The following is a 57671-nucleotide window of genomic DNA, read 5'->3' as shown; positions in this document are numbered from 1 at the left end:
TGACTTTTTAGCGCGCCGGGCATTAATCATCTCTAATGCCCAGTTAATAATGGTTAGTGTTCTTAAACCTAAGAAGTCAAATTTAACAAGACCAGCATACTCAACGTCGTTCTTATCAAATTGTGTAACGGGGTTATTTCCCTCGGCATCACAATAGAGTGGCGCAAAATCGGTAATTTTTGTTGGTGAAATAACAACACCACCAGCATGTTTACCCGCATTACGTGTTACCCCTTCTAATTTACGAGCCATATCAATAAGAGATTTAACCTCTTCATCGGCTTCATAAATTTCAGGTAATTGAGGTTCGGCAGCAAACGCTTTTTCTAGCGTCATACCCGGATCAGGAGGAACAAGTTTTGAGATTCTATCAACAAAACCGTAAGGGTGCCCTAAAACACGACCAACATCTCGAATAACCGCTTTCGCCGCCATCGTACCAAACGTAATGATCTGAGATACTGCATCTCGACCGTACATTTCAGCAACGTGATCGATAACTCTATCGCGTTTTTCCATACAGAAATCGACGTCAAAGTCAGGCATCGAAACACGTTCAGGGTTAAGGAAACGTTCGAAAAGCAAGTCAAACTCAAGAGGATCGAGATCCGTGATTTTCAGTGAGTAAGCCACTAGTGAACCGGCACCTGAACCTCGTCCAGGACCAACAGGAACACCATTATCTTTAGACCACTGAATAAATTCCATCACGATAAGGAAGTAACCAGGGAATCCCATCTGGTTAATCACTTTCAGCTCGATATCAAGACGCTCATCATATTCAGGACGTCTTTTTTGTCGCTCTTCAGGATCTGGAAATAAAAAAGCTAAACGCTCTTCCAAACCTTCTTGTGATTTTTTGACGAGGAAATCTTCTGTACTCATATCCCCGGTTGGGAATTGTGGAAGGAAGTATTCCCCTAAGCGGATCGTGACATTACAGCGTTTAGCGATTTCAACACTGTTTTCTAATGCTTCGGGTATGTCAGCAAATAATTCACACATTTCTTCTTCTGTGCGCATATATTGCTGAGGGCTATAGTTCTTAGGACGCTTAGGATCAGATAATGTAAAACCATCATGAATTGCGACACGAATTTCGTGTGCATCAAAATCATCACTATCAAGAAAACAGACGTCATTGGTTGCAACAACAGGCAAACCTTTTTCAGAAGCCAGTGCAACAGCTTCATGAAGATAAGTTTCCTCATCAGTACGACCTGTACGGATCAGTTCTAGATAATAACTATCAGGAAAATGAGTTTGATAATACTCAAGGCATTGCTCGACTAAAGCTCGATTACCACGAAGTAGGAACTTACCCACATCCCCCATTCTACCGCCTGAAAGTAACAAGAGCCCTTCTTTATAGGTTGTTAACCACTCTTGTTTAATCGTCGGTCCAACAGCGCCGTAGCCGTGTTTGTAAGCTTCTGAAATCAGTAAAGTGAGGTTTTGGTATCCTACATTATTGCGTGCAAGAATAGTGAGATGAGCATATTCATCACCTAATAATTCTGTTTCAAGGTAAACATCTGCACCAATGATAGGTTTAATGCCTGCACCATGTGCAGCACCATAAAATTTCACTAGCCCACACAAGTTAGTGAAATCAGTAATCGCAAAAGCAGGCATTCCCAGCGAAGCCACTTTCTTCACAAGAGGCCCTGTTTTTGCCAATCCATCGATCATTGAATAATCGCTGTGTACCCTAAGATGGATAAAACGAGGATCTGCCATAGTGTTTAATTACTCTGTGGATTACTTTAAATTTAAAGCACGTTTTACAGGCGCAAAACTTTTTCGATGATAGGGTGTTGCCCCTAATAAGGCTAGTTTTTCCATATGGAAAACAGTTGGATACCCTTTATGTTTAGCAAAACCATAATCAGGGTAAAGCTTATCTAACTCTTCCATTTCTCTATCACGAGTCACTTTAGCAAGTATAGAAGCCGCACTAATTTCTTGAACTAAACTATCACCTTTTATAACCGCTTGAGAGGCCATAGGTAATTTAGGGCAACGGTTGCCATCAATTAAAACCATATCAGGTGTTATTGATAATCCGGCAACAGCACGTTCCATTGCTTTCATAGTTGCCCAAAGGATATTTAATTCATCAATTTCTTCAGGCTCTGCACGACCTATCGCCCAACATAATGCTTTTTCTTTTATTTCGTCATAAAGGGCATTACGCTTTTTTTCTGTTAGCTTTTTGGAGTCTGTTAACCCTTCAATTGGATTTGCCGGATCAAGAATAACGGCAGCAGTAACCACTGCCCCCACTAATGGACCTCGACCAACTTCATCAACTCCAGCAATAAGATTTGCTTTTGGATATACAAATTCCATTATTTCTCTACCAATTCTAATACTGCATTTGCTGCTTGCTCATCCGCATTACAACGAATGGCGCTATGTAGCTGTAAAAATATCTCTTTTAATTGACGTACTTTTTCTTCATCAGTCAAAAGAGGTAAAAGCTGTTGTGCTAATGCCGAAGGCTCGCACTCTTCTTGCAATAATTCTTTGATAATTTCTCGACCAGCTAACAAGTTAGGTAACGAGACATAAGGCGTTTTAACTAATCGTTTTGCTAACCAGAAAGTAAATGGTTTCATGCGATAGCCAACAACCATTGGGCATTTCGTGAGCATACATTCTAATGCAGCTGTACCTGATGCTAACAAAGTCGCATCACTCGCAGTCATTGCTTCTCTTGCTTGTCCATCAAGAAGTTGTATCTCAAGTTCTGGTGCCACATTTTGATGTATCTGTTCAAATTGGGCTCGACGCTTAGCATTAACTAATGGCACAACAATATGAAGAGAGGGAATTTGCTGTTTTAGTAACTGTGCTGTTTTTATAAAATCAGCACTTAGCATCTCAACTTCAGCATGACGACTACCAGGAAGAAGTGCTAAACAAGGAGTTTCTTCAGATATCCCTAAATGTTCACGAGCAGCCTTTTTGTCTGGGTTTAAGGCGATGGCATCAGCCATTGTATGGCCAATAAAACGACAAGGAACCTGATACTTATCATAAAACGCTTTTTCAAAAGGCAGAAAAGCTAAGACAAGATCTGTCGCTTTACCAATTTTGAAAACACGTTTTTGACGCCAAGCCCACACAGAGGGACTGACATAGTGAATAGTTTTGATCCCTTTTTGCTTTAAACGACCTTCAAGGGTGATATTAAAATCAGGTGCATCGATCCCCACGAAAACATCAGGCTTTAATTCTGAGAATCGTTGAGTGAGATCTTTTCTGATCTTTAATAAGCGAGGTAATCGTTCAAGAACTTCAACGATCCCCATGACGGCAAGCTCTTCCATTTCATACCAAGCTTCACAACCTTCAGCTTGCATAAGAGGTCCAGCAACACCGACAAAGCGGACATTGGGATGCATTTGTTTTAGAGCGCGGATTAATCCCGCGCCCAAGATATCACCGGACGTTTCACCAGCAACTAAGCCGATAACTAACGGACGCTGAGCAGTAGATAATTGGCCTGACAAGGTCATATCCTAATTAGCGAATGATACCGCGGTTAGATTTTGCTGAGTTTTCCAGAAAATCACTGAACAATTTGACATGCGGATTATTATTATCAGCAACCAATTGTCCAATTTCTTCACGCGCTTCTTCCAGTGTTTTACCATTACGATAGAGCACTTTGTAAGCATTACGGATTGCATGAAGATCTTCTTTAGCAAAACCTCTGCGCTTTAATCCTTCAATATTCAGCCCATAAGGGGTTGCGTGGTTTCCTTGTGCAATAACAAAAGGAGGTACATCTTGTGCCACACCTGAACATCCACCGACCATCACGTGAGAGCCAATTTGGCAAAACTGATGAACTGCACTCATACCACCGATAATCACAAAATCACCTAACGTGACGTGACCACCCAAAGTGCCGTTATTTGCAATAATACAACGATCGCCAATGATACAATCATGTGCGACGTGGGTATTAATCATCAGTAAGTTATCGTTACCAATTTTTGTGATATTACCACCTTGGGTTGTTCCACGATGGATAGTCACACTTTCACGAATAAGGTTTCGATCACCAATAATCACTTGCGTTGGTTCACCTCGATATTTCAGATCCTGATTAACTTCACCAATAGAAGTAAATTGATAGATCTGATTATCTCGACCAATGCGTGTGTGCCCATTGATAACAACGTGAGATTTGATGTCAGTTCCTTCACCAATCTCAACATTAGCACCAATGACACAAAAAGGGCCAATGCGAACATTAGCACCAATTACCGCACCCTCTTCAATAATTGAGGAAGGGTGAATTACTGCGGATTTATCTATCATAGGCTAGACCTCACGGCGGCGAGCACACATCATTTCAGCTTCGCAAGCAATTTCCCCATCAACTTTAGCGACGCCTTTAAAGCGAGCAACACCACGACGTTCTTTAATGAATTCTACCTCTAGGATCATTTGATCCCCAGGTAAGACAGGACGCTTAAAGCGAGCACCGTCAATAGCAGCAAAATAGTAGAGTTCACCAGGTTCCAGCTTTCCTACGCTTTTGAATGCTAAAATACCCGTTGCCTGTGCCATGGCTTCGAGGATCAGTACGCCCGGGAAAATTGGTTTTCCTGGAAAGTGACCTTGAAAGAAAGGCTCATTAAAAGATACATTTTTTACTGCTCTTAGAAATTTCTTTTCTTCAAAATCAAGGACACGATCAACCAATAAGAATGGGTAACGGTGTGGAAGTAAATCTAAAATTTCTTCGATTTGCAGAGTATGATTCTCACTCATTGCAATACTCTTCCTGTCTAATAAAACTGAGTCTAATTAATAATGACACGACCTGCTGTGACTCAAAAAGTGAGTTAACCCGCAGGTCGCAAAATGGGTAACATTCGTCAATGACGTATATTGTTACTTGTCGCTACTTTCTACTTGACGTTCAAGCGACTTGAGCCTTTTTTGCATTTCATCAATTCGCAACACAAGTGCTGCGGTTTTACGCCATGCTTTATTCGATTGCAGCGGAATTCCTGAAGAATAAACACCCGGCTCAGTGATAGGACGCATTACCATTCCCATACCTGTTACCGTGACTTTATCACAGATTTCCATATGACCATTGATAACACTTGCTCCACCAATCATACAATAGCGACCTATTTTCAGGCTGCCCGCCATGATGACACCACCAGCAACAGCGGTATTATCACCAATAATAACGTTATGTGCGATTTGGCACTGGTTATCAATGATAACACCATTACCGATAACTGTGTTATCTAATGCGCCTCGGTCGATTGTAGTACATGCACCGATTTCAACGCGATCACCAATCACCACTGAACCTAATTGTGGAATTTTAATCCAATTACCACGTTCATTAGCATACCCAAAACCATCTGAACCAATCACAGTACCTGATTGAACCAGACAATCTTTACCAATGATAACTTCATGATAAACAGATACATTTGCCCATAAACGGCTATTATCGCCAATATGTGCTTTTTTACCCACAAAACAACCGGCACCAATCACGACATTATCACCAAGGATAACATCAGATTCGATAACGGCATTTGCACCCACTGATACATTCTTTCCTAACTTAACGTCAGGAGAAATAACAGCGCTTGGGTGAATATCCTCTGCTGGCTGCGGTGTTGTATCCATAATCTGTGCCATTTGAGCATAGGCAAGATAAGGGTTTTTCACCACAAGTGCGGCTACGGGACAAAATGGAAGATCAGCCTCTGTTAATACAACGGCAGCAGCCTGACATTCACTTAATTTTTCACGATAGCGACTATCAGAAAGAAATGTAATTTGTTCGCTATTTGCTAGGCTCATTGAAGCAAGACCGGCGATAGTGATATCACCATCGCCGTGTAACTGTGCATTCAACTGCTGAGCAAGATCAGCTAATCGAATTGAAAACATCTATTATTTAACCTGTTTTTGAACCTGAGCAGTAATATCTTTACCATCTGCGAAATAAGGTACAGTGTTAGCGTCAAGGATCACATCATAGCCTTCTTTCTTCGCTACTGCATCAACAGCGTCTAATACACGTTTCATGATTTTGTTACGTTCTTCAGCTTGACGACGGCTAAAGTCTTGCTCAAAAGCTTGTGCTTTTTGTGCATATGCTTCACGTTTGGCAACCAGATCTTTCTCTGTATTTGCACGTTGTGTTGCATTCATAGTTGGTGCATCTTTTTGATATTTCTCAACAGCGGTCTGTAGTGCTTTACCTAAGTTCTGCAATTCAGTGTCACGTGATTTGAATTCATTTTCCAATTGTTTCTCTACCGCATCACGGTTAGGAATTTGTTGGAGAACTTGACCGATGTTCACAACACCTACTTTATCTGCGGCTTGAACACCTGCTGACATGGTCAATGCCATTCCTAGGGCAGCGGCACATAACAATTTTTTCACGATTAAACTCCTTAAAACCAAAAATAATTTTTTGTCAGAAATCGGATGCCTTTTTCAGCATTGTGAATCAGGCATCAACTTTACTTACATCGCTACCACGTTCTACCAATATTAAACTGGAATTGCTCTGATTTATCGCCTTCGTAATCTTTTATTGGCTTAGCATAAGAGAATACTAACGGACCTAAAGGAGATAACCATTGTAACGCAACACCTGTTGAAACACGTACATCACTTGCACGACTATAATCTGGCATACCTGCTGTCCAAGCTGAGTTAGTGCTACTCCAGTTGGTATCCCATACTGTACCTGCATCAACAAACAGAGATGTTCTGACTGAAGATGAGTATTTATCATCTACAAATGGCGTTGGTGTAATCAGCTCAAAACTTGCCACAGCCATTGCGTTACCACCGATAGCATCGCTAGATGGCTCACCCGGTTTTGGTGTTACAGTACCATCTGCATTTTTCTGCAGATAAATCGCTTTAGGACCGATATTATTTGAACGGAAACCACGAACTGTACCAGAACCACCTGCATAGAAGTTTTCATAGAATGGTAATTCTTTACCACCTAAACCATCACCGTAGCCTAAACGACCTTTAAATAGCGTTACCCAAGATTCTTTTTCATCAATTGGATAATATGCCATACCGTCCCAAGTCACTTTATAGTACTTGTTGTCAGAGCCCGGTACAGTCACACGTCCACTTAAGTTACTTCTCACACCTGAGGTAGGGAAGAAACCTTTATTTAAGTTATTGAATGTCCAACCAAGGCTAACAGTATAATCATCAGCATTAAACGATTCACGTTTATCAAAGCCTGGGTTTTCACCCATACTTTCGAGGTAACGCCACATTGCAACCTGCGGTTCCATACGTGACAGACCATTGTGAGTATAGCCTAAGCCAAGACGTGCTGAGTTATATTCATTAATTGGGAAGCCTAGCGTACCATCTACACCATAAGATTTATTCGTATAACCTGATAAATCAGCATCATTAGCACGGAAGTCATTATAGAAAACTCGACCACCTAAACTCACACCATTAACGGTAAAGTATGGATCAGTAACAGATAATTCTGCGTAAGTTGAGTAATCATTTTTACTCGCATTAATAGCGACTGCGTTACCTGTACCTAACCAGTTATCTTGAGTAACACCCACTTGGAAGCTCACACCACTTTCAGTACCGAAACCGACACCAAAGTTAAGAGAACCTGTGTTACGCTCTTTTACGCGATAAACGATATCAACCTGATCAGGAGAACCTGGAATACGCTGAGTTTCTGTTTCAACCGTTTCGAAATAACCTAAACGATTTAAACGCTCTTTACCTTGTTCAACTAAATCGCTGCCTAACCACGCACCTTCCATTTGACGCATCTCACGGCGTAAAACAGAATCTTTAGTGATGTCATTACCCGCAAAACGTACTTGACGAACATAGAAACGGTTTCCTGCATCCACGTTTACATGCAGTTTCACGGTTTTATTTTCATCATTAATTTCAGGGTTTGTCATAACGCGAGGATAAGCATATCCATAACGACCTAACAGATTTTTAATATCATTTTCTGTTTTAGTTACTTGCGCACCATTATAAAGAGAGCCCGGTGCAATTTCGATAAGCTCTTCAATTTGTTTAGTATAGCCCGCCGTATTACCATTGATTTCAGTATTTTCTACTGTGTATTTGTCACCTTCTTTCAGGTTAATGGTAATGTAAATTCCTTTTTTGTCTGGCGTTAAACTGACATTCGTCGATTCAATATCAAAACGTGCATAACCACGATCAAGATAGAAGCTTCTTAATGTCTCTAAGTCACCAGCCAGTTTTTGCTTCTGATATTTTTCATCAGCCGCTAAGTTCCACCAAGGAACATCGTCACGTAATTGGAAGCGGTTAACGAGCTCAGCAGTAGAAAACGCTTTATTACCAACAATGTTGATTTGCTGAATAGTTGCTGAAACACCCTCTGCAAACACAAGTTTTAAGCCAACACGGTTACGAGGAAGAGGTGTAACAACCACTTTTACAGTTGCATTATATTTACCAACACTATAATAGAAATCTTCAAGTCCTTTCTCGATATTCGCTAGCATTGTACGGTCGAGTGTTTCGCCGATACGAATGTTAGAAGCATCAAGGTTCTGTTTTAGCATCTCTTCCTTGATTGCTTTATTACCAGAGAAAGTAATGCTGGCAATAGTTGGACGCTCTTTTACTTGAACAATCAGAGTATTTCCGTCACGCAGGACACGAACATCATCAAAGTTTCCTGTCGCAAATAATGAACGGATAGTTCGGCTGATATCATCATTACCGACCGAGTCTCCAACCCGGACAGGCATGTTCAGTAATGCTGCACCAACGGCGACGCGTTGAAGACCTTCAAATTGAATGTCCTGAACTACGAATCCGTCTGAACCGTATGCAGTGGCGCTGCCCAGCAGCAGCGACGCTATAAGCAACTTTTTCATCGCCATCGTTGTTTTGTGTTTTCCTAACCGGTCTCTGCTTACCAATTATAAGCGAGAGAAATCATTGAAAAGTGCAAGTCCCATTAAAAGCATCAGTGCCATAATACCAATACGATAACAGAAATCTTGTACACGCTCAGATACCGGCCCTCCCTTTATCTTCTCGATAACCAGGAAAAGCAGGTGCCCGCCATCTAAGACAGGCAGGGGAAACAAGTTAATGATCCCCAAATTGACACTGATAAGCGCCATAAACATCAAATAATAAATAAAACCAGAATCAGCGGACATTCCAGCGCCTTTCGCGATAGAAACTGGTCCACTAAGGTTAGTTAATTTGACGTCACCTACGACTAACTTGCCAATCATTTTGACAGTTAAACCCATCAACTGCCATGTTTTATCAGATGCTTCATAGAGCGCCGAAAATGGGTTGTATTGCTGCATTATCAAATATTGCTCATCAGGAGGTAATATTTGTAATTGCGCACCAACTTGCCCTATTTCAGTGCCATCTTTCAGTGCAACAGCTGTCGGTGTAACTTTCAGCATCAACGACGAGCCGTTACGTTCAACAAGAAGTTCCAAGGCTTTATTTGGACTTTGTCGAACGAAATAAGTAAATGGATGCCATGTATCAATTGGCTGACCATCAACTTTAACGATACGATCCCCTGCCTGTAAACCCGCTTTTTCAGCAGCAGAACCTACCGTAACCTCAATAATTTTTGAGTCTAACCGCGCGCCAACAGGCATTATTCCTAGGGACAAGATAGGATCTTGTTTTTCAGGATCAAAACTCCACTGTTGTAAATTCAGTATATTCTCACTCTCAGAAAGAGAATTAGGATCTGAAACAACGAATGAAACCTCTTTGGCACCAATTTTACTGACTAATGCTAAACGAACTGCATTCTGATCAGGCGTTTCGATACCTGCAACGGATTTTAGTTCCATCCCAGGCGTTAATTTTGCTTGTTCTGCGATAGAATTCGGACGAATGTCTGCAATTATAGGTTTTAATGCAGGAACACCTATCATAAAAACTATCCAATAGGCGACTATTGCTAACAAAAAGTTGGCAATAGGTCCCGCAGCAACAACCGCAGCACGTTGGCCAACTGTTTTATTATTAAATGCAAGATGACGGCGCTCAGGTGCAACCTCAGCGACTCTCTCATCTAACATTTTTACATAGCCACCCAAAGGTATCCATGCGATAACAAATTCAGTACCATGTTTATCTGTTTTTCGCCAAATTGCTTTTCCAAAACCAATAGAAAAACGCTCGACATAGATACCACAGCGCCTAGCTACCCAAAAATGTCCAAACTCATGTACCGTAATTAGAATACCTAAAACGATAATAAACGCGGCAAGATTCCACAGGATACCCATTACTTACCTTTATAGTTTAAAGCCAGAAGAAATCAGAAAGACCAATCCTGCAAAGACTGGGATAGCCGCAGTCAAACTATCAATTCTATCAAGCACACCACCATGCCCCGGTATCAATTGGCTACTGTCTTTAATGCCTGAAACACGTTTAAACATGCTTTCTGCTAGATCACCAAATACCGAGACGATAACAACAACGCCAGATATTAATAACAAGTTATTAGGTACTTCAGTCACAGGTGCAAAATAAGTAAATAGCCACGATGCAACACCTGCCGTAATCAACCCACCAACTAACCCTTCAAGGGTTTTACCTGGTGATACTTTAGGCGCCATTTTATGTTTACCCATTAGGCGTCCGAAAGCGTAGGCACCAGAGTCAGCAGCCCAAACTAATAACATGACATACAATAACCACCATGCGCCCGTATAAGTGTCAGTGTTATAACCCAACATACGCAGCGCCATCATGCCACAATAAAAGGGAACAATCGTCAATATACCGAACAATAGCTTAATAAAAACTGAATTTTTCCACATATTGGCTGAATTCGGATAACTTACAACTAATAAAATTGCTGCCATCCACCAAATTAAACCCGCCCACAAACCATTTTTTATCATTGGAGTATCGAGTAGGTGGTCAAAATTAGGCAAAGAAAACTGCATAACGAGTAACAATGTAGCAAAGCCGATCCCTGTCGCAATACGTTTACCTTGAGAATGCCAGCCAATAAATTGTGCCCATTCCCAACCCGCTAAGCCTGATATTGCGATAATAACTAATCCAAAACCTGCTGGAGGAAGTAGAAATAGTGCAGCAATAACAATAGGGATTAAAATTAATGCAGTGATGACACGATACTTAAGCAAGTTATCCTCCCAGATTTATAGTATCTGTTTCTGATGTAGTACCACCGAAACGTCTTTCCCGTTTAGCAAAAGCATCTAGTGCATTCTGAAAAACTTGTTCATCAAAATCAGGCCATAAAACCTGTGTAAAATAAAGCTCAGCATAAGCAATCTGCCAAATAAGAAAATTACTTATACGATGCTCACCACCTGTTCGAATAACAAGATCGACGCCAGGCTGATTATGCAAGCAAAGATGTGAAGATATTGCATTTTCATTGATATCTTCGAGATTAATTTCCCCTTTTGCGAGGGATGTCGCTAATTGTTTTACACTTTGAGTAATATCCCATCGACCGCCATAATTAGCTGCAATATTTAAATTAAGCCCTGTATTATTTGCAGTGAGTGCCACAGAACTTTTAATTCGGTCTTGTAAACGGCGGCTAAAACGGCTGATATCACCAATGACAGTTAATTTAACATTATGTTTATGTAGGCTCTTCACTTCGTTATCTAAAGCAAAAACAAATAATTCCATGAGGGAACTCACTTCCTGCTCTGGTCTATTCCAGTTTTCGCTACTAAATGCATATAACGTTAGTGATTCAATTTTGTGTTTTACGGAAAAGCTAACCGCATCCCGAACTGCTTTAATTCCCGCGCGATGCCCCGTTACTCGGAGTTTCCCTTGCTTTTTAGCCCAACGCCCATTGCCATCCATAATGATAGCAACATGCTTTGGTTTTGATGCGGATGAATCGTCACTGGATAAGTTCACTCAATTTAACCCTTTGCTAATCTGATACTGATACAGACAGTCCTCTTCGGATAACCTATGCACAAAAAAAAACCGTGTCACCCACGGCCTTTGGCAAAGCCTCAAAGTTGCTAAAGCAATAGCTTTAGTAATGAACTGTTAATTTTCATTATTGTCTTTAGTGATTCGGCAACTATACCATTAGCCAGAAAGACGAACAAACACCCTATATTAAATATAATCACCATTATACAAATTGAGTGATTATCTGATGAGTTTCTAATCTCGCTAATTTATCAATTTCTAGAACATCATTAATACTTTGAGGCTCTGATAGGTCAAAATGTTCAACAACTTTGCGATTAATTTTAGCAATATCAGTAAACTTCACTTTTTCGTGTAAAAATGCATCAACAACAACTTCATTAGCCGCATTTAACACTGTTGTTGCCGCTTGCCCACGTTTTGACGCTTCAATAGCAAGCGCTAAACAAGGGTAACGTTGATAGTCAGGGCGAATAAACTCTAGAGATTGAATCTCAAAGAAATCTAATGCTTTTGCACCAGATTGAGTACGATGAGGATAAGCCATTGAGTACGCAATTGGCGTTCTCATATCGGGTTCACCAATTTGAGCGATAATACTGCCATCACGATAACGAACCATTGAATGAATAACAGATTGTGGATGAATGATTACTTCCATTTCTTCTTCAGAAGCATTGAAGAAATAACGAGCTTCAATATACTCAAGCCCTTTATTCATCATTGTTGCAGAATCAACTGAAATTTTACGTCCCATAGACCAATTTGGATGCGCGCACGCTTGATCTGGTGTCATTGCTTCTAGCTGTTCTAATGGTGTGTAGCGAAATGGTCCGCCAGAACCTGTTAACAGAATACTTGTCACACCTTCATTAGCTAAAGATGCATGACCTAGGTTTTCTTGAATTGCTTTAGGTAAGCTTTGGTAAATTGCATTATGTTCGCTATCAATGGGTAAAATTGTCGCGCCATATCTAGCAACTGCATCAAAGAAAAGACGCCCACTGGTTATCAGTGATTCTTTATTTGCTAACAGAATTCTCTTGCCTTTTTCAATGGCTGCAAGTGTCGGTTTTAATCCTGCAACACCTGTTATAGCGGACATGACTTGATCAGCTTCATCAAGAGCTGCAATTTCATTGATCGAGTGAGACCCAGATAGAATTTCTGTTTTACAAGATGTATTAGCGAGTAGCTGTTTAAGCTGATTTGCACTTTTTTCATCAGACATCACAGCGTATTTAGGCTGGAAAGCAAGGCATTGTTGTGCCATTTTGTCTGCATTTTTTCCTGCGGCTAAAGCAAGAACCTGATACTCATCAGGATTATTTTCAATTACGGAAAGAGTGCTAGTTCCGATAGATCCTGTTGAGCCTAATATAGTTATTTGTTTCATTTATTAATCAATCAGTATGTCTACAACGTTTTAATTAAAGAGAATTATATCAGTATGACGAGGTAAATGAGGATTAAAGATGAAAACTTTAATAAATAATGTGACAAAAGAAGGTATTAAGCACGAATTTTCAAATAAATAGTTAAAAATAATGCCGCTAAAAAGCGGCATTATCGAAAAAAGATATAAAAATTAGAATTCCATTAACTCTGCTTCTTTCAGCGCTAATGCATCATCAATTTTTTTAATGAACATGTCAGTTAATTTCTGAATATCATCTTGTGAGCGGCGCTCATCATCTTCGCTGATTTCTTTATCTTTCAGTAATGCTTTTACTTTATCGTTAGCATCACGACGGATATTACGAACAGAAACGCGACCTTGTTCTGCATCACCACGAACAACTTTGATTAGGTCTTTACGACGTTCTTCAGTTAATGGAGGCAGTGGAACACGGATAATGGTACCAGCAGATGAAGGATTTAAACCTAAATCTGATGCCATAATTGCTTTTTCAACGGCAGGAGCTAAAGTACGGTCGAATACAGTGATTGCCAGTGTACGGCCATCTTCTGCGACAACGTTAGCAACTTGGTTTAATGGAGTTGGCGCTCCGTAGTATTCAACTACAATGCCATCTAAAAGGGCAGGAGACGCACGACCAGTACGAACTTTATTAATCTGGCTTTTTAGTGCTTCAACGCTTTTATCCATGCGTTCTTGAGCATCTTTTTTGATTTCATTAATCACGTTATAAACCCTTGGGAACTGGTTATCTTCCAGTCGATATGAAAAACATACCGACATAAATGAATTGGCGTACTCTAGATGTTAACGCCAAATTATACCGTTGTCTCTGTGTATTAAGCGTGAGAAATCAAAGTTCCTTCACTTTCACCCATTACAACCCGACGTAATGCACCCGGTTTATTCATATTGAATACGCGGATAGGTAAATTATGATCTCGGGCTAATGTGAATGCAGCAAGATCCATGACTTTCAATTCACGTTCTAATACATCCTGATAAGTCAGCGTTTCATAAAGTACTGCATCAGGATCTTTGGTTGGATCGGCAGAATAAACGCCGTCCACTTTCGTTGCTTTTAGTACAACGTCAGCTTCAATTTCAATACCGCGTAAACACGCAGCAGAATCGGTAGTAAAGAATGGGTTACCTGTACCAGCCGAGAAAATAACGACTCGACCATGGCGTAATAAGCTAATTGCTTCTGCCCAACTGTAGTTATCGCAGACACCATTCAGTGGAAATGCAGACATAAGGCGCGCGTTTACATAAGCACGGTGCAATGAATCACGCATTGCTAAACCATTCATTACTGTCGCGAGCATTCCCATGTGGTCACCCACAACACGGTTCATACCTGCCGCAGCAAGACCTGCGCCACGGAACAAGTTACCACCGCCAATTACGACACCGACTTGTATACCTAATTCAACGAGTTCTTTGATTTCCTGAGCCATGCGATCAAGTACGCTCGCATCGATACCGAAACCTTCTGCACCTTGCAGGGCTTCGCCACTCAGCTTTAATAAAATTCGCTGATATACAGGTTTTGCATTGGTAGCCATGGTGTTCTGTCCTAAGCAGATTAGTTAATTGGAGGTTTTAGATAGCTTCTCTTTTTAACAAAAAAAAGCAAACAGCCAGTGGAGATTACAACAAAATAGAACCGCCGTTAGGCGGTTCTGTTAACGCTAAGCGTTATTATTTGCTCATTGCAGCAACTTCAGCTGCGAAATCAGCTTCAACTTTCTCAATACCTTCACCAACTTCGAAACGAACGAAGTTGATAACATCAGCATTGTTTTCTTTCAGCAGTTCGCCAACAGTTTTGCTTGGGTCCATTACGAAATGCTGACCAGTCAGAGAAATCTCACCGGTGAATTTGTTCATGCGACCGATAACCATTTTTTCTGCGATTTCGCGTGGTTTACCTGATTGCATTGCGATATCCATCTGAATTTGGTGCTCATGTTCAACAACATCAGCAGGAACATCTTCAGGACGAACATATTCTGGTTTGCTTGCAGCAACGTGCATAGCAATGTGTTTGATCAGTTCTTCGTTAGCGCCTTTAGCTGAAACTAAAACACCGATGCGAGCACCGTGTAGGTAAGTACCTAATTCTTCAGCTTCTAATACAGCAACACGACGAATGTTGATGTTTTCACCGATTTTAGCAACTAATGCAGTACGAGCTTCTTCGAATTTAGCTTTCAGAGCATCGATATCATCAGTTTTATCTGCTAATACAGCAGCCATAACTTCTTTACCGAAAGCGATGAAACCAGCATCTTTAGCAACGAAGTCTGTTTCACAGTTCAGTTCAACCAGCGCACCGAATTTACCATCAGCAGCAACTTCTGCAAGGATGATACCTTCAGCAGCAACACGGCCTGCTTTTTTAGCCGCTTTAGCTTGACCTGATTTACGCATGTTGTCGATTGCTAATTCGATATCACCATTAGCTTCAACCAGCGCTTTTTTACATTCCATCATGCCTGCGCCAGTACGTTCACGCAGTTCTTTTACCAATGCAGCGGTAATTCCAGACATTTGTTTCTTCCTCGACTTTTCTATGGGCTAGCCATAGATGTTCTCATAGCAGATGTGTAAAGGGGGCCTATTGAGGCCCCCTAACCAATATATAGCAATACCTGGTTAAATAAGGGCTCTTACGAGCATGCCTTATTATTCAGCTTCGACTAAGCCTTCTTCAGCCTGAACAGCCAGATCTTGAGAACGACCTTCACGAACAGCTGTAGCTGCAGCGGTCAGATATAATTTAACCGCACGGATTGCATCGTCATTACCAGGGATAATGAAGTCGATACCATCTGGATCAGAGTTAGTATCAACGATAGCAAATACTGGGATACCCAGGTTGTTTGCTTCTTTGATAGCAATGTGTTCGTGTTCAGCATCGATAACAAACAGAGCGTCAGGTAAACCGCCCATGTCTTTGATACCACCCAGGCTGTTTTCTAACTTACCAAGTTCACGAGAACGCATTAACGCTTCTTTCTTGGTCAGTTTGTCAAAAGTACCGTCCTGAGATTGTGATTCTAAATCTTTCAGGCGTTTGATTGACTGACGAACAGTTTTCCAGTTAGTCAGCATACCGCCTAACCAGCGGTGGTTTACATAAAACTGGTCACAGCTTTCTGCTGCTTCTTTAACAGCTTCAACGGCAGAGCGCTTAGTACCAACAAACAGGATTTTGCCTTTACGAGAAGCAATTTTGTTCAGTTCAACCAGAGCTTCATTGAACATTGGAACAGTTTTTTCCAAGTTAATGATATGAACTTTGTTACGTGCACCAAAGATGAATGGTTTCATTTTTGGATTCCAGTAACGAGTTTGGTGACCGAAGTGAACACCGGCTTGCAGCATATCGCGCATTGAAACAGTTGCCATTTTAGACCTCTATAAATTTAAATTTGGGGTTATTTCGTCCACAAATCCCATACGACCGACTCATCAGCTGTAAAGGTTTAGCCTTTACATAAGAGCACCCCGGCGTTATGTGCCGATTTGTGTGTGTAATTAACACAATTGAATGTTTCAGATTTACTGCCATTACTTACGGTGTGATGCAATAACAGAACTCCGGCGCGCTTTATACCATAAATAACCTTAAGAAACCACTATTACTTACGATTGCCACGGTCTTATTTGACATAAAAACACATCATTTAGACAAAGAAAAAAGCGAGATTAGTGCAGTGATGATAAATATTGCTCTAATATCAATTTGCTAGAAAAACACCAAATAGAAAAGCGCAATATGTAAAGACAATCAGATTAAGAAGGCGTAATGTTCGTCATTATTCTCGATATCAGACAGATTGCACACATCCTCTTTATTGGCACACCTACTTTCTGCTGATATCATAAATGGTAATCAGAATTATTTCTCATCATCATTCATTCAACCTGCAATACAAAATATGAATACAACAAAGCGTGTTATCTAATTCGTATTGTGGCTTTTAATCTAGACGAAGAACTCAAATGGCTATTGTAATCAAGACAGAAGAAGATATTCAAAAAATGCGCGTCGCAGGTCGTCTTGCGGCAGAAGTTCTTGAAATTATCGCACCGTTCGTAAAACCTGGCGTAAACACCGCTGAATTGGACCGTATTTGTCATGAACATATTGTTAACGCACAACAGGCTATTCCTGCTTGTCTTAACTATCATGGTTTCCCTAAATCAGTCTGTATTTCGGTTAACGATGTTATTTGCCATGGTATTCCTAGTGAAGAAAAAATCCTTAAAGATGGTGATATCGTTAATATTGACGTCACTGTCATTAAAGATGGTTTTCATGGCGATACATCAAAAATGTTTATTGTAGGTAAACCAACAATCCAAGGTGAACGCTTATGTCGTATCACTCAAGAAAGCCTCTACCTTGCCATTAAAATGGTTAAACCCGGCATTCGCTTACGTGAACTTGGCAAAGCAATTCAAAAATTTGTTGAAGGTCATGACTATTCTGTTGTTCGCGAATATTGCGGCCATGGTATTGGTGAAGGATTCCATGAAGAACCTCAAGTTCTACACTATGATGCAGATGACAGCGGTGTTGTGTTACAAAAAGGCATGGCATTTACCATCGAACCAATGGTAAACACTGGTGATTACCGTATTCGTACAATGAAAGATGGCTGGACTGTTAAAACTAAAGACAGAGGTTGGTCAGCGCAGTACGAGCATACATTAGTTGTTACCGATAATGGTTGTGAAATCATGACATTACGCAAAGAAGAAGAGCCATTTATTTCTGCGGTATTAGTCAACGAATAAGCTTCTTCAGCTAGAAATGTAAAAGCGACATATTTTTTCGAGATGTGTCGCTTTTTTTATTTTATTTGCTGTGAAATGGCAGAATCGCTAGTCAGTTTATCGTTTTAACATTAGTCTTAATGTCATAAGCAAACATTGAGAAAGAAGACGCATAATGACTAATAAAAACGCATTTCAAACACCGCCCCCTTCCCCTTTTTTGCTGACAGATAATACACAAAATTGCGCTGAACTTAAGCAATCAATCGAACAATTTCAATCTTGGTTAACAGATGCTTTTCATCATGATGTTGATGTCGCTTTATTACTTCAAGCTCGTAGCCATTTCATTGACCAACTATTAACGCAATTGTGGCACTATACACAGCTATCTGATTATTCTGATCTTAGTATTATTGCTGTTGGTGGTTACGGTAGACAAGAATTACATCCGCTTTCTGATATCGACCTTCTCTTTTTAAGTGAAGCTCCTTTATCACCAGAGGCTGAAGATAAAGTCAGCAAACTCATTACGCTACTGTGGGATGTACGCCTTGAAATTGGTGCCAGTGTTAGAACCATGGAAGAATGTCTTTTAGAAGGTCTTTCAGATTTAACGGTTGCAACAAACTTACTAGAAGCTCGTCTTATTTGTGGGAATAACTCGCTTTACCAGCAATTAATTAATCATATTTTTAGCCCAGGGTTTTGGCCATCACCTGATTTTTTCGCTGCAAAAGTTGAAGAACAAAAGCAAAGACATCAGCGATATCATAGCACTAGTTACAATCTAGAACCTGATATCAAAAGTAGCCCCGGTGGACTGCGCGATATCCACACTTTAATTTGGGTAGCACATCGTCACTTTGGCGCGGCATCAGTTTCTGAAATGGTGAATTTTGGCTTTTTGACGCCAGCAGAGGGACAAGAGTTATTAGAGTGTCAATACACACTATGGAAAATTCGTTTTGCTCTCCATCTTGTTCTTTCTCGCTATGACAATCGACTTTTATTTGATAGACAACTCAATGTTGCCCAACTTTTAAATTATGAAGGTGAAGGCAATCAGCCTGTTGAAAAAATGATGAAGGATTATTATCGCGTAACTCGTCGTGTTAGTGAGTTAAATGATATGTTACTTCAGCTATTTGACGAAGCTATTCTTGCTCTGCAACCTAATGTAAAACCGCGTCCATTAGATAGTGAATTTCAGCTACGAGGTTCGTTAATTGATGTTGTTGATGACAGTTGCTTCCTCGATGATCCTATCGCTATTATGCGTCTCTTTTTGCGTATGGCTGAGCATAAAGAGATCACTGGAATTTATTCAACAACACTCCGCCATTTACGTTATGCTCGCCGACATTTAGTACAGCCTTTATGTGAATACCCACTCGCACGTCAAGTTTTTATGCAGATATTACGCCACCCTCGTGCGGTTTCTGGTGCATTTGTCCCAATGCATAAACACAGTGTACTCGCGGCTTATTTCCCGCAATGGAATAATATTGTAGGTCAAATGCAGTTTGATTTATTTCATGCCTACACCGTTGATGAACACACTATTCGTGTTTTACAAAAACTTGAAAGCTTTGCTTCTTATGAAAACCATGAAAAACATCCACTTTGTGTTGATATTTACCCCAAACTTCCTCAACTTGAATTACTACGTTTAGCTGCACTCTTTCATGATATTGCCAAAGGTCGCCATGGTGATCATTCCGTATTAGGCGCTCAAGACGTTGCTCATTTTGCTCAGCAACATGGTTTAAATCAGAGAGAATCAGCTTTAGTTGAGTGGCTTGTTAGTCATCACTTACTTATGTCTGTCACCGCGCAACGACGCGATATTCAAGATCCTGACATTATTTTTCAGTTTGCATCGGAAGTAAAAAATGAAAGCCGATTACGTTATCTTTTGTGTTTAACTGTTGCTGATATCTGTGCGACCAACAACAGTCTATGGAATAGCTGGAAACAGAGCTTATTACGTGAACTTTATCTATCAACAGAAAACCAGTTACGCCAAGGTATGCACTCTATTCCCGACTTACGTGAACGTATTCGACATCATCGTTTGCAAGCACTAACTATTTTACGAATGGAACAGGTCGATGAAGAAAAATTGCAAGCAATTTGGGGGCGCTGCCATGCCGACTATTTTTTACGGCATACACCAGAACAAATTGCATGGCATGCACTTGCATTAATTGAGCATAATAGCGCTGAACCAATGGTGCTAATCAGTCAACAAACTGAACATGGTGGTACTGAAATCTTTATTTGGTGTGCTGATAGGCCTTCTCTGTTTGCATCTGTTGCAGGTGAATTAGATAGACGTAATTTAAGTATCCATAACGCTCAAATTTTTACTAACCGAGATAATATGGCGATGGATACTTTTATTGTGTTAGAACCGAATGGTAAACCTCTGGCAATTGATAGATATAATGCAATCCGCAACGCTCTTATCCAAGTTGTATCCGCCCCTTACAACGCCAATGCAAAAACACGCTCATTACCTGCCAAGTTGCGCCATTTTGACGTTCCAACAAAAATTAATTTTATAGCCTCTAATCATAATAAGCGCACCTATATGGAGCTATTTGCACGCGATCGTCCGGGATTGTTAGCAATTATTGGTAAAGTTTTTGCTGATCTTTCACTTTCATTGCATGGTGCTCGAATAACCACAATAGGTGAACGTGTTGAGGATTTCTTTGTATTAACCGATAGCGAAAATAAGGCATTAAACCAAAAAATGAAGGATGAAGTCGTAGAAAGGTTGACAAAAGCCCTAGTTTCAAAGGATAAAATATAGGAACCCACGACAATACATATAGGAAATACTATTGATGCAAGCATTACAAACTATTATTGATAACGCCTTCGAACATCGTGCAGATATCACACCAAACAACGTTGAGCCTCATATTCGTGATGCTATTAATAGCGTTATTACACTGCTAGACAGCGGAAAACTGCGTGTCGCAGAAAAAATTGACGGTCAGTGGGTGACTCATCAATGGTTAAAAAAAGCGGTTCTACTCTCTTTTCGTATTAATCACAATCAAGTGATAGATGGCAGTGAAAGTCGCTATTTTGACAAAGTGCCTATGAAGTTCGCTGATTACGATCAAGCTCGTTTTGAAAAAGAAGGTTTTCGCGTTGTTCCTCCCGCAGCCGTTAGACAAGGGGCTTACATCGCTCGCAACACTGTTTTAATGCCATCTTATGTCAACATTGGTGCTTACGTCGATGAAGGCAGCATGGTTGATACATGGGCAACGGTAGGTTCATGTGCTCAGATCGGTAAAAATGTCCATCTCTCTGGTGGTGTTGGCATCGGTGGTGTTTTAGAACCACTACAAGCAAATCCAACCATTATTGAAGATAACTGCTTTATTGGTGCTCGCTCTGAAATTGTTGAAGGTGTCATTGTCGAAGAAGGCGCTGTTATTTCAATGGGTGTTTATATTGGTCAAAGTACTAAAATTTATGATAGAGAAACAGGTGAAGTGCATTATGGCCGAGTCCCTGCTGGCTCTGTTGTTGTGTCAGGAAATTTACCCTCTAAAGATGGAAGCTACAGCCTTTACTGTGCCGTGATCGTGAAAAAAGTTGATGCTAAAACACGTGGGAAAGTTGGTATTAATGAATTGTTAAGAACTATCGACTAATATAAGAACAGCGGATAGAATTAATTCTGTTCGCTATTCTTTCATTCATCTTTCTATCAGGTGCCAATATATGTACGATAATTTAAAAAATTTAGGGATCCCGCATCCTGAAGATATTGACCGCTATACCCTACGCCAAGAAGCTAACAACGATATTTTAAAAATCTATTTTCGCAAAGATAAAGGTGAATTCTTTGCAAAAAGCGTAAAATTTAAATATCCACGCCAACGTAAAACAATTTCTGATGGTCAGTCAGGACAAGGTTTTAAAGAAGTAAATGAAATCAATACTAACTTACGTTATGTGATTGAAGAATTAGATCAAATTTGCCAACAAGACCAAGTAGAAGTCGATTTAAAACATAAAATCCTAGATGACTTACGCCACCTTGAGCATGTTGTCGCAAATAAAATTGCTGAAATTGAAGCCGACTTAGAAAAGCTGACTCGCCGTTAATAACAGGCAATTTTAGCTAATATGCGTGTTAGTTTTATAAAAACACCGCTTACTTACTGTATAAAACAGAAATAAGCGGTGTTTTAAAATCAAAAATATTATTCATTATTTTGTTAACCAATTAAATATTGGATTATTTTCTATTTAATCTAATAGTTTAACCCAGTTTTCAAGCCAATCTATTGCAAATACTTCTGGCTCAGCAACATCCATGCCGTCTATTTTTAATATTTCGCCGATACGCTTTGCTTGGTGCTCTTGTAACAACTCATCAAATTTCATCCCCGCACCACAAAAATAGTCATAACTACTATCACCTAAGGCAATCAAGCCATAACTTAAATTTGGCTGATATCCTACATTATCACGCAGTTCATGAAATAAAGGTGCAATGGTATCAGGTAGATCACCTTGCCCTGTACTTGACGTTATCACAAGGACTATCGAATATTTTTCCCAATCCGCAAGCGTACCTTCTTCATAAACATTAGCTTGGTGTTTATGTTCAAGCAAAATACGTTGAGCCTCTTCAGCAACTGCTAATGCATTACCGTAAACTGTACCTACAAAAATGCCGATTTTAGCCATAATATTTGATCCACTTAATACTGTTTGATAAATTACAAACTAAACATCAAACATATAATATTTTCAATTCATTCTCAAGAAAACAAATTCACTCATTCTTTTTAAAAAGAGACTGAATAAAATTATCAAGCTTTCTATTTTCTCCATATAAATAACCCAATAAATTTCTAGGATATTTTATTTTAGATAATTTTGATGTAACCATTAAACCAATATCATGGACAGGTAAATATTCATTTTCTTCTTTATAGTTCTCAAGATAAGATGATATCTTATTAATTTCATTCTTATAATCAGTTAATAAATTCAAAGATTTATTATGTTTTTCAGGAAAGAAGAACTTATATACTTTAGATAAAAAACCTGTTTCCTTTCTTTGTATAAAACCATCTAATAATGATAGGCAATCATTTGTTTTCTCCTTAGCTTTCATTATTGAATCACTAACTATATTTTTACCATTATTTTCTAAATTATAAATTTTATTTTTAAATCTATTGTTAAATTGACTGAGACATGTAGAGAAATCATTTAATGACTCTATGTTTTTTTTCAAAAAATCTGTATTAGACTTTAGCTTTTTCAGTTTGTGTACTAAATTATCAACATCTAATTTTAGAATAACATCATCATTAATATTATAAATATTATTTTGATGAAATAAATTCAATTCTTTACAATTACTATTAATTTCATTAAAGGAATTAACCAATGTCTTATTAAACAACAGTAAATCATCACATTTATAATGCATTTTTTTTATATTTTCAATTACATTACCATCAATAAAATTGAAAATATCATTAATTCCCTTAACATTTTCAAAAAAACAGCTATTATCTACTACTTCATGATACTGACTAATATTCTCATTAAGAAAGTTAAAATGAATTTCAAATTCTGTAATAATATTTTTTATTTTCTCTAAATTATTGTTTCTATCGCTAGATCCACCTGAGTATTGATAAGGCTTGTCATTAGATTGAACACCATAATTAGCAGCCTCTAGATCCCCAAGCTTAACTAAAAGTATATTATTTTGATTATCTAGTTGATAGGGTAATTCACATCCAATGTTTAACTCACTTGTTTTATTACTAAGCTCTTTAACTAATTGAGATAATGATTTAACCTCAGCCTTGTATAATAATACTTTTTTAAAAAGCATATGTATAGTTGGGCATTTATCTTTATTAAAGATATTATCTTTTAGAGTAGAAGAATTTGTTTTTTTTATTAATTTAGAAATGAAATCTCGCACATTACCGAGTGAATCTAAATTTAAAAATGAAAAGAATCCCTTATCTTCACGAATAAGAATCGAGTTAACTTTATGAGCATCATTCACTGAAAGAACCTTCGCCAAATGATATGAATTATCTTTAGTGTAATCTTTTATGAGATGAATAAGCTCACTTTCCATTTTATGGAAAAAAGCTTTATCTATATAAATATTTTTCCCTGTATCTTTTCCCTTACCCTCTAAAACAAAAAAATTATCTTTAGTTAATGTATTTGAACATTCCGTTATCTCATTTGAAAGTAAAAATTTTGTATTTTCTTTTTTATGATTTACAGACAAACTGTTTACTAAGTCATTAAAGGATATTTTCATAAATTATTTCTCTATTCATTCAAAGTGATAGAAACAATACTATTGAATGATGAAAAATAATTTTAAAAAATAATTATATTTACATCGTTGATAATATATAAAAAACACCTTTATTTATAAAAATAAAGGTGTTTTTATCATTTAACGTTGCTACCTATTATTCCCCTGAATCCAAAGACCTTATGTATTCATCCATTTCAGTTTTTAGATTATCTGACTTAGGACCAAAAATAGCTTGAATACCTGAGCCAACAACCACCACACCAGCTGCTCCCAATCGTTTTAATTCTTCACGATCGACTTTTTCAATTTCTTTAACACCAATACGTAAACGAGTAATACAAGCATCCAAACTACTGATATTGTCTTTACCACCAAACGCAGTGACTAAAGATTGCCCCATCGCGCTTTTATCCGCTTGTTTCGTATTTTTATCTTCCACTTCTCGACCTGGAGTTTTCAGGTTTAGTTTCACGATTAAAAAGCGGAAAATAGAGTAATAAGTTATCGCGTAAAGTATGCCAATAATCGGGAACAGATACAGTTTGCTGCTGTTGCCACTTAGTACGATAAAGTCAATTAATCCATGAGAGAAACTTGTACCATCACGCATACCTAACAAGATACAAATAACAAATGCTAAGCCTGCTAAAATAGCGTGAATTACATAAAGAATAGGTGCCACAAACATAAATGAGAATTCGATAGGTTCAGTGATCCCTGTTAAGAAGGCAGTTAATGCCGCAGAAATCATGATACCACCCACTTTTACACGATTCTCAGGGCGTGCTGAATGCCAAATCGCAATAGCAGCAGCTGGTAAACCAAACATCTTAAATAGAAAACCACCTGATAACATACCCGCAGTTGGGTCACCAGCCATATAGCGAGGAATATCACCGTGGAAGACTTGTCCTGCACTATTTACGTACTCACCCACTTGCATTTGGAACGGCACATTCCAGATATGGTGTAAACCAAATGGCACTAATCCACGCTCTACAACACCGTAAATACCAAAAGCAACAGCAGGATTTTGATACGCAGCCCATTCAGAAAAACGCTGGATTGCTGTACCAATAGGAGGCCAAATAAAGGCTAAAATAATCCCAACAAAAATGGCGATCAATCCTGAAATAATAGGAACAAAACGTTTTCCTGCAAAAAATCCTAAATACTCAGGTAATTTGATTCGATAAAAACGGTTAAACATAGAGGCGGCAATAATACCTGCAATAATCCCCCCTAACACTCCTGTGTCAGTAAGGTGTTGAGCCTCAATTTCTGCTGGAGTTAAACCTAAAACCCAAGGAGCAACCACAATCATGGTTTTAGACATGATACCGTAAGCAACTACAGAGGCTAGTGCTGATACCCCGTCATTATTGGTAAAACCTAACGCAACACCAATAGCAAAAATAAGTGGCATATTAGAGAAAACCGAACCACCAGCCTCTGCCATAACTTGAGAGACAGAGGAAGGTATCCATGAAAGATCAGCGGAACCAACCCCTAATAAAATACCGGCAATAGGCAGTACAGATACCGGTAACATCAAGGACTTTCCGATTTTTTGTAAAACAACAAATAGGTTTTTAAACATCAAGCAGACTCCCGGAATGTGGGTTTTTATATGTTGTAAGTTTTTATTTGTTTAAAGTAGTGTGGGCTTTATTTCATAAACTTATCTAATGATAAGCCTTATTTATTTCACATCATAAAATAAATCGATTGATGAATACATGATAGCTGTCACGTTTCAAAACATGTGTTCAGATCAATTAATAGAATTATATATTTTACAAGCAGTTAAAATAAATTATAAATTTGCGCAAACCATCAAGACTTAAGTAAAAAAGCCTTGATAGTCACGTATTGAAAGCAATATTTAAAATAAGAAAGGAATTAAAAATGATGAGCTAAATCTTCACCATACTGCTCTAATTCAGGCCTTAATCCACGCCAACCAAATTGATTAATAAGGTGTTGCCAAGGCAGATCCCATTTAGCTGTTAAGTTAAGTGGCTGCAATGTAATTGGATGAATTAAGTTTAGATGGCTTGCATGTAACATCAAGCGATGAGATTGAAAATGATTTACAACACCACGGTTTTGACGTAAATCACCATGAGCGGTATCACCAATAATCGGATGTCGAATATGAGACATATGGCGACGTAATTGATGCTTGCGACCCGTTTCAGGGCGTAGCTCTAATAGGCTAAATCGAGATGTAGGGTAGCGCCCAATCGCAACCTCTTTTTCAACAATTCCTAATGGCAGGCAATGTGTTACGCAATCTTGAATTTGTGGGGGTTGAGTTGCAAATTTATCTGCAATTTTATCGAGTTCCTCGACCAAAGGGCTATCTATAACAGACGCCTCTTCAACATATCCTCGAACAACAGCATGATAAATTTTTTCTGTTTTATGTTGTTCAAAAGATTGAGAAAGTGCTCTAGCAACATCAGAAGAAAGTGCCATTAATAAAACACCTGAAGTAGGCCTATCTAGACGATGCACAGGGAAAACATGTTGCCCAATTTGATCTCTTAGTGTCTGCATAACAAACACTGTTTCATGTCTATCTAGCCAACTGCGGTGAACAAGCCAGCCCGCAGGTTTATTCACCGCAACAAGATGTTCATCTTGATAAATAATATCTAGCATTATCGGCCTTATGATTTAAACATTGCGTCAAGTTCACGCAAATGATTGAGTAAATCAGTAACATCTCGGCTCTTATCTTCTTTAAATGCTTCTTCGTAATAAGGTGCGATTGCAAATGTATTAGGTAATGGCATTTCGCGTTCAATCATCGATGACAATCGCGGAATTAACACCCACTGTAGCCATTCATGAGCACTCATTGTATCAATACAGAAAGGCTCAACACTTTCAAATGCTTGTTCAGTAGGAGATTCTAATTGCCATAGCTCAATGTTCTTCATCTCTTCTTCAATCAAGAGCAATTTCGCTAAAATGCGTTGTTCTGGTGTCATCATTTATCCCTTATATAAAACTTACGAATAAGGATAACATTGGGATGGAATAGCAGAAAACAAATAAAAAAATAAAAGGAGCCGAAACTCCTTTTAGACAAGAAAAAATAGTTGTCTGTACAACACGTGCATCCAAGCAAGACCGTTTTTATCTATCCCTGTGATTAAGTCCGTATCCACATTAATGGAAATATCCTATTTCCTGTGTCCTTGATTACTCTACATTTTATCGGTCACCAAGCAGTCCCTTAGTTGGTGGACGTAGAATGCCAATAATTGATTAGTTAAACAACCCACAAAACAGAAACAATTAAAACGCTATAACTATAAATAAAAACAATAAGTTAATAACTTATTGCTCTACTTAAATAAATCAATTTTATTTTTTCAGTGACATCTTTTTGATAAAAAAACACACTCTTTTTTGTAAGATATATCTCACAAGAAAAAAGGTTTATAGAGTACGTCAGTCATTATATACAGCAACTAATTCTGATAGAAAAAGAGATAAATTTTCAGATAAAACTTCTCTTTTCTTTTTGCCGAAAGTTTCAAGAATGACTTCACCGGAAACATTACACACTGAAATTATTTCATTCTCTGAATTTGTGGTACCAATAAACAATGTAGGTGTAAGTTTTAAACGTTTTTGTGTCACTAAATGACCAATAATATTTTCTTGTAAGCGAATAAAATCTTCTTCACTCCACACTTGGATCAAGCTGAAATCTACCTCTCTAAAACGAACTTGCATATCACCAGCATACTGAGTGGTAAAGTAATCGTGCAATTCAGGACGAATAATAATCCCCATCGCCTTTTCAACTTTTTCTAGTTTATCTGTTCCTACAAAAGGCTGCGGTAACCAGTAAACAACTTCATCGCCTGTTCTTGATATACAAATAGAAGGAACACCATAAAGATCTTCACTTGCAGGAGGTAAGCCTGATTTTTCTTGCCATAAATCAACATATTTTTGCGTAAAGGATTTTAATTCAGAGGAGATGTTTTCAGTCATGATTATCTGTTTTATCTATTTAAATAAGAATTTCCTTTATGTTACCTGATTATCTCACTAATTCAGAGCATCAAAAATAAAGCATTCATATACTATTGATGTTTCAATAGTATAATTAACCTTCTTTTATTTTCAGTTAAAGTTAGGATGTAAGTTATGTCTTTATATCAAGGTGATAAATCTCTTGAAGCATTATCTCTGGGCAAAGAGACTCAATATCATGATCAATATGATGCCGGATTATTGCAAGGTGTACCACGTAGCCTAAATAGAGATTCACTCTCTTTAACTGCTGAAAATTTACCTTTTCATGGTGGTGATATTTGGACTATGTATGAGCTCTCATGGCTTAATAGCAAAGGCTTACCACAAGTCGCTATTGGTCATGTTGAATTAGATGCAACCACTGAAAATCTTATTGAATCTAAAAGTTTTAAATTATATCTCAACAGTTTTAATCAGACTCGTTTTGAAAGTTGGGATATCGTCGAAAAAACATTACTTAAAGATTTAACAACTTGTGCTAAAGGCAAAGTTAATCTGACCGTTTATCCACTTTCGCATTTTACATCACAACCTATTGTTGATTTTGCTGGAGAGTGTATTGATGAACAAGATATTGAAATCGATAATTATCAGTTTGATGTGCAATGGTTAAACGAATCAACAACCGATAAACAAGTTGAAGAAACCCTTGTCAGCCATCTGTTAAAATCAAATTGCCTTATTACCAATCAACCAGATTGGGGATCAGTCGCTATTCAATATAAGGGTAAAAAGATTGATCGTGAAAAACTACTGCGCTATTTAGTTTCATTTAGACAACACAACGAATTTCATGAACAGTGTGTTGAGCGAATTTTCCACGATATCATGCAATTATGTGCACCAGAAACATTAACTGTTTATGCAAGATATACGCGACGTGGTGGATTAGACATCAATCCTTGGCGTAGTAATTGTGAGTTTGTTCCAGAAATTAGTCGATTAGCCAGACAATAACGGGAATAATGCCTGTATGTTAATATGATCTGTGTTATACCAAGATCAGTTGCACTTCAGTTTGTTATTTCAGGAGAAAAAGGAGTCCTACGTGATAACTCATGTCAGCCCATTAGGTTCCATGGATCTGCTTTCACAGCTAGAAGTTGATATGCTAAAGAGAACCGCAAGCAGTGATCTTTATCAGCTGTTTCGCAATTGTTCTCTCGCTGTTCTCAACTCTGGTAGCCTTACTGATAGTAGTAAAGAACTGTTATCTAAATACCAAGATTTTGATATTAACGTACTGCGCCGTGAACGTGGCGTAAAACTAGAGTTAGTCAACCCTCCTGAAGACGCCTTTGTTGACGGAAAAATTATTCGCTCACTACAAGCTAACTTATTTGCAGTGCTTCGTGACATATTGTTTGTTCATGGGCAAATCACAACAGCAAAGCGTGATCTTCACCTGAACTTAGAAAATAGTACTCATATCACTAATACTATTTTCTCGATTTTGCGCAATGCACGAGCCCTTCATATTGATGAAGATCCTAATATGATCGTTTGCTGGGGTGGTCACTCAATTAATGAAACTGAGTACCTTTACGGCAGAAAAGTAGGTAACGAATTAGGGTTACGTGAACTCAATATCTGCACAGGCTGTGGACCTGGTGCGATGGAAGCACCAATGAAAGGAGCTGCCGTTGGCCATGCTCAACAGCGTTATAAAAATAGCCGTTTTATTGGTATGACAGAGCCTTCAATCATTGCAGCTGAGCCACCAAATCCATTAGTTAACGAACTGATCATTATGCCAGATATTGAAAAACGTCTGGAATCGTTCGTTCGAATTGGACACGGGATTATTATTTTCCCAGGTGGTGTAGGAACAGCAGAAGAATTGCTGTATCTGCTTGGTATTCTTATGTCACCAGAAAACCAAGACCAAGTGTTACCACTGATTTTAACTGGCCCTAAAGAGAGTGCAGACTACTTTAATGTACTAGATGATTTTATCGCAAATACATTAGGTGACGAAGCTCGACGCCATTATCAAATTATTATTGATGATGCACCTGAAGTTGCTCGTATCATGAAAAAATACATGCCGTTGGTAAAAGATAATCGTCGCAGTACTGGTGATGCTTATAGCTTTAACTGGTCAATGAAGATCAATGCTGATTTACAGCATCCTTTTGAACCAACACATGAAAATATGGCATCGCTTAACTTAAGTACCGATCAATCACCTGAAAAATTAGCGGCTGATTTACGTCGTGCGTTCTCGGGTATTGTTGCAGGTAACGTAAAAGAAGTAGGTATGAAGGCGATTGAAGCTTACGGCCCTTATAAAATTCATGGTGATCGTGAAATTATGCGTCGCATGGATATTTTATTGGCGGGCTTTGTTGAGCAACATCGTATGAAACTTCCGGGCGGTACAGCTTACCAACCATGTTACGAGATTATCAGCTAATTTATTATGATACATTTGCTGATTATTGATGCTTTAAACCTGATCCGCCGCATTCATGCGGCATCAGGTTCTTCCTGCCAAACAGTGTGTGAACAGAGCGTCAACCAACTACTTGGGCACACACAACCTACTCATGCCGTAGCGGTCTTTGATGAAGATGACAGAGATGGTAGTTGGCGACACCAACTCTTACCTGATTATAAAGCGGGTCGCACACCAATGCCTGATGACTTGCGACAACAATTACCTGAAATTAAAGCCATGTTGCTTAATTTAGGAATACAGAGCTGGCACTCGGGCGGTGATGAAGCAGATGACGTTGCTGCAACATTGGCAACCAAAGTAGCAAGTGCAGGTTTTCGAGTCACGATTATTTCAACGGACAAAGGTTATTGCCAATTACTTTCGCCCTCTATTCGTATACGTGATTATTTTCAGCGACGCTGGTTAGATTTAGAGTTTATTAGAGCTGAATTTGGTGTCGAACCATCTCAACTTACCGACTATTGGGGACTAACGGGAGTCAGTAGCAGTAAAGTGGCAGGTGTCCCCGGTATTGGACCGAAAAGTGCCACTGAGCTTTTACAAATTCACCCAGATCTAGAATCGCTTTATCAACATATTGATGATGTCCCTACTAAATGGCAAAACAAACTTATTACCCATAAAGAGTCTGCATTTATTAGTCGGAAAATCACCACATTACGTACTGATATTCAATTAAACGGCAATCTACAACAGTTACGTTTAAAATAGCCAAGTTCTCATCATTAAGACTCAACTCACTGATATTTTTAAATAACTAGCCATTAAAAAAAGCGAAGCTTATAAACAGAAGCTTCGCCTTTTATTTTCATCGATAACTCGATGTACTTTAAGTGTTTTTAGAATTCACGGTCTGGTCGATAAGCAGCCCAAATATTTTGGATATGAACCGTGATCTCTTCTCTATCATGATAAAGGTGCTTAGCTTGGATCTTAACGTTGATCCCTTTTTCCGCTAACTCTGACTTTATTTTTTCAAGGATATGAGAAACTTCCTCATAACGCTTTTTCATTGGCAGTTTTAGGTTAAAGATAGCTTCTCGACACCATTCATTAGCAATCCAAGTCGTCATTAATGCTGCCACTTTAGCTGGCTTTTCGACCATATCACAAACAAGCCATGTGATATTTTTAGATGTAGGTTCAAATTTAAAACCATCAACTTGGTGGTGACGAACTTGTCCCGTATCCATTAAAGATTGTGCCATTGGACCATTATCAACAGCATGTACCATCATGCTGCGCTTCACTAATTGATATGTCCAACCGCCGGGGCATGCGCCTAAATCGACCGCTTTCATTCCGCTTGCTAAACGCTCTTCCCACTCGTCATAAGGAATGAAAATATGAAATGCTTCTTCAAGTTTCAGTGTCGAACGACTTGGTGCATCAGATGGGAATCTTAATCGAGGAATACCCATGTAAAATGCAGAATTATTGAAACTATAAGAATAGCCAACATAACAACATCCCGGTGCAATAAAAAACACATGGATAATAGGACGGCTAAAATTCTCAACTTTCAGCAAAATTTTCTCATTACGTAAATGATTACGTAATGGCACCGTAAATTTACGGCAGAATTTTAATAATTCCTTGCTTTCGTTAGTGTCTGCAACTTCAACTCGCAATTCACCCGCTTTTTCAACAGCACCTTTTAGCATTCCAACAATGGGTGTAATTCTATCTTCTGGCGGTAAATCTTTAAGTAACTCACCTGTCACAAACATCTGACGAGCAAAAATTAATTCACGAAAACTCACTTCACGCGCGATCTTGTCTGCATCACCTTCTTGGTAACATTCAAAGATCACATAACCACTTCCCTCTTTAACACGAGGAAAACCGTAAACGCCGATTTGACCTGCTTTATCCGTAATCTCAGCCGCGCACTCTTTTTCAAAACCTTGGCGACAATATAATGCAACTTTATTCATGGCGAGACGCCGGTGCCCTTAGACGCAAAGCGCCAATAAAAATTAAAGCCCAACCAATAAGAAAACTAAATCCACCAATTGGCGTAAAATAAGATAACAATCTAACTTGTGTTAGCGCCATACAATAAAGGCTACCACTGAAAAGTAGAATACCAACACCAAAGAAAATACCTGCCCAATAAAACCATAAAATGGTTTTACGCATTAACATTGCCGCTATCCCGACAAGTAATAAGGTATGGACAATTTGGTAGCGCATCGCTAACTGAATGTAATCCCAATGTTGTGGCGATAAATGAGGTGCTAGCTTATGAGTTGCAAATGCACCAAAAGCAACATAAAAGAAGCCACTAATCGCGGAAAACATAAGCAATGTACGACTATTCACTGTTTATTCCTTCCTATTTAGAAGATATTTGCCAATCGCAATATTAAGATGATGTCAGTAAACCCAGCTTTTCTTGCTCATTCGCTGCTTGAGATAAAATCCATTGGCGAAAAGCCGCAATTTTACCCAATTCAGCCTGACTATCTTGGCAAACTAAATAAAATGCATTTTTACTAACAAGGACATCTGGAAAAGGTCTTACTAATCGACCTGATTCTATTTCACTACGAGCCATTACATTATTAACTAATGCAACGCCTTGTCCATGTACAGCAGCCTGTATCACCATTGAACTATGGCTAAAAATAGGCCCTTGTTGCACATTAATCTGATTTTGTATCTCTAATTGACGTACATAAGCTTGCCAATCTCGACGAGATGTATCATGCAGCAGTGTATGATAAATCAGATCGGATGGGGTTTTTAGTGGTTTTTCACCTGTAAGTAAAGATGGCGCACAAACAGGAATTAAATATTCCGCATAAAGACGGTCTGTACGTAACCCAGTCCAATTTCCTCGACCATAAAAAATGGCTACATCAACATCGTCAGCCAGCTTATCTTCTTCTCTATCAACAGCCTGAATTCGCACATCAATCCCCGGATAAGCTTGGTTAAATCCGGATAACCGTGGTACTAACCATTGAATAGCAAAACTTGGAGAAAGGCTAACGGTAAGTGCGCCTTTCGCGCTTCGAGCTAATAATTTGCGAGTTGCCTCGTTAATTGATGAAAAGATTTCCTTAATATCGAGGTAATAACTCTGCCCTTCTTCTGTTAATAAAAGAGAGCGGTTGCGCCTTCTAAATAATTTTAGCCCAAGGAATTCTTCTAATGTTTTAATTTGGTGGCTCACTGCTGCTTGTGTCACAAATAATTCTTCAGCGGCTTTAGTAAAACTTAAATGACGTGCCGCTGAATCAAAAACCCTAAGCGCATTTAATGGCGGTAAACGTTTAGACATATTCGGTTCTTAAACCCCTATTTTGGCTATTAGTAGACCCTAACTTTCATCATTAGTTTTTTTTATGCGAAGCATTATAAATTGTCCCTTGATGATTAGCCAGTAAATACCTATAGTAAGCGCACTTCCTAAGCCGGAACGAAAAGTTGTGTAGTAGTAATACTGCAAAACTTTTGGCTTTGTGGTTGTGATGTTGTGTTTGCAAGTTGTCTGGAAATTCCAGACTTAGTAGCTGATGCTACTGTTTTTTTTCACTTCCTGTACATTTACCCTGTCTGTCCATAGTGATTTTATAGTGCACCGCCAAGGCGGTGCTTTTTTTATTCCCTATTTTTATCTACTTTTTAATTACTCACACACACCATTTTGATGTTTTCATCCATTTTTTATAATGAAGTTATCATCATTATTCTAAAAAACTCGCCGTAAATTATCCCCAATAAATTAAAACAAGAAAAAGTAGGATATTAATCTGATCTCAGTGATTTTTTATTGAGTGAACTTTCATCATCTTAATCGTGTTATTATGGACACAATAACTCATAGCAAACGGATGCTCTCAGGTTTCCGTTATAAATAAATATAATTAACCGTATAATCTATACGCCCTATTTTTAACGACAAATCGCGAAAATTTATTCGTCTACCAATACAGCCTAACTATGAACGTATTTTCACCTGATTTATTTCGACAACAATTTCCTGCTCTTAAAGAAAAGACTATTTATCTCGATAGCGCAGCGACTGCATTAAAGCCTCTCGCCATGATAGAGGCCTCAGATGCGTTTTATCGCTATAATTTTGCGACTGTTCACCGTAGCCAATATCAACATGCTAAAGAGACAACGCAACAATATGAGGCGACGCGTCAACAAGTTGCCGAATTAATCAATAGTACTGATAGTGATACGATTATTTGGACAAAAGGCACCACAGAATCACTCAACTTTATTGCTCAAGGCTATTTTCGTCCACGCTTGCAAGCCGGTGATGAAATAATTGTTAGTGAGCAAGAACATCATGCAAACCTTATACCTTGGTTGATGCTAGCCGAACAAACAGGTGCACGCGTGATCCGCTGGGCAATAGAGGATAATTTTTTACCTTCAATTGATAGCTTAAATGCTTTAATCAATAAACGGACACGAATTGTTGCCGTTAGCCAAATGTCGAATGTGACAGGCGCTCAAATCGCATTAGATAAAGTGTCTCAATGTGTTCACCAATATGATAATTGCTTACTGGTTGTCGATGGTGCACAAGGCATTGCTCATCACCCAACCGATGTCACCGCACGCGATATCGACTTCTATGTCTTTTCTGCTCATAAACTTTATGGTCCTAATGGATTAGGTATTTGTTATGGTAAACGTGAGCTTTTAGAGGCGATGGCACCTTGGCATGGTGGCGGAAAGATGCTAACTAACGTGACATTTGATGGTTTTACTCCAGCGCCTATTCCTCAGCGTTTTGAAGCTGGAACACCTAATGTTGCAGGTGTTATTGCATTTTCAGCCACATTAGCCTGGTTAGAAAAGCAAGATATGCATCATGCTAACCAATATACTATTGAACTTGCAGATGAAGCTGAGAAGCGCCTCAGTGAGCTAAATGGTTTTATCAGTTACCGAGCTGCTAACTCATCGGTTGTTTCTTTCAATTTCGAAGGTGTTCATCACAGTGATTTAGCCACATTAATCGCAGAGAAAGATATTGCATTACGCACAGGACAACACTGTGCGCAGCCTCTTATTGATTCATTAAATATTTCAGGCTGTTTACGCATTTCTTTTATGCCTTATAATCAACACACTGATATTGATGCTTTTATTAATGCCGTTAAATTTGCTCTATCACTCTTAAAAGATGAATAATTGAAATGAATAACAACACATCTCTGCTTGCAACTCAGCACCCATTTGGTCATGAAATTACCTTAGCTACCTTGCTTGAAGATTTCCAAAAATCAAAAGCATGGGAAGACAAATACCGCCAATTAATTCAACTTTCACGTAAATTACCTGCATTACCTAATGAATTAAAAACAACAGAAAAAGAGATCAAAGGTTGTGAAAATAGAGTGTGGCTTGGTGTCGAATTAAATAATGACGGCAAATACCATGTTTATGGTGATAGTGATGGTCGTATTGTAAAAGGCTTGCTGACTATTATTTTAGCTACGGTTGAAAATAAAACGGCACAAGAAATAGCTGATATCGATATGTTAGCTATTTTTGATCAATTAGGATTGGCTAATCAAATTAGCCAATCTCGCACTGACGGAGTGAATGCGATTATCGCACGATTGAAATCACTCACATCCTAATCTTAGCCTTCACTTAGACTCAAAATCTCAATATATAATGCTACAAATATATACTCTAAATAATTCAAGTCACAGCTAGGCGACAAGTGATTGAGTCGCTAGAAGCATATAACCTGTGATCAAAAATAAAATTTATTAATAAGTTAATATATAACAAGTCGATACTCTAAATAATTCAAGTCACAGCTAGGCGGCAAGTGAATGAGTCGCTAGGAGCATACATAAGTATGTGACTAGTGCGAATGAACGCAGTCAACAACGCTGTGACTTGAAGTATGACGAGTATCATGAGTATGTGGCTAGTGCGAATGAACACAGTCAACAACGCTGTGGCTCGAAGTATGACGAGTATGTGTCTAGTCAACAACGCTGTGGCTTGAAGTATGACGAGTATCATGAGCACGCTGTGCTTTCGCTAACATCTTCTTCAAAGCATGAGACACCGCAATAAAACCAAATGATGCTGTTACCATCGTTACGGCACCAAAACCGGCTGAACAATCCATTCGTTTCACACCATCTGCCGTACTTTTTGCTGCGCAAACCGTTCCATCACCTTGTGGATAAACCAGTTGTTCTGTTGAGAAAACGCAATCGATCCCTAGTTTTCCCTTACTATTTTTTACGACATTAAAATCAGATTTCAAACGCTCTCTTAATTTAGCAGCTAAAGGATCTTGAATTGTTTTTGCTAAATCAACCACTTGAATTTGTGTTGGATCAATTTGCCCACCAGCGCCGCCTGTTGTGATCACGGGTATTTTATAACGACGGCAATAAGCTAATAATGCAGCTTTTGGTCTTACACTATCAATTGCATCGATGACATAATCAAAGTTGTTATTCATCATTTCAGCGACATTATCCACCGTGACAAAATCATCAATACTAGTCACTTTGCATTCTGGATTGATTTCTAAAATACGCTGTTTCATTACTTCACATTTTGGTTGACCCACACTCTCTTTCAACGCATGTATTTGACGATTAGTGTTAGTTACACACACATCATCCATATCAATTAAGGTGATAGCACCAATACCACTACGTGCTAATGCTTCAGCGGCCCAACTTCCGACGCCACCTATACCCACGACACAAATATGAGCTTGAGCAAAATAAGACAGCGCTTTTTGCCCATAGAGTCGCCCTATTCCAGAAAAGCGTTGTAAATATGAATCTGATAATGAATTTTGCATAATGCGATAACAACCTAAATAACAGAAATAATCATGGCTATTAATATCAATAGCCATGTCGTTTGCATAATTTTACCGTTAATAACGAGCAGATAAATAGTCAATCATGTTTATGACGAAGGGTTTAATAAGTTAAGTTGTGATTTTTTTAATACCCAAACTCGCCCATAGTGATTATAAAAACCTGCCATATGACCAGCATCTTTACCAATCCCATGATAAATATCGAAATGATGCCCTTTAATTGCACCACCTACATCTAATGCCACCATTAAACGCATTTGATATTCACCTGTAAAATTACCTGCATTATCAAGTACAGGAATTTCAGCCAGTAACACCGTCCCTGCTGGAATAATGCTTCTATCCGAAGCCACAGAGGCGAGTGCAACAAGTGGGATGGCACTAGCACCTCTAACAGGTGTAAAAGGCTCTGGTTTGAAAAAAACAAATGATGGGTTTTCTTCTAATAACTTTCTTACTTCAGCATCATTGTGCTTATCAGCCCAATCTCTAATAGCGAGCATAGACATATCTTTTCTTTCTACTTCACCATTATCAATAAGCACTTTGCCAATACTACGGTAAGGGTGTCCATTTTTTCCTGCATAACCAAAGAAGGTTAAAGGTTTGCCATCACCAAAATCAACATAGCCACTTCCCTGAACTTCCATCATAAAGTTATCCATAATGGAGTTACTGTAAGCCGCAATTAAAGATTGGCTTAATGCACCATTATAAATAGCAGCACGAGAAGGTAATTTTGAACGACTATTTGCTGGCATTTTATAAAGAGGGTATTGAAACTCACCTTGTGGCGTTAAACGAGCTTCAAGAACCGGCGTGTAATATCCAGTAAATTGAACATTTCCGTACTTATCAACCCCTTCCATTTGAAATGCAGAAAGGTTGAACTGACGTAATTGGCGTGTATCTGCACCAGAGCGTAACCAGTTTTCAACCGCCTGATAAGTTTCTTTATTACTATTGTACAAACGAGATGATGTCTGGTTTATCTGACTTACTTGTTGTAAGTAATCAGGGCCATTAATGGGTGTACCTTGTGTGTTTGGCGAACTTACCTCAATGAGATCTTGCTTAAGCTTTCCATCTTTATACTGTTGCCCTTGCTCTGTTGGACGATGACATCCTGTCAAGGCAAGCGCTAACATACCTAAAATTAACGATTTTCGCCAAGTAACCATTTTTGACCCGCTTAATGACTAAATTTGAGTGTTGATTCTGACTTAGAAAGATACCAAAGCAAAATCAATAAAGATATGAATATACCGATTGCTAAGACTTTCTATTATCACCCAATCAATATGACTTTTAAACATCAAGTATATATTCTAAATACCTTGAAGTATGACGAGTATAACTGCCTAAATTTACATCTTGATGTGTTATTTCTGACCGTTTTTAAAAGAAAACTGTAAAAATTTCATAAAAAACTTGCAACTCGGTAAATCCTGAGTATAGTGCCCCTCTGTGGAGACGCGGGGTGGAGCAGCTTGGTAGCTCGTCGGGCTCATAACCCGAAGGTCGTCAGTTCAAATCTGGCCCCCGCAACCAATTCACAAAGCAGTAAGTTATAGTATCAGTCGCGGGATGGAGCAGCATGGTAGCTCGTCGGGCTCATAACCCGAAGGTCGTTGGTTCAAATCCAGCTCCCGCAACCAATTCTATAAACAACAATTCAGTCGCGGGATGGAGCAGCATGGTAGCTCGTCGGGCTCATAACCCGAAGGTCGTTGGTTCAAATCCAGCTCCCGCAACCAATTTCTCTTCAAAATTTCTTCTTATTTTTACTTTCTCTCTTAATTCACAAACCTAATCTTATCAATCATAGATTTCTATATTGCATTTCTTTTATTTCAATAACGCATTGTATTGAATAGATTTATTGTGCTGAAAATACAATAAGAAGCTCCAATAGAAAGCGTATGTTCTTGGCTTTCTACTGGAATATAAAAAAGATATAGGAAGAGGTTAGCTACGGTCTGCTAACGTTAATTCACCACCATTAGCAAAATAAGCTTTGATCCCTTTGAAAATAGACTCTGCGATCTGTTGCTGGAATTTAGCGGTTTTTAGTTTTTTCTCTTCTTCGATATTACTGATAAAAGCCGTTTCTACTAAGATAGAAGGGATCTCAGGGGCTTTTAATACCGCAAAACCCGCCTGATCGACTTTATTTTTATGCAGTTTATTAATACCACCCAATAACTTAAGTACTTCACTACCGAATTTTAGGCTGTCATTAATAGTCGCAGTTTGTACGAGATCGAGCATTGCATGGTCTACATAGCGATCGCCACTTTTACTCACCCCACCAATTAAGTCAGACTCATTTTGTGTTTGAGCAAGATAGCGTGCAGTGTTACTGGTTGCGCCCGTTTTTGATAATGCAAAAACAGAAGAACCTCTTGCAGAGCGGTTTGTAAACGCATCAGCATGGATAGAGACAAATAAATCTGCCTGCATTTTTCTCGCTTTAGCAACACGTACTGTCAATGGAATAAAGACATCTTCATTACGTGTCATATACGCCTTCATTTTGGCATCTTTATCAATCAGCGTTCTTAAGCGACGAGCAATTTGTAAAACCACATCTTTTTCACGTGTTTTATATTTACCTATTGCGCCCGGATCTTCACCACCATGCCCAGGATCGATCATGATAATAATCGGTCTATCTCGCCCTGCTCTGCCCGGTTTACGTGTATCGGTTTGTGCTGGTACAGCTTGTTGTAAATCACCGTCGTTATATTCACGTAATAGCGCTAAAAGAGGATCTTCTTCCGTGTCAGCGCCGTGGCTTGGGTAGAAATCTAACACCAAACGGTTTTTAAATTCAGCCACAGGTTTAAGCGTAAACATTTGTGGTTGTACAGGCGTTTTTACTTCAAATACCAGTCGAACTGTTTTAGGTGTATTTTGACCAACGCGAATAAGTTTTAAATAGGGATCGCTAGTCTGAACCTGATTAGCAACACCTTTTAGTGTGCTATTAAGTTGAATACCTTCTAAATCCACCACAATACGTTCAGGGTTTGATAATGCAAACTGACGATATTTCAGTGGTGTACTGGATTCTATAGTCACGCGAGTATAAGTCGAGGCAGGCCAAACCCTCACAGCAACAATAGATGCTGTGGCAGCAAGACCAACAGGACTAACACTTAACAATAATAACGCGCCAATTCCTTTAACAAGACGACGACGAGTTTGATTGTGCTCAGAATGACTCATGAAAATATTCCAAAAAAACGATTAACGTCAATAAACTCTAAAAAGAGATAAAAAAAGTTAAGAACGAAAAACTTTACCCAATCCACACTTCACTGTCACTTAAAAACAGCACAATTACTCACTTTTACACGAATATTCTGCCTTCAGGGAAAACAATAAGATAGGATTTTACTTGCCATTCCTCTCCAAAAAGAATAAAAATACATTAAATGCGAATAAAAATTCACTTGAGAGGGTTTTATGAAAGAGCGTAGCACCGAATTGGTCGATGGATTCCGCCACTCGGTTCCGTATATTAATGCACATAGAGGCAAAACATTTGTCATTATGCTGGGTGGCGAAGCCATTGCTCACGAAAACTTCCCATCTATCATTAACGATATTGGGTTGTTACACAGCCTAGGCATTCGTTTAGTGGTTGTTTATGGTGCTCGCCCACAAATAGATACAGCTCTTGAAGTGCAAAAAGTATCTCCAATTTATCATAAATATACACGCATCACAGATAGCAAAACCTTGGAAATCGTTAAACAAGCTGCAGGTACATTGCAACTTGATATTACGGCTCGCCTATCAATGAGTTTAAGCAATACGCCATTACAAGGTGCACATATTAATGTTGTTAGTGGTAACTTTGTTATCGCACAACCATTAGGGGTTGATGATGGTGTTGATTATTGTCATAGCGGAAAAATTCGTCGTATCGATGAAGAAGCTATTCATCGCCAATTAGACAGTAATGCCATTGTATTAATTGGTCCAGTTGCGGTATCTGTGACGGGAGAAAGCTTTAATCTCACTTCAGAAGAAGTAGCAACACAACTTGCGATAAAGCTTAAAGCACAAAAAATAATTGGTTTTTGCTCATTCCAAGGTGTTGTCGATGAAGAAGGACACATTGTTTCTGAACTATTGCCTAATCAAGCTGAAGATAAAATTCGAGAGCTACAAACGGAAGGTGATTACCATTCAGGTACAGTGAGATTCTTACGGGGAGCAGTTAAAGCCTGCCGTCGTGGTGTAGAGCGCAGCCACTTACTAAGTTATCAATCTGATGGTGCTCTTATTCAAGAATTATTCTCTCGTGATGGTATTGGTACTCAAATCGTCATGGAGAGTGCAGAAAAAGTTCGTAGAGCGAATATTAATGATATTGGTGGCATACTCGAACTCATTCGCCCATTAGAACAACAAGGTATTTTAGTCAGACGTTCAAGAGAGCAACTGGAAATTGAAATTGACCAATTCACCATTATTGAACGCGATAATATGACTATTGCATGTGCCGCACTCTATCCTTACCCATCAGAAAAAATTGGTGAAATGGCTTGTGTTGCAGTACACCCTGATTATCGCAGCTCTTGTCGTGGTGAAGTTTTGCTACAACGTATTTCAGCACATGCTAAGCAATTAGGGTTAGAAAAGCTGTTTGTTTTGACAACTCGCAGCATACACTGGTTTCAAGAAAAAGGATTTGAACCAGCTGAAATTGATAAGCTACCGATTGAAAAACAAGCACTTTATAATTACCAACGTCGTTCTAAAATTTTGATTTTAGATTTACATAAAGAGTAATTGCCAAATATAAAAAAAGACAGGTATCCCTCTCAATGCCTGTCTTTTATTATTTTCATTATTAACTAACGACTAATAACGTAACTTATCAATTAATCCACTTCGACGTTGAATACGTGTTTGTATTGCCATTTTCACCATCAACTCTGAGGCATAAAGAGAAAGCTTCTGTTTAGCCCGTGTTAATGCGGTATACAATAATTCACGACTAACAACAGGTGAAAATTTATCGGGCAGTACTAACGCTGTATGGGTAAATTCCGAACCTTGTGATTTATGCACTGTCATTACATACGCAGTTTCATGTTGTGGTAATCGGCTAGGTTGGATCGCTTTCAATTTTCCATCAGGTAGTTGGAAAAAAGCTTTCATTTCACCTTCATCATTATTGAGCATAATACCAATATCACCATTAAACAGACCTAACGTACTGTCATTTCGTTGGATCATAATGGGGCGTCCAATATAATCACTTTGATAACTATTTGTAGGACGGCGGATCAATCGCTGACGATGCAATAACATTTCAATTCTGTCATTTAGACCACTCACACCGAAAGGGCCTTCTCTTCGCGCGCACAATAAACGGTATTGGTTAAATGCATTAAGAATAATATCAGGTGATGCTTTTTGAGAAACTAAAGTGAGATACTCTCGATAGGCATTAACAGCATCTTGGATCATCAGTAAATAACTCTCTTTTGACTCTAAAGCAATAAAGCTCACATCTTGAGGCTCTAATGCGATTTCAAGCTGTTGTGGGCTAATCTCTGCTTTTTTCAACAACGCAATGGCTGTTTTGGTCTGTCCTTTATTAACCGCGAAAGCAAGTTGCCCTATCCCTGAATTCTCACCAAAGCGGTAGCTTTTTCGTAGCAGACACAGAGAATCACTGACGACAGAAACGGGTGTTTGAGAGACAGGAATAATGTCGGTAGATTTAACCAGCTCACCTTGGGTCAAGTGATTAATTTGATCAAATCTCTTTTGACTAAAACCATTTTCAGAAAAACGGCAAATATCACCTAATACGGCGCCCGCCTCAACAGAAGCTAGTTGGTCTTTATCACCTAAGAAAATAACGTGGCATTTTGGTGGAAGTGCATCAATCAAACGCGCCATCATAGGTAAATCAACCATCGATGCTTCATCAACAACTAAAATATCAAGCTGTAATGGATTATCTTTATGGTAACGCACTTGCTGGCTTTCAGGCTGAGCGCCTAATAAACGATGAATAGTTTGTGCCTGTTTTGGCATCCACTTATTTTCTTCTTCGCTTAAATTAAGTTGTGCCAAAGCGTTACCTAAAGACTCTGTTAATCTCGCAGCGGCTTTACCGGTAGGAGCCGCTAATTGAATAATCGGCTTTTCATTCGATGTAAGCATCACAAAAGCCGCTAAAATTTTAGCAACTGTTGTCGTTTTCCCTGTTCCAGGCCCCCCAGAAATAATAGAGGTAGGGGTTGTAATAGCAACACTCGCAGCCACTTTTTGCCAATTTGTTTCTTGGCTTTCTTTCGTTGTTGGAAAAAGTTGGTCGAGTACTTTAATTAATTCATTCTCATCAATATCAACAATGGCATGCTCTTGCCTAAAAAAACGAGCAACTTTCTCTTCATAGCTCCACATTCTTTGTAGATAAAGAAGTTCATTATCTAAAATAATGGGTGAGGGAGAATCATCGCCACTTTGATTAACACAATGACAATGAGTCAATTCTTCTACTATTTTTTTAGCAGAAGGCTTACCCATTTTTTGCCAAATTTCTTGTGCAAACTCCTTTTGTCTACCATCAAACAGTTGATCTTTCTGAATAATACTCAATGGTAAACAAACATGACCCGCTCCAGTTTGAGCACTCAAATAAGCAAATATAAACAGTAAAATAGGGTTTTCATCTTCCACCAGCATTTGTGCAAATCGAAGATCTAAAGGCCGTAATAAGTTTTGTGTAATCGCTTGTTCTAATAGTTTGATCATTTTTATTTCTCACCGACTACATCGAGTTTGCTACTTTTACCTGTAAATAGTGAATCTAGAGCCAAAACAAAAGCCTCATCAGGTAAATAAGCATAAACTCCATTTCCGGGATGCGCTTTGTCTATACCTCGTAAGAAGAGGTAATAAATTCCGCCAAAGTGGCTTTGGTAATCATAATCAGGGATGCGCTGTTGTAAAAAACGATGTAACGCTAAGGTATAGAGTTGATATTGCAAGTCGTAGCGATGATCCATCATTGCATTCATCATCGCTTCTTGTGTGTAATCCTCACTCGATTCACCTAACCAATTCGATTTATAATCCACAACATAGTATTTACCTTCCCAAGAAAAGACTAAGTCAATAAAGCCTTTGAGCATTCCTTCTACTTGTTGAAATTGCAAAGCTGGACAACGTTTTGATAGTGGATCAAACTGGCTAATTAATTGAGTCAACTGGGTTGATGATACCTCTTTTTCAATAGGCAAATAGAATTGTAATTCATCAAGTTGTTGTGATTTTGGGATATCAGCAAGACACAATTCTTGAGTATTAAGAGGTGTATGAAATAGCGTTTCCATCCATGAAACTAAAAGAGGAGCCCACTTTTCATCAAAACCTTGAGCTGTCAATTGTCCTTGCATCCACAGTTCATCAATAGGTTGTGAAAAATCTAATACTTCCAGCAAACTGTGTAAGAACGTTCCTGCTACTGCACCACGAGGGAAATGATGAATCGAATTTTCATCAACCTCTCCTTGTTGCTTTTCACCTTTAGCATCTGTATCAAGCCCTGGTGCGATAGATTGCACCAAAGCCTCAATATCACCTAAATCGAAATGATAACTGCGATTTGAATGCTGATAGGTTAACCCTGAATAGCTCGTTATACGCCAATTATCGTGGATCTGGCGTTTAAATATAGCTGCCTCAAGTTTTGTTTCAGCCAATAATTGAGGCTGATAACGATGTGCAGACATATTATCAAGCGTTGTTACACTGATATTCTCATCTAATAAGGCATGGATTGATTGATGCAATAATTCACTATTACCTTCTTCGCCTTGTTGCAATAAATACCCTAAAGCATTTTTATGCAGATCGGTAAGCCCTGACTTACGTTTAGTCCCCTTAACAAGAGGAGCAACACCAACATAACAGCAGAATTTAGATCGTGTTAATGCTACATAAAGTAAGCGTAAATCTTCAGCTAAGCGCTCTTCATCTGCTAAACGCAAACTTTCAGGTCGGCTAAAAATATCTAATTTTGCGTAAAATTTCTCTCTATCATGATAAAGCGCCCCTTTCTGCTCTTGATAATTACAAGCAAAAGGTAAGCAAACGATAGGATATTCAAGGCCTTTAGATTTATGGATAGTGCAAATCCGCACAAGATTTCGGTCGCTTTCCAAACGCATTTGTTGGCTTTCAGACTGCGCATCAGGATGAGAAATCTGTTGTGCTAACCAACGAATAAGGGCGTGTTCACTATCAAGTTGTAATGATGTTTCTTGTAATAGTTCACCGATATGCATGATATCTGTAAGCCGACGCTCACCATCAATACTTGCGAGCAAGTTTTCCGCAATCTGATTATCCATCATGATTTTACGCAACATCGGTAAAACACCACGCTTTTGCCATAGTACATAATAATCAGCAAATTTCTCTACGTAGCTATTCCAGCGCGCCTCACTGCGGTTCAAATCATCAATTTGCTTCGCGCTAAAACCAAATAATCGGCTAGCTAAAGATGCCCTTAAGACTCGCTCTTTCTCCGGCGTTACAACTGCTTGTAATAACCAAAGTAGATCTTTAGCTTCATTGGTTTCAAATACACTTTCACGATTGGATAAAAACACCGATTGTATCGAAAGTAAATTCAGTGCGTCACGAATAAGTACGGCTTCTCTACGGCTACGCACTAACACCATAATATCAGCAGATGTAACCGATTTTTTTGTATCTTGTTCAATCAGCCAAGCTTGTTGCTGATCCCCAGCTGATAACCAATCACGAATTTGTGCAGCACATTGTGCCGCCATGATTTGTTCATAATTTCCCGTAGAAACACTTTCACCTTCAGCAAGCCAAAAATTAAAAGGAGAAATCGGTTTATCATGGTAAATAAAAGCCATGTCTTGGTTTTTTTCAGCTGAACTTACTTCAATAAAAGGGATATGCTCAAATAAAAATGGAGCATTCGAACGCATAAAAAGTTTGTTAACTGCATTCACCATACCCGGTGCAGAGCGCCAGTTAGTGTTTAATGTGTAGTGATGAGATGTCTGCTTTCTAGCTTGAATATAAGTAAAAATATCCGCACCACGGAAAGCATAAATTGCCTGTTTAGGATCACCGATAAACAACAAACCGCTGTTTTCATACTCACCATAAATCGCATCAAAAATACGATACTGTTGAGGATCTGTATCTTGGAATTCATCAATCATTGCAACTGGATAGCGTTCACGAATGGCTTGCGCTAAAGCTTCACCACCTTCACGTTTCAATGCTCTATCTAAACGTGTTAATAAATCATCGAATCCCATTTCGCCACGACGCATTTTTTCATTTTCAATACCTTGGCGTATTTCAGGGATCGCGTTGACCAAAATAACATCACGCAAAGTCAAACTCTGCTTTGTTAATCGTTCAATTTCAACGAACAGAATATGCTCTGGCGCTGGACCTTTAGTCGCCTTCTCATTCAATGTTTCTTGAGAAAAACGAACTAAACAATCAGGTAATTGATAGCTTTTAGTTTCTAGTGTTGACGCCCACAGAGTGATTTCTTCAATCCATTTAGGTAAGAAACGACTGCTGTAACTACGCTTATCAACTCCTGAAGTGGTTATCCATGCTTCAACTTCATGATGATGTTCATTCCAACGAGTTTTAACATTATTAATTGCTTCAATAACCGCTTGATGACGCTCTTTTACTGATTCATTTTCGCTATCTAATGCCACACCTTCTATTTCAGGCATTTCACCTTGTAAATAAGGCTGTATTTCATAAAGCAGTTGTTCTGGGCCAGACCAAATCTGGCTTACTGCATTAGCAACATCATAAGAAAGTGGATAACAATGACGACGCCAGAAGTCAGCACATACCCGTTTTTTGAGCTCATATTCATCTTGGATCAAGACTTGTTCAAACAAGACTCCTGATTCAAATGCGTTGTTTGCCAACATACGCTGACAAAAGCCATGAATGGTGTAAATAGCCGCTTCGTCCATTTGACGTTCAGCTTCTAGCAACCACTGTGCAGCTAGCTCTTTATTAGGTATCTGTTTGAGTAACTCATGGTAAGTATTATCACTACTTTCAACATCGTGACGGATACAGGCAAGTCTTAGTTCATGGATATTTTTACGAATACGTGCTCGTAATTCATCTGTCGCCGCATCCGTAAATGTCACAACTAAAATCTCTTCAACACTGAGAGGGCGGTAGAATGCAGACTCTCCGCCTAATCCAAGAAGCAACCGTAAATACAATAACCCTATTGTATAAGTTTTTCCTGTTCCTGCAGACGCCTCAATGAGGCGTCTTTGGTACAGAGGAAGCGTATACGGGTTTAATGGCTGTGCCTGTATCACTTCACTCACTCTTTAATTTCCTCAACAGGTAAGGTTTTTTGTAATTCACTTACTGTGGTGTAACGCTTCCATTGTTTATTTTCTGCGTAATCAGCATCTTTGCCATCTTTACCAATAACTTGAGAAACAAAAATAAATCCGTTAGGTTTTATAATTGCTTTTTCATAAAATTCAATAGCTTGTTTTAATGTGACTTTATTAAGCTCAGCTAAGAATTTTTCACGTCCATCATATTTTAAGTTATTACGATGGAAGTCATTTCGATAAAGAGAAACTTCTTCATAGAATGTTTGAGGTGGCTGTTTAACTTCAGTAATAATCGCTTGCTTATACTGATTAAAATCAGCCTCGTTCATTTTTTTCAAACGTTCGTAAGCTTGTTGATAAAATGCGTTATAGCGCTCATTTAAGTAGACAGGCGGTTTTGCATTACTTTGTAGTAAAAAGCCGATACCTGATTGCTCACCCATAGTGCCTTGATAAGCAAATACAGCATAACCTAGTTGCTCTTCTGTTCTTAATTGATCATAGAACCAAGGTTTGATAACAGAGGCTAACACTGAAGAAATTGCCTGACCTTCAAGACGGCTATAACCTGTTGGGATATAAAGCTCACCTAATGCATTATCAGTGCTCTTCGATTTATTTTGGAATTCAACCGCATTTAATTTATTGAATACTAATGTTTCACCGATCCAATATTCTGTACCTTGATTACCTAATAATTCGTGTGCAGATTTAGCAATATCACGGCTTTGCTCTGGCGTTAAGTTACCAATAATCAGCGCTTGAAGTGCCGCGTTTTTAATGACTTCACGGCGATTATCAATAATATCTTGTAGCGTAATTGACTCTAATGCTTTGATTTTTTCAGCTTCTTCATAATACGGGATCGTATTTAATCGACGAGCTGGCAGCATAGCGGCTTCAAATGCTTTTAAGTTATGAGTCACTTCAAGCTGTTCACGATACCAAGATTTAGCCTGATCTAGTTCTTCTTGAGTTGATTCAAAACTCATATAGCTTTTCAGTGTCGCATTAACTAATTCTGGTAAATGTTGTGTATACCCATTCATTGAAAAATCAATGCCTTGCCCTGATGAGGATGAGATATTCATTCCCGCAACAGAAGCTTGGTAAGATAATTCACTTAATGCTAAACCAGCAAGATAGTCAGTTAAGGTTTGCGTCACTTGCTGCTTAACAGTAATGTCTGATTTCTTATTCACTAAACTTAATGTCACACTGGCTTTAGGCTCATCAGAAAAATAGTGTGATGGCATATAAAATAAGCGAGCGCTTTTATCTTGCCACAACAATTGTGGTTTGATGATTTTGCTGTCCGCATCAATCAGTGAAAGATTATCAGGAATGTAAGGGTTAAGTGCTGGCAGTGATAATGAAATATCGTCTGATAATGCTTGCCATGTTTTTAATTGCTTATCTGTGATTTTATCAACCTGATAAGGCGCATTAACAAAATAGGCTTGTTTGTTAGAAGGTTCATTAGGACTAATTACCCAAATACGAGCCTTCTCTGGTGTAAGAGAATCAAGACGAGAAAGGATCGCTGAAGGTTCATAATTATCAGCAATATAGTCTGCATCTAGGATATTTTTGATTGGATAACGCAGCATCATATCCGAAATACCTTCTATGTAATTCATATCTCTTACAATAGAGCCATAACGGAATGAGAGATCTAATACATTCGCAATTTCATTAAAGTAGCGCTGACTGATACCTTCTGTTTGAATTAAACGAATATATGAAAAGATAGCAGAAATCACTTTGTCTTTTTGCGCTAAACCTTTATCTGTCAACGCGACATAAATCGTAAATGAGCCTTGGTTACGATCAATATAAGGCTCTGAAGAGGCACTAATACTTTCAGCCAAGCCTTGATCTTGTAGCCATGTTGCCAATGTGCCCGCGCTACGATTACCGATTAAATAACCAATATATTCATCAGATTTACTACGAAAATCGGCGACATTATTATCAATACCAAATTCAATCTGTAAGGTTTTTTGTGGCAAAGCAGGTACAAGATGGATCATTAACCCTTTTTCTTTATCCGTCATAGCAGGTACTGTTGTGACAGGCACGTCAGCCTTTTTATTCGGGATACGAGCAAAAGTCTCTGCGGCTAATTTAGATAATTCATCAAGTGATTTATTACTATAAATAACACCATTCATTAAATTGCCAGAATAGTGTGTCTGATAGAATTTAATCAATTCATCTTGAAGCTTACTATTTGGTTTATCACTTAATGTCTCTAGATTCCCCCCCATAAAGCGAGAACTTGGATGTGCTGGGTTTAAAGTTTCTGCTCTGACTTGCCAAAAACGCATGCCATCGCGTGCCCGCGCCATTGTTAATTCAGCATTAACTGCATTACGTTCACGATCTGCATTTTTAGGATCAAGTAAAGGTTCAGCTAAAGCATCAGCAAGGCGATCTACCGCTTCATTAATGGCACTGTTTTCTACTTCTAAATAGAACGCAGTACGGTAAGTCGTTGTACTCGCATTATGAGAGCCACCATTCTTTTGTAGGAATTCAGACATACTGCCTGATTGAGGATATTTCACCGATCCCATTAGCACCATATGCTCTAAATAGTGCGCAAGACCTTGCTGACTATCTGGATCTTCTAATGCTCCAACAGGTAATGCAACAGCCGTTAATGATTTAACTGCTTTTTCATCAGAAACCAGTAATACAGTCATTTCATTAGGTAGTTTAATCGCTTGATATTGCCGTGGATCACTCTCACTTTTTTCAATGCTATCAGGCAATACTTGCCAGAGAGGATCAGCAGCAAAGCTGTTGATACTCACTAGCATCAATAGCAACATGATCCATAGTTGCGAGAAGTATTTTCTCATCTGATATGAGCTCCCTTATTTTTTCAGAAATGGAATTATTGGTTTAAATAGTGTTAATGCCGTCTGTTTGACTGTTTGTAAAAAAAGTTCGTCTAATTGAGAGAAAGCACGCTGAACATACATGTCACTCATTTCACCATCTCGATTATAGCTATCCGTTAAATGTTGCATCAGTACTAATTCTGCTTTTTCAAGTGTCTCTTCATCATCAAGTAAAAACTCTTGTGATTTTTTATCATAGCAAGCTTGTAACCAAGCCCAGCCACTTTTCGCAAATAATGCTAATGGGCTGTTTAATCCTTGTTTATAGTCACTGATTAACTTATCTAATGTTGCATAGGCAAACTCAGGATCAACGGGTAATAAACACCATTGAGTCTCTTTTCTACCGTAAAAACGACTCTCGCCAGTTCCCCCTTTCAAGCAATACACTAGGTGCTCAATCCAAAGTTGCAATAAGTCATTAGCGGTTAAGCTGGCTGGTCGCCAACGTAATAAACCATCAGCTTGTACCTCATTTAAACGACCAATCAATGGCATTGCACTAAAGCTTTGCTCTAATGTGACAGAATGTGTGGCTAATCGTTCACTTCTTATCTTTTCAGCTAAAGGAAGTAATTCTTCTATTTGTTGCTCCCAATAGATTTGACCAAAAGCACTCGCTGGAAGTTGTCCTGCTGCTTTGATTCGCTCAAACAGTGTTTCTGTTGAGGTTTGATCAATCAATGCTTTTAGTAACCATTGATTCAATAGATAACGTTGAAGCGCATTTATCACAAATGGCTCTTCTTCGGGTAATTCTGTTTCTTCAATAACGAAATTTGTTTTTAATCTTTGTTGGAAGAAAGCACGAATAGGATGACGATAAAAACGTGCCAGAGCATCAACAGAGACTTTATCTATTGTGTCATCATCATTAAGTGGCTCAGTAAAACTTTGATGAACCTCTCCTTGCCCACTAGCAGCAGGTAGCCATTCAGAGGCATAAGAACGAAAGGAAGCGCCTATGCGGAAATTTTCTTGAGCAAAAGGAACACGGCTATGTTGTGTTAATAAACGCTGGTTTACACGAGCCGCACTGTCATCGACATTAAGTCCACCATCCTCTGGTAGACGGAAATTTTGCCCAATATAATCTTGTAATTCTTTGATTAAGACTGATGGATTACATTCTCGATCGTCACGTATCGATTTTCCAATATAGCTGATATAAAGGTATTTTTCAGCTGAGCTAAGCGCTTCAAGGAATAAATAGCGGTCATCATCACGGCGTTTTCTATCACCACGACGGCGTTTTTCCGCCATTAAATCAAACCCTAGCGGCTGAATATTACGAGGGTAAATACCATCGTTCATGCCTAATAAACACACCGCTTTAAAGGGAATAGAGCGCATAGGCATTAATGTACAGAAATTAATACTACCAGCCAAAAAGCGTTGACTGATTTTTTCATCATCGAACCGCACTGTTAATTCATCACGAATAAGAACTAGCGGAATTTCATTTTGATATTGCGCTTTCAATCCGTTTTCAATCACTTTTTGCCATTGTTGGATAATAAGCGCTAAGACTAATTCCGTTTCTTCATCTGACTCAAAAAAGGCATCAACTAATTGTTGTCCAACTTCTAGCCAAGCTTCTAATGAACGAGTTTCACTCAAACGTGTACGCCAATCGCTTAATGTATAAAGAAAATCAGCGAGATGCCCTGCAAGTTCAGCGACTAATCCACTGGATTCATCGTAAGGAAGAACGCCTTTCCAAGGACCATTTTCACTTTCCATCGCATAGCCAAGCAACATGCGCAGTAAGCCAAATTCCCACGTATTTTTACCCGTAATAGGTAATAAGAATGAAGCCACATTCTCATCATCTAATCCCCAGCGTATACCTGACTCATCAACCCAACGACGCAATAGTTTTAATTCATTTTCAAAAATAGAGAAATGCCCAGCTAAAGCAGGAACTTCGAGTAGTGCCAATACTTGTTCGGCAGTAAAACGGCTTTGAGGAAGCTCTAATAACGTAATAAAAGCTTGTAATACAGGGTGTGCTTGACGCGCTTTTCTATCTGAAATAGCAAAAGGAAGATAACGTTCTGAAGGCGCATTACCAAACACAGCTTGAATATAAGGTGTATAGCTATCAATATCCGCAACCATCACAATAATATCACGCGGCAGTAATTCAGGATCTTGCTCTAACAAATGCAGTAATTGATCTTGTAGCACTTCCACTTCGCGCTGTGGACTATGGCTAGCATGAAAAGTCAGTGAATAATCATCTGGCGAAATCACACGTTTATTTTCACTACACTCATAAGTTTCAAGTGTTGTACCTAATTGTGAAAAATCTTCTAAATCAAGGATATCAGCTTGCAATTGATGAAGTAGATTGTCTCTTGGGATCTCAACAAACGCATCCAACACATCGGTGTATTCAAGTTCAGAGAGGAAATAAAGATTATCTTTACCTAGCTTTCCCCATGATGCTAATAGCGGATTACCAATATTTTGCTCACCTTCGTCATTAAATAACGAAGAAGCATTTATTTCATCTTTAAACCAAGGGGATTCATGTAATTGTTTATAATGGCGTGGTTTTCTACTATTAAGACGAGCGAGAAATTTAGGATCTTGGATATCTCCCCAATAGTAACGGCAAGGGTTGGTAAAAAGTAAATAGATCTCGGTATGACGTCCAATAGCCTGTAACGCCTGCAAGTAAACTTGAGGTAACGCTGAAATTCCACAAATAAAAATACGAGGTGGAAAACAGTGCTGAAGCAGCCCTTCTTCTGCATTATTTAATGTAGAGATAAATTGTTGATAAAGATTAGAACGGTGCCATTGAGGCTGATTAAGATCTTTTGTGTATTGCTGTAATGCTACCCACAATATTTTTTGCCAGCGTTGATTTTCACTCAGCCCTTCGATTAACTCATCTTTTTCCCACGAAGCTAGCCAATCTGAACGATAAACTAAATATTGGTCAAATAAGTCAGCCACACGCCCTGCTAGCTGGTGAAGCTTACGTTTATCTTCATCATCATTTAAATAATGCAATAAAGGTTTAAATTCTTCATGAGGTAAAAATTCAGGAAGTAATGCCATTAATTTCCATGTCATGGCATCTTTAGAAAAAGCGCTTTCTTTAGGTATACCTGATAATACCCGAGTAAACATTTCCCAAATAAAGGTCGCTGGTAATGGATAATGGATATTAGCAGCAATACCCAAACTTTCGGCAAGCTGGATTTGTAACCACTGAGACATTCCGGGGCTTTGTACAAGGATCACTTCTTGTTCAAAAGGAGAAGAAAGTGGTCTGGTCTGCATAAAGTGCACCATAAGTGACTTTAGTAATGACAACTGATTTGAGTGATATATATGAAACATCAGATCCTCATCTTATTAATAGCATGACCAGTAATACAGCCTTATTGCAGGTAATACATGATTGGCAACATAACCTTCTATCTGCTGACAACCTTCAGAGTGTAAAAGTGAGCGTGTCATTATTTTTCGGTTAGATGCGAAATAGTCAGGTGATTTATCAGACATTTGTTCAAATAAAACAAAAAGTTCCTGCCCTACCTGCTGAATTTGAATTAACTGCTGAAAATCAGCTTTTAATGATTGACTATACCCTATAATAGCGACAAAACTAATATTAAAAAACAGTAATATAAACATTGTATTAAGTAAAATAGAGCCATTTTCTGATTTATTTTGACTGTTATCTATAACGCACACTCCTTATGCACTAATGGGCAATAATCTAGCCATCCATTTGGATGTGCAACAATAGATTTATTTTTGTCCTTCGAAAAACCAACCCATTGATAATGATATATTTTATAACTCTTTAAGCTTTCTGCTTGCCCTTGTAATAAGCCCTTTTCCAAAGAGAGCAAAAATAAACAGCTTTTTATTTTAGGGTCTGCATGAAAATGACGGCATTGCCATTTATTTAACTGTGACGACGAAATTTCCCAATTCAGCTTTATTCCCCACACCAATGCAGACTCAGCAAATAAAAAAGCTTGTCGTGCTTGTAGCTCTTGCATCACTATTTGTTGCGACTGTCTGTAATAATAAGCAAAACTTCCAAGTGCCGATAAACTCATAACAATAAACCCCATTACCACGAGTAAACTTGCAAATCCTTGTTCACTTTTATTGTGAATTGAATCAATACTCATAACGTGGTCACATTCCTTAACCGAATATCATTCTTGTAATGCAACTTCACAGTAGAGGATTGTTTTAAATGAAATTTTAAAGAGACTGAAAGGAAAAAAAGAGGCTTATCTTTAATAAAATGTCGTCTTGAATAAGGGCGTAAAATAAATTCCGTCACTTCAATCTCATGACTTTCAAAAAATCGTTGCCATCCTGAAGAAGTACAATCTTGCACTCCTCTTAATTGCTCCAATTGCCCGTTTTTAAGCCGATAACCAAAATAATCACTCTCTTTTGAAGAAGGCGCATCCCATAGACCATTACCGTTTACATCATAAGCGAAAATAACACAGGAGTTTTTTTCTTGATAAGAATACTGCCCTATTTTTAAGGGTGAAGTGTGAAACTTCTTTGACTTCAATGCATGGGTACAATCACCGTTGCAATACCCAGTGCGCCTTAGTTGTGTTTCTAGTACCAATAACCGTTCTCTTAAGAAAATATCTAACTGGTATTGCTGGTAACAATAGATCAGTGTGTTCATTATTTGAGGATAAGCTCGACTAATACAAAGAAATAGAACACCACTAATTGCCATGGCAAAAAGACACTCCATCAGCATCATGCCAGATGAAAATGAAAATATTGATCGCTTTAACATGGCGAAAACACCTTAATTTTCTGGCTACATGCTCTTATTCTGCCTAAAGATGAAATAACAATGCTCACTTCACCTTCTGAACTTTGAAGCACAAAACTCATTGGTCTTAAGGTTTGACGAAGCCCCCCAAACGTAAAATTTGAAACTGTTGATTGTTTAAGTTGAATACCAGACGCTAATTGAAAAACCATTTGTTTTTCAGGTGAATGTCGAAGAGGAAAAGGAATAGCGACGACTTTATTACTGGGTGATAAATGAAGTGATATTTTAATTTTTATATTAAACAGTAGCGCTTGTTGTCGCTGATAAGAAAGAAAAGCGATGGTTTCTCGCACACTATGTATCAATTGACGTTGATGAGTAAATTGCTGATAAGTCGTGATTGATAAGTAACTTAGAATAGAAGTGATCATCATGACAATAAGCATTTCAAACAGGCTTATCCCAAATTCACTCTCTTGTTCAAGTTTTCTATTTAGGTTTATTTCCATGTTACTGTTCATTTTTTCTCCTTTAGATCCTGCAATTGAGAATGCAGCTAAACCTTTGTAAGGTAAATAAAAGAGAGTGTTTTTTTCGAACAGTGACGCAGTAACAATATTTTCAGAACAAATACAAAAAATGATTTTCAGTTAGATTGAGCTAACTTTAGTTTATTGTATTTAAAGTTAATGATAGAAATAAAAAAGCCCCTGTTTATCACTGAACAGAGGCTTTAAATGTAAAGGGAAAATTAAACCGTAAATGGATATTTTATCGCTTCATGGCATTGATAACCTTCAACGGTAAAATCATCTGTTGTTACCCACGTTTCAATATCTTCCAACGTTTTGATTTTTGGATTGATATGTAATGTTGGTAGCGGCAATGGCTCTCTTTTTAGTTGTACATCTCGCATCAGTGGTAATTGATTTTCATAGATATGTGCATTGATTATCTTATGAAATGCTTTACCTGGCTTATGCCCTGTAATTTGAGCCACCAGCGCTAATAACACAAAGCACTGTATTTGGTTGAAATTCAAACCTAATGGCACATCGCAGCTACGTTGATAAGAGGTTAAATAAAGCGTATCACCCACTAATGAAAATGTGTGTGTATGCATACAAGGACGCAAACAACCTAGCTCAGTTTCACCCGGGTTATAGAACGTTACGATTTCGCCACGATCATCTATACCCTTAGTCAAGTTATCTATCACTTTACGTAGTTGATCAAAATGGGAACCATCTGGGCGTTGCCACTGACGTCCTTGAACGCCATAAACACGCCCCATATCGTCTTCACCTTTACGATGAGGGTTATTTAACCATGCCCCATTTTCATTAGCGTTTGCATTCCATGTATTACAACCAATTTCACGAAATTGCGCTGCGTTGTCGTAACCGCGTAAATACCCTAACAACTCTGCAATTGCGGCTTTATAGAAGCTTTTACGTGTCGTTATCAACGGAAATTGGTTATTTGCAACATCATATTCCAGATCAGCATTAATCACCGTTAAACAACGGGTTCCTGTCCGTTTATTATCAATCCATTGCCCTTCATCGATAATGCGTTGACACAATGCCAGATACTGCTTCATGTTGTCTCTCTTGTAATTAGCTAATAATAAAAAATTTATCTCACAC

Annotated in this window: 48 protein-coding genes and 3 tRNA genes (2 of these 51 running past the window's edge); 13 read left to right on the top strand and 38 right to left on the bottom strand. The window is 38.5% G+C overall.

The annotated features are described in order from the left end of the window. The 16 genes from dnaE to rpsB all read right to left on the bottom strand — a co-directional run. Positions 1 to 1740, bottom strand: partial view of a DNA polymerase III subunit alpha gene (gene dnaE / locus AB4J89_RS10335; protein WP_088494704.1) — the beginning only. Its footprint begins 1743 nt before the window's first position; the window shows 1740 of its 3483 coding nt (coding positions 1–1740); its start codon is at positions 1738 to 1740; its stop codon lies off the left edge, out of view. A gap of 21 nt (positions 1741 to 1761) precedes the next feature. Next, positions 1762 to 2352: a ribonuclease HII gene (rnhB, locus tag AB4J89_RS10330; protein ID WP_006535883.1), complete on the bottom strand. Its 591-nt coding sequence runs from the start codon at positions 2350 to 2352 to the stop codon at positions 1762 to 1764. Beyond that, positions 2352 to 3524 carry a lipid-A-disaccharide synthase gene (gene lpxB / locus AB4J89_RS10325; RefSeq protein WP_311755334.1) on the bottom strand — a complete coding sequence of 391 codons (1173 nt, stop codon included), beginning with the start codon at positions 3522 to 3524 and terminating at the stop codon, positions 2352 to 2354. The genes rnhB and lpxB overlap by 1 nt, the downstream gene beginning before the upstream one ends. A gap of 7 nt (positions 3525 to 3531) precedes the next feature. Further along, positions 3532 to 4335 carry an acyl-ACP--UDP-N-acetylglucosamine O-acyltransferase gene (gene lpxA, locus AB4J89_RS10320; RefSeq protein ID WP_088494703.1) on the bottom strand — a complete coding sequence of 268 codons (804 nt, stop codon included), beginning with the start codon at positions 4333 to 4335 and terminating at the stop codon, positions 3532 to 3534. A 3-nt stretch (positions 4336 to 4338) separates the two neighbouring features. Beyond that, positions 4339 to 4791: a 3-hydroxyacyl-ACP dehydratase FabZ gene (gene fabZ / locus AB4J89_RS10315; protein ID WP_006535887.1), complete on the bottom strand. Its 453-nt coding sequence runs from the start codon at positions 4789 to 4791 to the stop codon at positions 4339 to 4341. Between the two features lie 123 nt (positions 4792 to 4914). Then, positions 4915 to 5943, bottom strand: coding sequence for a UDP-3-O-(3-hydroxymyristoyl)glucosamine N-acyltransferase (gene lpxD / locus AB4J89_RS10310; RefSeq protein ID WP_368469129.1), 1029 nt, complete (start codon positions 5941 to 5943; stop codon positions 4915 to 4917). 3 nt (positions 5944 to 5946) lie between these two features. Next, positions 5947 to 6444: an OmpH family outer membrane protein gene (locus tag AB4J89_RS10305; protein ID WP_036934019.1), complete on the bottom strand. Its 498-nt coding sequence runs from the start codon at positions 6442 to 6444 to the stop codon at positions 5947 to 5949. A gap of 92 nt (positions 6445 to 6536) precedes the next feature. Next, entirely contained in the window at positions 6537 to 8942 is a 2406-nt protein-coding gene (bamA, locus tag AB4J89_RS10300; RefSeq protein ID WP_368469127.1) for an outer membrane protein assembly factor BamA, read from the bottom strand. A 39-nt stretch (positions 8943 to 8981) separates the two neighbouring features. Further along, positions 8982 to 10334 (bottom strand): sigma E protease regulator RseP, encoded by a 1353-nt coding sequence (gene rseP, locus AB4J89_RS10295; RefSeq protein ID WP_088494700.1) that lies wholly within the window; start codon positions 10332 to 10334, stop codon positions 8982 to 8984. A 9-nt stretch (positions 10335 to 10343) separates the two neighbouring features. Next, a complete protein-coding gene (gene cdsA, locus AB4J89_RS10290) occupies positions 10344 to 11207 on the bottom strand; it encodes a phosphatidate cytidylyltransferase (RefSeq protein WP_311755333.1) in 864 nt (287 codons plus the stop codon). A gap of 1 nt (position 11208) precedes the next feature. Further along, positions 11209 to 11967, bottom strand: a complete 759-nt coding sequence (gene ispU, locus AB4J89_RS10285; RefSeq protein ID WP_075671700.1) for a (2E,6E)-farnesyl-diphosphate-specific ditrans,polycis-undecaprenyl-diphosphate synthase — start codon at positions 11965 to 11967, stop codon at positions 11209 to 11211. Between the two features lie 226 nt (positions 11968 to 12193). Next, positions 12194 to 13387 (bottom strand): 1-deoxy-D-xylulose-5-phosphate reductoisomerase, encoded by a 1194-nt coding sequence (gene ispC, locus AB4J89_RS10280; RefSeq protein ID WP_368469124.1) that lies wholly within the window; start codon positions 13385 to 13387, stop codon positions 12194 to 12196. 192 nt (positions 13388 to 13579) lie between these two features. Beyond that, the gene (gene frr / locus AB4J89_RS10275; RefSeq protein ID WP_088494697.1) at positions 13580 to 14137 is read right to left on the bottom strand and encodes a ribosome recycling factor; all 558 of its coding nucleotides are present in this window, start codon (positions 14135 to 14137) and stop codon (positions 13580 to 13582) included. 113 nt (positions 14138 to 14250) lie between these two features. After that, on the bottom strand, positions 14251 to 14979 hold the full coding sequence (gene pyrH / locus AB4J89_RS10270; protein ID WP_023582710.1) for a UMP kinase: 729 nt from the start codon (positions 14977 to 14979) through the stop codon (positions 14251 to 14253). A 136-nt stretch (positions 14980 to 15115) separates the two neighbouring features. Further along, positions 15116 to 15967, bottom strand: coding sequence for a translation elongation factor Ts (gene tsf, locus AB4J89_RS10265; protein WP_075671706.1), 852 nt, complete (start codon positions 15965 to 15967; stop codon positions 15116 to 15118). A 135-nt stretch (positions 15968 to 16102) separates the two neighbouring features. After that, positions 16103 to 16828: a 30S ribosomal protein S2 gene (gene rpsB / locus AB4J89_RS10260; RefSeq protein ID WP_023582712.1), complete on the bottom strand. Its 726-nt coding sequence runs from the start codon at positions 16826 to 16828 to the stop codon at positions 16103 to 16105. Positions 16829 to 17425: 597 nt separating this feature from the next. On the opposite strand from rpsB, the gene map reads away from it, so the two are divergent. The 4 genes from map (at position 17426) to AB4J89_RS10240 (ending at position 22339) form a co-directional block, all read left to right on the top strand. Beyond that, positions 17426 to 18223, top strand: a complete 798-nt coding sequence (map, locus tag AB4J89_RS10255; RefSeq protein WP_075671708.1) for a type I methionyl aminopeptidase — start codon at positions 17426 to 17428, stop codon at positions 18221 to 18223. Between the two features lie 154 nt (positions 18224 to 18377). Continuing rightward, positions 18378 to 21023 carry a bifunctional uridylyltransferase/uridylyl-removing protein GlnD gene (glnD, locus tag AB4J89_RS10250; protein WP_368469120.1) on the top strand — a complete coding sequence of 882 codons (2646 nt, stop codon included), beginning with the start codon at positions 18378 to 18380 and terminating at the stop codon, positions 21021 to 21023. Between the two features lie 34 nt (positions 21024 to 21057). After that, a complete protein-coding gene (dapD, locus tag AB4J89_RS10245) occupies positions 21058 to 21882 on the top strand; it encodes a 2,3,4,5-tetrahydropyridine-2,6-dicarboxylate N-succinyltransferase (protein WP_088494694.1) in 825 nt (274 codons plus the stop codon). Positions 21883 to 21952: 70 nt separating this feature from the next. Beyond that, entirely contained in the window at positions 21953 to 22339 is a 387-nt protein-coding gene (locus tag AB4J89_RS10240; RefSeq protein ID WP_006535910.1) for a DUF3461 family protein, read from the top strand. A gap of 144 nt (positions 22340 to 22483) precedes the next feature. On the opposite strand, the gene AB4J89_RS10235 is transcribed toward AB4J89_RS10240, so the two are convergent. The 6 genes from AB4J89_RS10235 to syd form a co-directional block, all read right to left on the bottom strand. Next, entirely contained in the window at positions 22484 to 22927 is a 444-nt protein-coding gene (locus tag AB4J89_RS10235) for a flavodoxin (protein ID WP_368469118.1), read from the bottom strand. Positions 22928 to 23015: 88 nt separating this feature from the next. Continuing rightward, on the bottom strand, positions 23016 to 24542 hold the full coding sequence (locus tag AB4J89_RS10230) for a hypothetical protein (protein ID WP_368469116.1): 1527 nt from the start codon (positions 24540 to 24542) through the stop codon (positions 23016 to 23018). A gap of 157 nt (positions 24543 to 24699) precedes the next feature. Then, positions 24700 to 26145, bottom strand: coding sequence for a PTS glucose transporter subunit IIBC (gene ptsG, locus AB4J89_RS10225; protein ID WP_311755328.1), 1446 nt, complete (start codon positions 26143 to 26145; stop codon positions 24700 to 24702). Between the two features lie 302 nt (positions 26146 to 26447). Then, the gene (gene truC, locus AB4J89_RS10220; protein ID WP_088494690.1) at positions 26448 to 27212 is read right to left on the bottom strand and encodes a tRNA pseudouridine(65) synthase TruC; all 765 of its coding nucleotides are present in this window, start codon (positions 27210 to 27212) and stop codon (positions 26448 to 26450) included. Between the two features lie 8 nt (positions 27213 to 27220). Further along, complete coding sequence (locus AB4J89_RS10215) at positions 27221 to 27544, bottom strand: YqcC family protein (RefSeq protein WP_088494689.1); 324 nt, start codon at positions 27542 to 27544, stop codon at positions 27221 to 27223. Between the two features lie 466 nt (positions 27545 to 28010). Beyond that, positions 28011 to 28562 carry a SecY-interacting protein gene (gene syd / locus AB4J89_RS10210; protein ID WP_088494688.1) on the bottom strand — a complete coding sequence of 184 codons (552 nt, stop codon included), beginning with the start codon at positions 28560 to 28562 and terminating at the stop codon, positions 28011 to 28013. A 156-nt stretch (positions 28563 to 28718) separates the two neighbouring features. On the opposite strand from syd, the gene queF reads away from it, so the two are divergent. The 3 genes from queF (at position 28719) to xni (ending at position 31779) form a co-directional block, all read left to right on the top strand. After that, entirely contained in the window at positions 28719 to 29564 is an 846-nt protein-coding gene (gene queF, locus AB4J89_RS10205; protein ID WP_311755327.1) for an NADPH-dependent 7-cyano-7-deazaguanine reductase QueF, read from the top strand. Positions 29565 to 29655: 91 nt separating this feature from the next. Then, positions 29656 to 31023 carry a nucleotide 5'-monophosphate nucleosidase PpnN gene (gene ppnN, locus AB4J89_RS10200; RefSeq protein WP_088494686.1) on the top strand — a complete coding sequence of 456 codons (1368 nt, stop codon included), beginning with the start codon at positions 29656 to 29658 and terminating at the stop codon, positions 31021 to 31023. Positions 31024 to 31029: 6 nt separating this feature from the next. Then, entirely contained in the window at positions 31030 to 31779 is a 750-nt protein-coding gene (gene xni, locus AB4J89_RS10195; protein ID WP_098941999.1) for a flap endonuclease Xni, read from the top strand. A 128-nt stretch (positions 31780 to 31907) separates the two neighbouring features. On the opposite strand, the gene rlmM is transcribed toward xni, so the two are convergent. The 3 genes from rlmM to AB4J89_RS10180 are packed head-to-tail and all read right to left on the bottom strand — an operon-like array spanning position 31908 to position 34357. Beyond that, positions 31908 to 33005 (bottom strand): 23S rRNA (cytidine(2498)-2'-O)-methyltransferase RlmM, encoded by a 1098-nt coding sequence (rlmM, locus tag AB4J89_RS10190; protein WP_088494684.1) that lies wholly within the window; start codon positions 33003 to 33005, stop codon positions 31908 to 31910. Beyond that, on the bottom strand, positions 32998 to 33393 hold the full coding sequence (locus AB4J89_RS10185) for a DUF423 domain-containing protein (RefSeq protein ID WP_075671732.1): 396 nt from the start codon (positions 33391 to 33393) through the stop codon (positions 32998 to 33000). Before AB4J89_RS10185 ends, rlmM begins: the two co-directional genes overlap by 8 nt. A gap of 43 nt (positions 33394 to 33436) precedes the next feature. Then, positions 33437 to 34357: a transcriptional regulator GcvA gene (locus AB4J89_RS10180; protein ID WP_023582728.1), complete on the bottom strand. Its 921-nt coding sequence runs from the start codon at positions 34355 to 34357 to the stop codon at positions 33437 to 33439. A gap of 662 nt (positions 34358 to 35019) precedes the next feature. Between AB4J89_RS10180 and csdA the strand changes: the two genes are divergently transcribed. After that, positions 35020 to 36231 (top strand): cysteine desulfurase CsdA, encoded by a 1212-nt coding sequence (gene csdA, locus AB4J89_RS10175; RefSeq protein ID WP_368469112.1) that lies wholly within the window; start codon positions 35020 to 35022, stop codon positions 36229 to 36231. Positions 36232 to 36236: 5 nt separating this feature from the next. Continuing rightward, positions 36237 to 36683: a cysteine desulfurase sulfur acceptor subunit CsdE gene (csdE, locus tag AB4J89_RS10170; protein WP_088494682.1), complete on the top strand. Its 447-nt coding sequence runs from the start codon at positions 36237 to 36239 to the stop codon at positions 36681 to 36683. A gap of 356 nt (positions 36684 to 37039) precedes the next feature. Here csdE and tcdA read toward each other — a convergent pair whose 3' ends face one another. Both tcdA and mltA read right to left on the bottom strand, forming a co-directional pair. Further along, complete coding sequence (tcdA, locus tag AB4J89_RS10165; protein WP_088495992.1) at positions 37040 to 37882, bottom strand: tRNA cyclic N6-threonylcarbamoyladenosine(37) synthase TcdA; 843 nt, start codon at positions 37880 to 37882, stop codon at positions 37040 to 37042. A gap of 110 nt (positions 37883 to 37992) precedes the next feature. Beyond that, positions 37993 to 39087, bottom strand: coding sequence for a murein transglycosylase A (mltA, locus tag AB4J89_RS10160; RefSeq protein WP_088494681.1), 1095 nt, complete (start codon positions 39085 to 39087; stop codon positions 37993 to 37995). A 293-nt stretch (positions 39088 to 39380) separates the two neighbouring features. Between mltA and AB4J89_RS10155 the strand changes: the two genes are divergently transcribed. From AB4J89_RS10155 to AB4J89_RS10145, 3 genes are all read left to right on the top strand, one after another. Then, positions 39381 to 39457: transfer RNA gene (locus tag AB4J89_RS10155), tRNA-Met, on the top strand. Positions 39458 to 39487: 30 nt separating this feature from the next. After that, a tRNA-Met gene (locus AB4J89_RS10150) sits at positions 39488 to 39564 on the top strand. A 22-nt stretch (positions 39565 to 39586) separates the two neighbouring features. Beyond that, positions 39587 to 39663, top strand: a tRNA-Met gene (locus AB4J89_RS10145). A gap of 211 nt (positions 39664 to 39874) precedes the next feature. Here AB4J89_RS10145 and amiC read toward each other — a convergent pair. Beyond that, positions 39875 to 41137: an N-acetylmuramoyl-L-alanine amidase AmiC gene (amiC, locus tag AB4J89_RS10140; protein ID WP_088494680.1), complete on the bottom strand. Its 1263-nt coding sequence runs from the start codon at positions 41135 to 41137 to the stop codon at positions 39875 to 39877. 240 nt (positions 41138 to 41377) lie between these two features. On the opposite strand from amiC, the gene argA reads away from it, so the two are divergent. Continuing rightward, complete coding sequence (argA, locus tag AB4J89_RS10135; RefSeq protein ID WP_088494679.1) at positions 41378 to 42712, top strand: amino-acid N-acetyltransferase; 1335 nt, start codon at positions 41378 to 41380, stop codon at positions 42710 to 42712. A 72-nt stretch (positions 42713 to 42784) separates the two neighbouring features. Here the strand turns inward: argA and recD are convergent, their stop codons facing one another. The 10 genes from recD to lgt all read right to left on the bottom strand — a co-directional run. Beyond that, positions 42785 to 44695: an exodeoxyribonuclease V subunit alpha gene (gene recD / locus AB4J89_RS10130; protein WP_368469109.1), complete on the bottom strand. Its 1911-nt coding sequence runs from the start codon at positions 44693 to 44695 to the stop codon at positions 42785 to 42787. A gap of 2 nt (positions 44696 to 44697) precedes the next feature. Continuing rightward, entirely contained in the window at positions 44698 to 48309 is a 3612-nt protein-coding gene (gene recB, locus AB4J89_RS10125) for an exodeoxyribonuclease V subunit beta (protein ID WP_368469107.1), read from the bottom strand. Next, positions 48306 to 51194: a pitrilysin gene (ptrA, locus tag AB4J89_RS10120; protein WP_102949460.1), complete on the bottom strand. Its 2889-nt coding sequence runs from the start codon at positions 51192 to 51194 to the stop codon at positions 48306 to 48308. The genes recB and ptrA overlap by 4 nt, the downstream gene beginning before the upstream one ends. 15 nt (positions 51195 to 51209) lie before the next feature. Then, entirely contained in the window at positions 51210 to 54593 is a 3384-nt protein-coding gene (gene recC, locus AB4J89_RS10115) for an exodeoxyribonuclease V subunit gamma (protein WP_368469105.1), read from the bottom strand. Between the two features lie 15 nt (positions 54594 to 54608). Continuing rightward, the gene (locus AB4J89_RS10110; RefSeq protein WP_227718973.1) at positions 54609 to 54950 is read right to left on the bottom strand and encodes a hypothetical protein; all 342 of its coding nucleotides are present in this window, start codon (positions 54948 to 54950) and stop codon (positions 54609 to 54611) included. Continuing rightward, entirely contained in the window at positions 54938 to 55399 is a 462-nt protein-coding gene (locus AB4J89_RS10105) for a DUF2509 family protein (protein WP_088494675.1), read from the bottom strand. The genes AB4J89_RS10110 and AB4J89_RS10105 overlap by 13 nt, the downstream gene beginning before the upstream one ends. Continuing rightward, a complete protein-coding gene (locus tag AB4J89_RS10100) occupies positions 55396 to 56040 on the bottom strand; it encodes a prepilin peptidase-dependent protein (protein WP_368469103.1) in 645 nt (214 codons plus the stop codon). The genes AB4J89_RS10105 and AB4J89_RS10100 overlap by 4 nt, the downstream gene beginning before the upstream one ends. Further along, on the bottom strand, positions 56034 to 56543 hold the full coding sequence (locus tag AB4J89_RS10095; protein ID WP_227718972.1) for a potassium:proton antiporter: 510 nt from the start codon (positions 56541 to 56543) through the stop codon (positions 56034 to 56036). The genes AB4J89_RS10100 and AB4J89_RS10095 overlap by 7 nt, the downstream gene beginning before the upstream one ends. 230 nt (positions 56544 to 56773) lie before the next feature. Continuing rightward, positions 56774 to 57625 (bottom strand): thymidylate synthase, encoded by an 852-nt coding sequence (locus AB4J89_RS10090; RefSeq protein WP_088494673.1) that lies wholly within the window; start codon positions 57623 to 57625, stop codon positions 56774 to 56776. A 45-nt stretch (positions 57626 to 57670) separates the two neighbouring features. Further along, position 57671 carries a 1-nt sliver of a prolipoprotein diacylglyceryl transferase gene (gene lgt / locus AB4J89_RS10085; RefSeq protein ID WP_088494672.1) on the bottom strand. The gene runs 890 nt beyond the window's last position, so a 1-nt sliver of its 891-nt coding sequence is all that appears in the window; its start codon lies beyond the right edge, outside the window; its stop codon straddles the right edge of the window (only 1 of its three bases is visible, at position 57671).

It is taken from the genome of Proteus sp. STS61-E (genome assembly GCF_040932335.1).
In the GTDB taxonomy this organism is placed as follows: domain Bacteria; phylum Pseudomonadota; class Gammaproteobacteria; order Enterobacterales; family Enterobacteriaceae; genus Proteus; species Proteus mirabilis_B.
This window is presented reverse-complemented; position numbering and strand designations above follow the sequence as displayed.

What these genes read in the sequence shown, in the direction of transcription:
- rpsB (WP_023582712.1), bottom strand. Translation starts at nt 16,828, where the DNA reads ATGGCAACTGTTTCAATGCGCGATATGCTGCAAGCCGGTGTTCACTTC.
- csdE (WP_088494682.1), top strand. Translation starts at nt 36,237, where the DNA reads ATGAATAACAACACATCTCTGCTTGCAACTCAGCACCCATTTGGTCAT.
- tcdA (WP_088495992.1), bottom strand. Translation starts at nt 37,882, where the DNA reads ATGCAAAATTCATTATCAGATTCATATTTACAACGCTTTTCTGGAATA.
- mltA (WP_088494681.1), bottom strand. Translation starts at nt 39,087, where the DNA reads ATGGTTACTTGGCGAAAATCGTTAATTTTAGGTATGTTAGCGCTTGCC.
- rnhB (WP_006535883.1), bottom strand. Translation starts at nt 2,352, where the DNA reads ATGGAATTTGTATATCCAAAAGCAAATCTTATTGCTGGAGTTGATGAA.
- truC (WP_088494690.1), bottom strand. Translation starts at nt 27,212, where the DNA reads ATGCTAGATATTATTTATCAAGATGAACATCTTGTTGCGGTGAATAAA.
- csdA (WP_368469112.1), top strand. Translation starts at nt 35,020, where the DNA reads ATGAACGTATTTTCACCTGATTTATTTCGACAACAATTTCCTGCTCTT.
- lpxD (WP_368469129.1), bottom strand. Translation starts at nt 5,943, where the DNA reads ATGTTTTCAATTCGATTAGCTGATCTTGCTCAGCAGTTGAATGCACAG.
- AB4J89_RS10230 (WP_368469116.1), bottom strand. Translation starts at nt 24,542, where the DNA reads ATGAAAATATCCTTTAATGACTTAGTAAACAGTTTGTCTGTAAATCAT.
- dapD (WP_088494694.1), top strand. Translation starts at nt 21,058, where the DNA reads ATGCAAGCATTACAAACTATTATTGATAACGCCTTCGAACATCGTGCA.
- lpxB (WP_311755334.1), bottom strand. Translation starts at nt 3,524, where the DNA reads ATGACCTTGTCAGGCCAATTATCTACTGCTCAGCGTCCGTTAGTTATC.
- queF (WP_311755327.1), top strand. Translation starts at nt 28,719, where the DNA reads ATGTCTTTATATCAAGGTGATAAATCTCTTGAAGCATTATCTCTGGGC.
- fabZ (WP_006535887.1), bottom strand. Translation starts at nt 4,791, where the DNA reads ATGAGTGAGAATCATACTCTGCAAATCGAAGAAATTTTAGATTTACTT.
- AB4J89_RS10090 (WP_088494673.1), bottom strand. Translation starts at nt 57,625, where the DNA reads ATGAAGCAGTATCTGGCATTGTGTCAACGCATTATCGATGAAGGGCAA.
- argA (WP_088494679.1), top strand. Translation starts at nt 41,378, where the DNA reads ATGAAAGAGCGTAGCACCGAATTGGTCGATGGATTCCGCCACTCGGTT.
- pyrH (WP_023582710.1), bottom strand. Translation starts at nt 14,979, where the DNA reads ATGGCTACCAATGCAAAACCTGTATATCAGCGAATTTTATTAAAGCTG.
- ptrA (WP_102949460.1), bottom strand. Translation starts at nt 51,194, where the DNA reads ATGAGAAAATACTTCTCGCAACTATGGATCATGTTGCTATTGATGCTA.
- AB4J89_RS10240 (WP_006535910.1), top strand. Translation starts at nt 21,953, where the DNA reads ATGTACGATAATTTAAAAAATTTAGGGATCCCGCATCCTGAAGATATT.
- tsf (WP_075671706.1), bottom strand. Translation starts at nt 15,967, where the DNA reads ATGTCTGGAATTACCGCTGCATTGGTAAAAGAACTGCGTGAACGTACT.
- AB4J89_RS10105 (WP_088494675.1), bottom strand. Translation starts at nt 55,399, where the DNA reads ATGAGTATTGATTCAATTCACAATAAAAGTGAACAAGGATTTGCAAGT.
- AB4J89_RS10100 (WP_368469103.1), bottom strand. Translation starts at nt 56,040, where the DNA reads ATGTTAAAGCGATCAATATTTTCATTTTCATCTGGCATGATGCTGATG.
- AB4J89_RS10180 (WP_023582728.1), bottom strand. Translation starts at nt 34,357, where the DNA reads ATGTCTAAACGTTTACCGCCATTAAATGCGCTTAGGGTTTTTGATTCA.
- glnD (WP_368469120.1), top strand. Translation starts at nt 18,378, where the DNA reads ATGACTAATAAAAACGCATTTCAAACACCGCCCCCTTCCCCTTTTTTG.
- lpxA (WP_088494703.1), bottom strand. Translation starts at nt 4,335, where the DNA reads ATGATAGATAAATCCGCAGTAATTCACCCTTCCTCAATTATTGAAGAG.
- AB4J89_RS10095 (WP_227718972.1), bottom strand. Translation starts at nt 56,543, where the DNA reads ATGAACAGTAACATGGAAATAAACCTAAATAGAAAACTTGAACAAGAG.
- bamA (WP_368469127.1), bottom strand. Translation starts at nt 8,942, where the DNA reads ATGGCGATGAAAAAGTTGCTTATAGCGTCGCTGCTGCTGGGCAGCGCC.
- AB4J89_RS10235 (WP_368469118.1), bottom strand. Translation starts at nt 22,927, where the DNA reads ATGGCTAAAATCGGCATTTTTGTAGGTACAGTTTACGGTAATGCATTA.
- amiC (WP_088494680.1), bottom strand. Translation starts at nt 41,137, where the DNA reads ATGAGTCATTCTGAGCACAATCAAACTCGTCGTCGTCTTGTTAAAGGA.
- recC (WP_368469105.1), bottom strand. Translation starts at nt 54,593, where the DNA reads ATGTTTCATATATATCACTCAAATCAGTTGTCATTACTAAAGTCACTT.
- rseP (WP_088494700.1), bottom strand. Translation starts at nt 10,334, where the DNA reads ATGGGTATCCTGTGGAATCTTGCCGCGTTTATTATCGTTTTAGGTATT.
- ispC (WP_368469124.1), bottom strand. Translation starts at nt 13,387, where the DNA reads ATGAAACAAATAACTATATTAGGCTCAACAGGATCTATCGGAACTAGC.
- map (WP_075671708.1), top strand. Translation starts at nt 17,426, where the DNA reads ATGGCTATTGTAATCAAGACAGAAGAAGATATTCAAAAAATGCGCGTC.
- AB4J89_RS10215 (WP_088494689.1), bottom strand. Translation starts at nt 27,544, where the DNA reads ATGACACCAGAACAACGCATTTTAGCGAAATTGCTCTTGATTGAAGAA.
- rlmM (WP_088494684.1), bottom strand. Translation starts at nt 33,005, where the DNA reads ATGAATAAAGTTGCATTATATTGTCGCCAAGGTTTTGAAAAAGAGTGC.
- recD (WP_368469109.1), bottom strand. Translation starts at nt 44,695, where the DNA reads ATGATCAAACTATTAGAACAAGCGATTACACAAAACTTATTACGGCCT.
- ptsG (WP_311755328.1), bottom strand. Translation starts at nt 26,145, where the DNA reads ATGTTTAAAAACCTATTTGTTGTTTTACAAAAAATCGGAAAGTCCTTG.
- xni (WP_098941999.1), top strand. Translation starts at nt 31,030, where the DNA reads ATGATACATTTGCTGATTATTGATGCTTTAAACCTGATCCGCCGCATT.
- syd (WP_088494688.1), bottom strand. Translation starts at nt 28,562, where the DNA reads ATGACTGAAAACATCTCCTCTGAATTAAAATCCTTTACGCAAAAATAT.